General features: G+C 72.4%; 51 protein-coding genes and 9 pseudogenes (1 of these 60 cut by a window edge). 33 read left to right on the forward strand and 27 right to left on the reverse strand.

What is annotated here, in order from left to right; genetic code table 11:
- Positions 1 to 139: 139 nt before the first annotated feature.
- A pseudogene (locus IE178_RS02865) lies at positions 140 to 295 on the forward strand (IS481 family transposase); the annotation flags it as partial.
- Positions 296 to 300: 5 nt separating this feature from the next.
- On the opposite strand, the gene IE178_RS02870 reads toward IE178_RS02865, so the two are convergent.
- From IE178_RS02870 to IE178_RS02880, 3 genes and pseudogenes are all read right to left on the reverse strand, one after another.
- Positions 301 to 1,647 carry a restriction endonuclease gene (locus IE178_RS02870; RefSeq protein WP_193511186.1) on the reverse strand — a complete coding sequence of 449 codons (1,347 nt, stop codon included), beginning with the start codon at positions 1,645 to 1,647 and terminating at the stop codon, positions 301 to 303.
- Between the two features lie 695 nt (positions 1,648 to 2,342).
- On the reverse strand, positions 2,343 to 3,221 hold the full coding sequence (locus IE178_RS02875) for a potassium channel family protein (protein WP_193511187.1): 879 nt from the start codon (positions 3,219 to 3,221) through the stop codon (positions 2,343 to 2,345).
- A gap of 111 nt (positions 3,222 to 3,332) precedes the next feature.
- A pseudogene (locus tag IE178_RS02880) lies at positions 3,333 to 4,543 on the reverse strand (glycosyl hydrolase family 65 domain-containing protein); the annotation flags it as partial.
- A gap of 5 nt (positions 4,544 to 4,548) precedes the next feature.
- On the opposite strand from IE178_RS02880, the pseudogene IE178_RS37065 reads away from it, so the two are divergent.
- Positions 4,549 to 4,920, forward strand: a pseudogene (locus IE178_RS37065) (glycoside hydrolase family 65 protein); the annotation flags it as partial.
- On the opposite strand, the pseudogene IE178_RS02890 reads toward IE178_RS37065, so the two are convergent.
- Both IE178_RS02890 and IE178_RS02895 read right to left on the reverse strand, forming a co-directional pair.
- Positions 4,897 to 5,662 (reverse strand): annotated as a pseudogene (locus IE178_RS02890) (hypothetical protein). The pseudogenes IE178_RS37065 and IE178_RS02890 overlap by 24 nt on opposite strands.
- 121 nt (positions 5,663 to 5,783) lie before the next feature.
- Positions 5,784 to 6,659 (reverse strand): universal stress protein, encoded by an 876-nt coding sequence (locus IE178_RS02895; protein ID WP_193511451.1) that lies wholly within the window; start codon positions 6,657 to 6,659, stop codon positions 5,784 to 5,786.
- A gap of 301 nt (positions 6,660 to 6,960) precedes the next feature.
- Between IE178_RS02895 and IE178_RS02900 the strand changes: the two genes are divergently transcribed.
- On the forward strand, positions 6,961 to 7,638 hold the full coding sequence (locus IE178_RS02900; protein WP_193511188.1) for a CBS domain-containing protein: 678 nt from the start codon (positions 6,961 to 6,963) through the stop codon (positions 7,636 to 7,638).
- Positions 7,639 to 7,675: 37 nt separating this feature from the next.
- Here IE178_RS02900 and IE178_RS02905 read toward each other — a convergent pair whose 3' ends face one another.
- Both IE178_RS02905 and IE178_RS02910 read right to left on the reverse strand, forming a co-directional pair.
- Positions 7,676 to 8,668: an Acg family FMN-binding oxidoreductase gene (locus tag IE178_RS02905; RefSeq protein WP_438874342.1), complete on the reverse strand. Its 993-nt coding sequence runs from the start codon at positions 8,666 to 8,668 to the stop codon at positions 7,676 to 7,678.
- Between the two features lie 37 nt (positions 8,669 to 8,705).
- Positions 8,706 to 9,629, reverse strand: a complete 924-nt coding sequence (locus IE178_RS02910; protein ID WP_193511189.1) for a DUF1918 domain-containing protein — start codon at positions 9,627 to 9,629, stop codon at positions 8,706 to 8,708.
- A gap of 144 nt (positions 9,630 to 9,773) precedes the next feature.
- Between IE178_RS02910 and IE178_RS02915 the strand changes: the two are divergent.
- Positions 9,774 to 10,016 (forward strand): annotated as a pseudogene (locus tag IE178_RS02915) (CBS domain-containing protein); the annotation flags it as partial.
- Entirely contained in the window at positions 10,004 to 10,330 is a 327-nt protein-coding gene (locus tag IE178_RS02920) for a dsRBD fold-containing protein (RefSeq protein WP_193511453.1), read from the forward strand. The pseudogene IE178_RS02915 and the gene IE178_RS02920, both read left to right, overlap by 13 nt.
- Here the strand turns inward: IE178_RS02920 and IE178_RS02925 are convergent.
- Positions 10,267 to 10,674, reverse strand: a pseudogene (locus IE178_RS02925) (nicotinate phosphoribosyltransferase); the annotation flags it as partial. The gene IE178_RS02920 and the pseudogene IE178_RS02925 sit on opposite strands and share 64 nt — an antisense overlap.
- A gap of 6 nt (positions 10,675 to 10,680) precedes the next feature.
- Complete coding sequence (locus IE178_RS02930) at positions 10,681 to 11,502, reverse strand: universal stress protein (protein ID WP_193511190.1); 822 nt, start codon at positions 11,500 to 11,502, stop codon at positions 10,681 to 10,683.
- Between the two features lie 380 nt (positions 11,503 to 11,882).
- Between IE178_RS02930 and IE178_RS02935 the strand changes: the two genes are divergently transcribed.
- The 9 genes and pseudogenes from IE178_RS02935 (at position 11,883) to IE178_RS02975 (ending at position 20,292) form a co-directional block, all read left to right on the forward strand.
- Positions 11,883 to 13,469 (forward strand): bifunctional aminoglycoside phosphotransferase/ATP-binding protein, encoded by a 1,587-nt coding sequence (locus tag IE178_RS02935; RefSeq protein ID WP_438874343.1) that lies wholly within the window; start codon positions 11,883 to 11,885, stop codon positions 13,467 to 13,469.
- A gap of 181 nt (positions 13,470 to 13,650) precedes the next feature.
- Positions 13,651 to 14,217, forward strand: coding sequence for a hypothetical protein (locus IE178_RS02940; RefSeq protein ID WP_193511191.1), 567 nt, complete (start codon positions 13,651 to 13,653; stop codon positions 14,215 to 14,217).
- Positions 14,190 to 15,797 carry an FAD-dependent monooxygenase gene (locus IE178_RS02945; RefSeq protein ID WP_193511192.1) on the forward strand — a complete coding sequence of 536 codons (1,608 nt, stop codon included), beginning with the start codon at positions 14,190 to 14,192 and terminating at the stop codon, positions 15,795 to 15,797. Before IE178_RS02940 ends, IE178_RS02945 begins: the two co-directional genes overlap by 28 nt.
- A gap of 121 nt (positions 15,798 to 15,918) precedes the next feature.
- Positions 15,919 to 16,140, forward strand: a pseudogene (locus IE178_RS02950) (universal stress protein); the annotation flags it as partial.
- Positions 16,040 to 16,663: a flavodoxin domain-containing protein gene (locus IE178_RS02955; protein WP_318279809.1), complete on the forward strand. Its 624-nt coding sequence runs from the start codon at positions 16,040 to 16,042 to the stop codon at positions 16,661 to 16,663. The pseudogene IE178_RS02950 and the gene IE178_RS02955, both read left to right, overlap by 101 nt.
- A gap of 116 nt (positions 16,664 to 16,779) precedes the next feature.
- On the forward strand, positions 16,780 to 17,229 hold the full coding sequence (locus IE178_RS02960; RefSeq protein ID WP_193511193.1) for a universal stress protein: 450 nt from the start codon (positions 16,780 to 16,782) through the stop codon (positions 17,227 to 17,229).
- Positions 17,230 to 18,226: 997 nt separating this feature from the next.
- Positions 18,227 to 19,219: a dihydroxyacetone kinase subunit DhaK gene (gene dhaK, locus IE178_RS02965; protein WP_184761924.1), complete on the forward strand. Its 993-nt coding sequence runs from the start codon at positions 18,227 to 18,229 to the stop codon at positions 19,217 to 19,219.
- 49 nt (positions 19,220 to 19,268) lie between these two features.
- Positions 19,269 to 19,889, forward strand: a complete 621-nt coding sequence (gene dhaL, locus IE178_RS02970; RefSeq protein WP_184761925.1) for a dihydroxyacetone kinase subunit DhaL — start codon at positions 19,269 to 19,271, stop codon at positions 19,887 to 19,889.
- A complete protein-coding gene (locus IE178_RS02975) occupies positions 19,882 to 20,292 on the forward strand; it encodes a PTS-dependent dihydroxyacetone kinase phosphotransferase subunit DhaM (protein ID WP_184761926.1) in 411 nt (136 codons plus the stop codon). The genes dhaL and IE178_RS02975 overlap by 8 nt, the downstream gene beginning before the upstream one ends.
- Positions 20,293 to 20,410: 118 nt before the next feature.
- Here the strand turns inward: IE178_RS02975 and IE178_RS02980 are convergent, their stop codons facing one another.
- Entirely contained in the window at positions 20,411 to 21,112 is a 702-nt protein-coding gene (locus IE178_RS02980; protein ID WP_229875421.1) for a glycoside hydrolase family 75 protein, read from the reverse strand.
- Between the two features lie 400 nt (positions 21,113 to 21,512).
- Here IE178_RS02980 and IE178_RS02985 point away from each other — a divergent pair, with 400 nt between their 5' ends.
- Both IE178_RS02985 and IE178_RS02990 read left to right on the forward strand, forming a co-directional pair.
- A complete protein-coding gene (locus tag IE178_RS02985; protein ID WP_184761928.1) occupies positions 21,513 to 22,511 on the forward strand; it encodes a fibronectin type III domain-containing protein in 999 nt (332 codons plus the stop codon).
- Between the two features lie 166 nt (positions 22,512 to 22,677).
- The gene (locus IE178_RS02990) at positions 22,678 to 23,208 is read left to right on the forward strand and encodes a hypothetical protein (RefSeq protein ID WP_184761929.1); all 531 of its coding nucleotides are present in this window, start codon (positions 22,678 to 22,680) and stop codon (positions 23,206 to 23,208) included.
- Positions 23,209 to 23,282: 74 nt separating this feature from the next.
- Here the strand turns inward: IE178_RS02990 and IE178_RS02995 are convergent, their stop codons facing one another.
- The 3 genes from IE178_RS02995 to IE178_RS03005 all read right to left on the reverse strand — a co-directional run bounded on the left by IE178_RS02995 (position 23,283) and on the right by IE178_RS03005 (position 26,387).
- Positions 23,283 to 23,858 (reverse strand): PadR family transcriptional regulator, encoded by a 576-nt coding sequence (locus tag IE178_RS02995; protein WP_184761930.1) that lies wholly within the window; start codon positions 23,856 to 23,858, stop codon positions 23,283 to 23,285.
- Positions 23,859 to 23,889: 31 nt separating this feature from the next.
- On the reverse strand, positions 23,890 to 25,905 hold the full coding sequence (locus IE178_RS03000; RefSeq protein WP_193511194.1) for an NADPH-dependent 2,4-dienoyl-CoA reductase: 2,016 nt from the start codon (positions 25,903 to 25,905) through the stop codon (positions 23,890 to 23,892).
- A gap of 113 nt (positions 25,906 to 26,018) precedes the next feature.
- Positions 26,019 to 26,387, reverse strand: coding sequence for a hypothetical protein (locus IE178_RS03005; RefSeq protein WP_184761932.1), 369 nt, complete (start codon positions 26,385 to 26,387; stop codon positions 26,019 to 26,021).
- Between the two features lie 251 nt (positions 26,388 to 26,638).
- On the opposite strand from IE178_RS03005, the gene IE178_RS03010 reads away from it, so the two are divergent.
- A complete protein-coding gene (locus IE178_RS03010; RefSeq protein ID WP_184761933.1) occupies positions 26,639 to 28,720 on the forward strand; it encodes a SpoIIE family protein phosphatase in 2,082 nt (693 codons plus the stop codon).
- A gap of 10 nt (positions 28,721 to 28,730) precedes the next feature.
- Here IE178_RS03010 and IE178_RS03015 read toward each other — a convergent pair whose 3' ends face one another.
- Positions 28,731 to 29,534 carry a putative protein N(5)-glutamine methyltransferase gene (locus tag IE178_RS03015; protein WP_184761934.1) on the reverse strand — a complete coding sequence of 268 codons (804 nt, stop codon included), beginning with the start codon at positions 29,532 to 29,534 and terminating at the stop codon, positions 28,731 to 28,733.
- Between the two features lie 200 nt (positions 29,535 to 29,734).
- On the opposite strand from IE178_RS03015, the pseudogene IE178_RS36860 reads away from it, so the two are divergent.
- The 3 genes and pseudogenes from IE178_RS36860 to IE178_RS03025 form a co-directional block, all read left to right on the forward strand.
- Positions 29,735 to 29,915, forward strand: a pseudogene (locus tag IE178_RS36860) (MarR family transcriptional regulator); the annotation flags it as partial.
- A 97-nt stretch (positions 29,916 to 30,012) separates the two neighbouring features.
- Positions 30,013 to 30,618, forward strand: a complete 606-nt coding sequence (locus IE178_RS03020; RefSeq protein WP_193511195.1) for a sulfite oxidase-like oxidoreductase — start codon at positions 30,013 to 30,015, stop codon at positions 30,616 to 30,618.
- A gap of 4 nt (positions 30,619 to 30,622) precedes the next feature.
- Entirely contained in the window at positions 30,623 to 31,408 is a 786-nt protein-coding gene (locus IE178_RS03025) for a ferredoxin reductase (RefSeq protein WP_193511456.1), read from the forward strand.
- 270 nt (positions 31,409 to 31,678) lie between these two features.
- On the opposite strand, the gene IE178_RS03030 is transcribed toward IE178_RS03025, so the two are convergent.
- Positions 31,679 to 31,912 (reverse strand): hypothetical protein, encoded by a 234-nt coding sequence (locus IE178_RS03030; RefSeq protein ID WP_184761936.1) that lies wholly within the window; start codon positions 31,910 to 31,912, stop codon positions 31,679 to 31,681.
- Positions 31,913 to 32,270: 358 nt separating this feature from the next.
- Between IE178_RS03030 and IE178_RS03035 the strand changes: the two genes are divergently transcribed.
- Both IE178_RS03035 and IE178_RS03040 read left to right on the forward strand, forming a co-directional pair.
- Positions 32,271 to 33,239 (forward strand): acetylxylan esterase, encoded by a 969-nt coding sequence (locus IE178_RS03035; protein WP_184761937.1) that lies wholly within the window; start codon positions 32,271 to 32,273, stop codon positions 33,237 to 33,239.
- 268 nt (positions 33,240 to 33,507) lie between these two features.
- On the forward strand, positions 33,508 to 34,251 hold the full coding sequence (locus IE178_RS03040) for a GntR family transcriptional regulator (RefSeq protein WP_193511196.1): 744 nt from the start codon (positions 33,508 to 33,510) through the stop codon (positions 34,249 to 34,251).
- Here IE178_RS03040 and IE178_RS03045 read toward each other — a convergent pair.
- Together IE178_RS03045 and IE178_RS03050 are read right to left on the reverse strand one after the other, a co-directional pair.
- Positions 34,229 to 34,603, reverse strand: coding sequence for a hypothetical protein (locus tag IE178_RS03045; RefSeq protein WP_369075337.1), 375 nt, complete (start codon positions 34,601 to 34,603; stop codon positions 34,229 to 34,231). The two genes, IE178_RS03040 and IE178_RS03045, sit on opposite strands and share 23 nt — an antisense overlap.
- A gap of 4 nt (positions 34,604 to 34,607) precedes the next feature.
- The gene (locus IE178_RS03050; protein WP_193511197.1) at positions 34,608 to 35,336 is read right to left on the reverse strand and encodes a class I SAM-dependent methyltransferase; all 729 of its coding nucleotides are present in this window, start codon (positions 35,334 to 35,336) and stop codon (positions 34,608 to 34,610) included.
- A 507-nt stretch (positions 35,337 to 35,843) separates the two neighbouring features.
- On the opposite strand from IE178_RS03050, the gene rho reads away from it, so the two are divergent.
- Both rho and IE178_RS03060 read left to right on the forward strand, forming a co-directional pair.
- Positions 35,844 to 36,983: a transcription termination factor Rho gene (gene rho, locus IE178_RS03055; RefSeq protein ID WP_184761940.1), complete on the forward strand. Its 1,140-nt coding sequence runs from the start codon at positions 35,844 to 35,846 to the stop codon at positions 36,981 to 36,983.
- A gap of 92 nt (positions 36,984 to 37,075) precedes the next feature.
- Positions 37,076 to 38,239: a D-alanyl-D-alanine carboxypeptidase family protein gene (locus IE178_RS03060; RefSeq protein WP_193511198.1), complete on the forward strand. Its 1,164-nt coding sequence runs from the start codon at positions 37,076 to 37,078 to the stop codon at positions 38,237 to 38,239.
- A gap of 19 nt (positions 38,240 to 38,258) precedes the next feature.
- On the opposite strand, the gene IE178_RS03065 is transcribed toward IE178_RS03060, so the two are convergent.
- From IE178_RS03065 to IE178_RS03075, 3 genes are all read right to left on the reverse strand, one after another.
- On the reverse strand, positions 38,259 to 38,411 hold the full coding sequence (locus IE178_RS03065) for a hypothetical protein (RefSeq protein ID WP_193511477.1): 153 nt from the start codon (positions 38,409 to 38,411) through the stop codon (positions 38,259 to 38,261).
- A 216-nt stretch (positions 38,412 to 38,627) separates the two neighbouring features.
- Positions 38,628 to 39,644, reverse strand: coding sequence for an asparaginase (locus IE178_RS03070; protein WP_184762351.1), 1,017 nt, complete (start codon positions 39,642 to 39,644; stop codon positions 38,628 to 38,630).
- A gap of 64 nt (positions 39,645 to 39,708) precedes the next feature.
- Positions 39,709 to 40,401 (reverse strand): FadR/GntR family transcriptional regulator, encoded by a 693-nt coding sequence (locus IE178_RS03075; RefSeq protein ID WP_193511457.1) that lies wholly within the window; start codon positions 40,399 to 40,401, stop codon positions 39,709 to 39,711.
- 171 nt (positions 40,402 to 40,572) lie between these two features.
- Between IE178_RS03075 and IE178_RS03080 the strand changes: the two genes are divergently transcribed.
- Positions 40,573 to 41,655 (forward strand): fatty acid desaturase family protein, encoded by a 1,083-nt coding sequence (locus IE178_RS03080; protein ID WP_193511199.1) that lies wholly within the window; start codon positions 40,573 to 40,575, stop codon positions 41,653 to 41,655.
- A gap of 39 nt (positions 41,656 to 41,694) precedes the next feature.
- Here IE178_RS03080 and IE178_RS03085 read toward each other — a convergent pair whose 3' ends face one another.
- Positions 41,695 to 41,952: a winged helix-turn-helix domain-containing protein gene (locus IE178_RS03085; protein ID WP_193511200.1), complete on the reverse strand. Its 258-nt coding sequence runs from the start codon at positions 41,950 to 41,952 to the stop codon at positions 41,695 to 41,697.
- A gap of 150 nt (positions 41,953 to 42,102) precedes the next feature.
- Between IE178_RS03085 and IE178_RS35680 the strand changes: the two are divergent.
- A pseudogene (locus tag IE178_RS35680) lies at positions 42,103 to 42,207 on the forward strand (sigma factor-like helix-turn-helix DNA-binding protein); the annotation flags it as partial.
- A gap of 10 nt (positions 42,208 to 42,217) precedes the next feature.
- Here IE178_RS35680 and IE178_RS03095 read toward each other — a convergent pair.
- The 4 genes from IE178_RS03095 to IE178_RS03110 all read right to left on the reverse strand — a co-directional run bounded on the left by IE178_RS03095 (position 42,218) and on the right by IE178_RS03110 (position 46,700).
- A complete protein-coding gene (locus tag IE178_RS03095) occupies positions 42,218 to 42,610 on the reverse strand; it encodes a VOC family protein (RefSeq protein WP_184761944.1) in 393 nt (130 codons plus the stop codon).
- Positions 42,607 to 42,909, reverse strand: coding sequence for an ArsR/SmtB family transcription factor (locus IE178_RS03100; RefSeq protein WP_184761945.1), 303 nt, complete (start codon positions 42,907 to 42,909; stop codon positions 42,607 to 42,609). Before IE178_RS03100 ends, IE178_RS03095 begins: the two co-directional genes overlap by 4 nt.
- A 97-nt stretch (positions 42,910 to 43,006) precedes the next feature.
- Positions 43,007 to 44,566 (reverse strand): glycoside hydrolase family 53 protein, encoded by a 1,560-nt coding sequence (locus tag IE178_RS03105; RefSeq protein ID WP_193511201.1) that lies wholly within the window; start codon positions 44,564 to 44,566, stop codon positions 43,007 to 43,009.
- Positions 44,567 to 44,678: 112 nt separating this feature from the next.
- Positions 44,679 to 46,700 carry a beta-galactosidase gene (locus tag IE178_RS03110; protein ID WP_193511202.1) on the reverse strand — a complete coding sequence of 674 codons (2,022 nt, stop codon included), beginning with the start codon at positions 46,698 to 46,700 and terminating at the stop codon, positions 44,679 to 44,681.
- Between the two features lie 207 nt (positions 46,701 to 46,907).
- Between IE178_RS03110 and IE178_RS03115 the strand changes: the two genes are divergently transcribed.
- From IE178_RS03115 to IE178_RS03135, 5 genes are all read left to right on the forward strand, one after another.
- The gene (locus tag IE178_RS03115; RefSeq protein ID WP_193511203.1) at positions 46,908 to 48,230 is read left to right on the forward strand and encodes an ABC transporter substrate-binding protein; all 1,323 of its coding nucleotides are present in this window, start codon (positions 46,908 to 46,910) and stop codon (positions 48,228 to 48,230) included.
- The gene (locus IE178_RS03120) at positions 48,227 to 49,153 is read left to right on the forward strand and encodes a carbohydrate ABC transporter permease (protein WP_193511204.1); all 927 of its coding nucleotides are present in this window, start codon (positions 48,227 to 48,229) and stop codon (positions 49,151 to 49,153) included. Before IE178_RS03115 ends, IE178_RS03120 begins: the two co-directional genes overlap by 4 nt.
- On the forward strand, positions 49,150 to 50,055 hold the full coding sequence (locus tag IE178_RS03125) for a carbohydrate ABC transporter permease (protein ID WP_193511205.1): 906 nt from the start codon (positions 49,150 to 49,152) through the stop codon (positions 50,053 to 50,055). Before IE178_RS03120 ends, IE178_RS03125 begins: the two co-directional genes overlap by 4 nt.
- Complete coding sequence (locus tag IE178_RS03130) at positions 50,052 to 51,083, forward strand: LacI family DNA-binding transcriptional regulator (RefSeq protein WP_184761951.1); 1,032 nt, start codon at positions 50,052 to 50,054, stop codon at positions 51,081 to 51,083. Before IE178_RS03125 ends, IE178_RS03130 begins: the two co-directional genes overlap by 4 nt.
- A gap of 247 nt (positions 51,084 to 51,330) precedes the next feature.
- Entirely contained in the window at positions 51,331 to 51,720 is a 390-nt protein-coding gene (locus IE178_RS03135) for a MarR family winged helix-turn-helix transcriptional regulator (RefSeq protein ID WP_184761952.1), read from the forward strand.
- A 53-nt stretch (positions 51,721 to 51,773) separates the two neighbouring features.
- On the opposite strand, the gene IE178_RS03140 is transcribed toward IE178_RS03135, so the two are convergent.
- A complete protein-coding gene (locus IE178_RS03140; protein WP_184761953.1) occupies positions 51,774 to 52,178 on the reverse strand; it encodes an SseB family protein in 405 nt (134 codons plus the stop codon).
- A 216-nt stretch (positions 52,179 to 52,394) separates the two neighbouring features.
- Between IE178_RS03140 and IE178_RS03145 the strand changes: the two genes are divergently transcribed.
- A complete protein-coding gene (locus IE178_RS03145) occupies positions 52,395 to 53,840 on the forward strand; it encodes a glyceraldehyde-3-phosphate dehydrogenase (protein WP_193511206.1) in 1,446 nt (481 codons plus the stop codon).
- 148 nt (positions 53,841 to 53,988) lie between these two features.
- Positions 53,989 to 54,957, forward strand: a complete 969-nt coding sequence (locus tag IE178_RS03150; protein ID WP_184761955.1) for a hypothetical protein — start codon at positions 53,989 to 53,991, stop codon at positions 54,955 to 54,957.
- Positions 54,958 to 55,305: 348 nt separating this feature from the next.
- Here IE178_RS03150 and IE178_RS03155 read toward each other — a convergent pair whose 3' ends face one another.
- Positions 55,306 to 55,678 carry the end of an FAD-dependent oxidoreductase gene (locus IE178_RS03155; protein WP_193511207.1) on the reverse strand. 1,280 nt of this gene lie beyond the right edge of the window, so 373 of the gene's 1,653 nt are visible here — the last part of the coding sequence; its start codon lies off the right edge, out of view; the stop codon is at positions 55,306 to 55,308.

A 55,678-nucleotide genomic window follows, 5' to 3' on the forward strand; every position in this document is an offset into this window, starting at 1 on the left:
CACCCCGAGGACGTCGAACTCGCCGCATGACCCCAGCAAGCCAGACCATCCCAAACCCGACGCGGACCTCTTGACGAAAGACATAGAGGCACCCCCCCCCGACGCGTGCGCCGCTTCGAGAGTGCCCCCCTCGACCTGCCGCCCGCACCGCCAGCCCCACCGCACCCTGGCCGCCATCGAGGCGCAGGTTCTGCGGCTGCGACGCGAGCACCGCATCGGTCCGCTGCGGCTGGCGGCCCGCACCGGCATCAGCGGCCAACCACCCGCCAGCCGCGTCCCCAACCTCACAGGGCAATACACCTAGGGCGCCGCGGTGCCGTCGGTGGTGTCCGCCGGGGTGGCCGCGGGTGCGTCCGCGGCCCGGGACGCCCTTCCGTCGGCTGCGTCCAGCAGGTGGAGGGCAGGCGGATTGACGGGTTGCGGTGTTCCCTGCAGGTCGTACTGGAACAGCGCGATGCCCTGCTGCGACGCCCACGCGAGGGCCGGCGGGGTGTAGCCGGCCATCGAGAAGAACAGCGCGGAACGCTGCTGGGCGGCCGCTACGCCGTGAAGCTGCTGGACGGTGGGACGGGTGGTGGGGCTTCCTTCCTTCTTCACCTGGGCAACCGCGCGCTCGGCGAGGACGTCGATGCCCGCGTCCGAACCGACGGGGGTGGCCACGGCATCGGTGAAGCCCAGATAGCGCATCCAGTCGACGGCGGCGAGTTCCGCGTCCCGGGCGTCGCGGATCAGCCGTTGGACGGGGCGCTGGGACGCGGCAGCGGACGGGGCGGCTGCGGCGGCCTCTTCGCGGGCCGCCAGGGCGATCCGCAGGCGAGGGTGGTGGGAGAACGTGAAAACGAGCTCCCCGACCGTCAGCCACCCCCAGCTCGCTTCGAGCCCCTCGATCACGTCCTCGGGCTGGGGGTCGAACCGGTAGGAGACACCCTTGTGCGATACGGCCGCTCCACGGTCGGTGAGGATCAGCAGGGCGGGACGTTCCCTGCCCTCGGTCGCCGACTGCGCGATGCACAGGATGCGTTCGTCCACGGCGACATGACGACGGGCCAGTCGCTCCGCCTCGGCCCGCAGGCGTGGGTCGCGCACGGCGACCGACTTCTCCAGGCAGTGGGCGATCGCCTCGTCCTGCGGTGTTCCCCGCGCCGGGAGGTCGTCGAGCAGTGCCCGCACCGCGCGTCGCAGCGCCTGTTCCGCTTCCCGGGCGCGGCGCTCCTCGACAGCGGTGGCAGCGGCCTGCCGCTCCCGCTCGGCGCGTTCGGCACGACCGGCCGCCGCCCGGGCGCGCGGCGCCGCGTCACGTGCGTCACGCGCGGCGTTGCGCCGACCGGCCGGTGTCTTGCCGAGCAGCCACAGAACAGCGCTGGTGAGCACGAAGACGGCCACTCCGCTCGCCCACACGGCGGTGGACACGAAGAGACCCACGAACAGGACGAGCACCCCGATGACCATCATCACGGTGAGCACCCCCGAGATCACCTCGACGCGGACATCGCCCGGCGACCGCGGTGCCCGCTTGCCCGTGGCCTCGCCGTCACCGCCCGCCGGTGCCCCGGTCACCTCCGCGGGCTGCCGGTCCACGGCCGTCCGGCCGAGCCCGCGGCACCCTCCGGCACCCTGCCCGTGGAAGCCGATGATTCCCTCGCTCACCGGTGCCTTGCGCCCACACACCGGACATCTGCCCCGCCCCACCGAACCCCCATGTGCCCTTGTACGCAGAAGGACGAACAGTAATGGACGGACTCCAGGACGGTTCGGGCAGGGCCTCGCCCGCTGCCCGGCCTCGTCGAGCGGGCGGGCCGGATCCGGCACGGTGTGACGGCCGCGGGCCGTGACCGCCACCTCTTCCGGGACCGGGGCACGCCCACGGGCGTTTTCGCGCGTGACCTTCGCTGCCGCAAGGCAGATACTGCCGACATCGGCCCCCGAGCGAGTTCCCCCCGACCGTCCCACCCGACAAGCCGTCGCCGGTGTCAGCATTGAGTCAGCACCGGCACCGCCGCAGCCCCGCTCCGGGTGGCTGTGGACCACCGAGATCGAGACCTTCCCCTACTCACTGCGACCAGTTAAGACCCAGGCGACGACCCGCCTGCCGAGCTCCCCAGGAGAGACCCATGAAGATGCTCATCAACGTCCCGTAGTTTGGCGCGGCCGCAGGTCAGGCCCCCATCGGGACCGGCCCGCTCACTGTGCGCCATTCACCGAACTCCCGTCGCGCGGGGGACGGTGTCCCCGGATACCGGCACTCGCTGTCAGGGTGCCACCGCCGGTGCCGGCCGGCGATGACCGACCACTCGTCGGTGTGGGTGATCCGGGCGCTGCGACACCGGTCGTCGGCCTGTCGGTCAGGGCTGCGCGAGGCTGCGCCCGTGGTCGGCGGCATACGCGGCGAACACTTCCGTCGCCGTGCCACCGGTGTGGAGAAAACGCTGGTCGAGGATGGCTGCGAGGTCCTTCAGCGCTCCGGTGAGCACATCACCCGCCAGGCGCACTTCCGGCCGCTGGGCTGCCTGTCCTCGCCGGGCGAGGGTGACGGCGTAGCCGACCGTGGCCGCCAGCGACGAGTGGTCCTCCCCGTCGTGGAAGTAGTACGCCTCGGCGTACTGGGCGAAATCGACGCGCACACGTGCGATTTCCGTCGCCAGACTGTCCAGCAGCAGCGCTCCGGCCGTGCAGTCGATCTGCCGCGGTGTCGGGTCCGAGTCGCGCAGCAGTGCCAGCCGGACGGCCAGGACCCTCCTGCGGGTCAACGCCGGATAGATCTCCAGCACCCAGGAGACGGTGGCTGTCAGAAGGGTGAAGCCGACGAGGGCTTCCAACGGTGAGACCATGCGGAGCCAGCCTTCGCCGGGCGCGATGTCTCCCAGCCCCAGGGTGGCCACCGTGACCAGCGACAGGTACACGGAGTCCAGCAGTGCGGGCTCCTGCGCCGCCTGGGAACCGGGCGAGAAGACGAAAGCCCCGGGCATGTGCGGCCAGTAGACGACGGCCCAGCCGAGCACGACGGTGAAGGCCCACATGCCCACCACCGTGACCATGGCGAGCGGTCCGACGAGCCCGACCACCCTCCTGCGCGCGCGAAAGCGCCGGGCCAGGCGCCACAGCGCCGTCATGACGAGGCGACTCAGCCCGCCGTGGCGGGTGGGATGCCAAAGGGTGTGGAAGAGGTCCCGCAGGGTGAGCATGACGAGCCCGGCACCGACCAGCGAGACCAGCCACTTCATCCACGTCTCCCACGGCACCGTCGCCCGAGGCGGAACCCCGCTTTCGGAGCCTATGCCCTGTCCGGTGGATCGTGCCGCGGACGCCGGGGTCGGCTCGCCCGTCCGCGCGGATCACTCCCCCGGGAGCACGAGCGTGCAGGTCTCCCCCGGCGTGATGGTAACGGCCCGGTCGGCCGGCACCACGCGGATGGGTGACTCCTCCGAGTCCCGCAGCCCGGTCGCCAGCTGTCCGCTCCGGCGCCGTATGCCGATGCCCCAGTGGCCGCGGTAGCGCAGGGAGAACCCGTACTCCGACAGGGCGGGAAGGGGCACCGGGTCCAGGAAGAGGGCGTCCTCACGCGTCTCCAGCCCCGTCAGGCCGCGTTGCACCAGGTCCAGGGTTCCGGCCATGGCGCCGAGGTGGATGCCCTCGCCGGTCGTGCCGCCCTGGATGTCGGCGATGTCCGCCTCCAGGGCCTCGTGGACGTAACTCCACGCCTCGGCCCGTCTGGCCCGGGCGAGGACGAGGCCGTGGACGAGTCCGCTGAGGGTGGAGCCGTGGCTGGTGCGCCGCAGGTAGTAGTCGACGGTCCTGCGCCAGACCTCCTCGTCCACGTCGTACCCGAGACGGTCGAAAAGGCTGCGCAGCTCGGCGGCCGAGAAGAGGTATCCGAGCATCAGGACGTCGGCCTGTTTCGACGCCTGGTAGCGGTTCACGGAGTCGCCCTCGGCCTCGAGGATGCGGTCCAGCCGCCGGATGCCGGGCTAGCGGGTGCGGTAGTCGTCCCAGTCCAGCTCGGCGAGGTCGCCGTAGCCGTCGAACTGGCTGATGACGCCCTGGTGGAACGGCACCCGCAGCCGCCGGGAGACCTCCTCCCACTTCGGGAGTTCGCCGCTCTCCAGCCCGATGCGTTCGAACAGCTCCTGCCGGCGCCATGCCGGGAGGCGCCGCACCAGGTCCAGGGCCCGGCCGAGGCCCCAGGCGGCGGTGACGTTGATGTACGCGTTGTCGTCCAGGCCCGGCCGGTCGGCGTCGGGGTAGCGGTCGTGGTACTCGTCGGGGCCGACCACACCACGGATGCGGTACCGGCCGGTGCCGGGGGCGGGTTCCGCGCCGTCCGCCCAGAATCGGGCGATCTGCAGCAGCATCTCCGCGCCCTTGGTGTGCAGGTACTCGGTGTCGCCCGTCGCTTCACAGTACTGCCACACGTTGTAGGCGATCGCCGAGCCGACGTGGTGCTGGAGCCGGGAGTCGTCCGGCAGCCACCTGCCCGAGCGGGGATTGAGGTGCAGCCGCTGGGTCTCCTCACGGCCGTCGCTGCGGACTGCCACGGGTACGGCCCGCCTCGTGGACAAGACAGTAGCCCTGCACACCTCCCGGGACCGGGCGATCAGCGACCCGCTCGACGCGGCGCTCGGCCGGGTGGCCACGGCCGCGGACTTCCCGGCACTCGTGGACTCCCACGCCGCCGCCTGGGCGCGCCTGTGGCGGGGCGCGGACATCCAGGTGCCCGGGGAGGCGGGCCGTGTCCTGCGCCTGCACCTGTTCCACGTGCTGCAGACGCTGTCGCCGCACACCGCGGACCTGGACGTGGGGGTGCCGGCCCGCGGGCTGCACGGCGAGGCGTACCGGGGCCACGTCTTCTGGGACGAGCTGTTCGTGCTGCCGTACCTGATCCTGCACGTCCCGGAGGTCTCACGGGCCCTGCTCGACTACCGCCACCGGCGTCTGCCGCAGGCGTGCCGCGCGGCCCGCGCGGCGGGCCGGGCCGGGGCGATGGCCCGGAGCGACCGGTACCACCAGCCGGTGCACGGCACGGCGGTGGGACGGACGGAGCTCCGCGCCGTGGGCGGCCGCCCGGCGGCGACCGTACGGGCCGCCATGCCGATGCCGATGTCGGAGGTGCTGGTGCGGCAGCTCAGCCACGTCACGCCGGCCGCGGACGCGCCGGTCGCACATGGACCAGGTGGTGCGGTCGAGGGACCGGTAACGGTGCACATTGCCGTTGGTCACGTCGCCGTCGAGGGCGGACTCCACCTCGATCTCCCCGGACCACTCCTCGGCCGTGACGACGGTCCGCAGCGCGGCCAGGTGGGGATCCGCCATGCACCAGCCGGACCTGCTCCACACCCAGCGTGCCCGCCTCGTCGTCCCGGAACCGGAACGTACGCGTCAGGGTGGCCCGGCGCAGGTCCAGGCTGTGCCGGTGGTCGAGCGGCCGGCACGCGTCGGGAGAGAACCACGGTCCCGCCGACCCGTCGGCGAAGCGCGGACGGAACCGCAGAAACAGCCAGTTCGGGAGGTTCACCAGGTCCTCGTTCACCACCAGCCGCCCCGCCACGGCCGACTCCAGGCGGTTGTAGACCCCGGCCGCGTAGGTGGCCGGGTAGTGCACCAGGCCCGACCTGCTCTCGGGCACGGCGCCGCGCGTGGCGAAGCAACCGTTGCCGAGCGTGCACAACGACTCGCGCAGCCGCTCGCCGGCCGGGTCGTACCCCTCGTACTCCCAGGTCCACTCCGACTTCCGCCGCCCTCTCCTTCTTCCCTCACCGGGTGTGCGGGAGCACAGGACGCGCGCCGGGTCAGGTCCGTTGGGGGACGACGGCCACCGGGCACTCGGCGTGATGCAGTAGGGCGTGGGCCACCCTGCCGAGCTGCAGACCGACGTGGCCGTGGCGCCTCCGTGCTCCCACGACCACCAGGTCGGCGTCGGAGGATGCGTCCAGGAGGGCCTTGTGGGCGGGACCTTCGACCGTACGACGACGTACTTCGACCTGCGGGTGATTCCGTCCGGCGTCGCGCAGCACGTCGGTGAGGAGGGCGGAAGCTCGCTCCTCCTCGGCGCCGGCGGCATCGTCCGCGATCAAGGGATCGTCCACGTGCTCGTGGGCGGGGCGGCGCCAGGCCCGTACAGTGTGCAGGTCGCAGCCGCGCACCTGCGCCTCGCGAAAGGCGAACCGCACGGCGGCCGAGCCTTCCGCGGAGTCGCCGAGGCCGACCACCACCCGGCCGAAGGAGCCCTGTCGGTTCCGCTCCCCGCCGCGCACCACGACCACCGGGCACACGGCACGACCGGCCACCGTGAGGCTCACCGATCCCAGTAGCATCCCCGCGATCTTCCCGCGGCCGCGGGAGCCCGTGACCAGGGCGGAGGACTCATGAGCCGCGTGCAGGAGCGCGGACACGGCGTCGTCGGGCAGTACGTCGCTCGACACCTTCACCTCCGGGTCGCGCAGCCGGGCGCGTTCCGCGCAGGACGCGGCGATGCGCTCGGCCATGACCTCTTCGGCCGGACGGCCGGTCCTGAGGGACGGGAGGCCCCCCTCGTACCGCTCCCACAAAGAGGCGTGGACGAGCCGCAGGGACAGCCCGAGGCGCGCAGCCTCGTCCACCGCCCAGTCCACGGCCTCCAGGCTGGAATCCGATCCGTCGACACCCACGACCAGCGGGAGCTCCACGGTCACCACCGCCTTCCTGCCCTGCCGCTGCCTTGAAGTCCCTGTCAATACCGTCGCACCGCACGGGTTCCGTCGCGACACATGGACCGGCATGCGGACGGGGATCTCGGCCCGGGTTGCACTGCGCCGATTTGCGACGATTGTGGAGTCGTACGGCCGGAGGAAGGGCGAGGTCCCCTCCCTCGTATCGCCGGCGCGGCCGCCGCGCGGCGGTCGTCGAGACCATCGGTGCCGGGGAACTGCCGGGCCGGGCCTGGCTACTCCCTCCACGTCACCACGAGGCGAGACGAGGAGGATCGCGGTGCCTGAGACCCCGCACATCGTCAGCGATGTGATGACCCAGACGGTCGTGGCCGTCGGACGCGACGCGCCCTTCAAGGAAATCGTGCAGACCATGGAGCAGTGGAAGGTCAGCGCGATGCCGGTCCTGGAGGGAGAAGGGCGTGTCGTCGGCGTCGTCTCCGAGGCCGATCTGCTGCCCAAGGAGGAGTTCCGCGACAGCGACCCGAGCCTCTTCGAGCAGCGCCGGCGCCTGTCCGACGTCGCCAAGGCCGGGGCGGTGACGGCGGAGGAGCTCATGAGCACCCCCGCGATCACGGTACACCCCGACGCCACCTTGGCACAGGCCGCCAGGATCATGGCCGTCCGGCACGTCAAGCGGCTGCCCGTGGTCGACGACATCGGCATGCTCCACGGCATAGTGAGCCGCGCCGACCTGCTGAAGGTTTTTCTGCGGCCGGACGAGGAGATCGAGGAGGAGGTCCGCCGCACCGTGGTGTCCTACCTCTTCCCCGCCTTCAGCCACGCCATCCACGTGAACGTCCACGAGGGGGTCGTCACCCTCCGCGGGCACAGCCAAGACACCTCGCTCATCTCGGTCGCCGTGCGTCTCGTGCGCGCCGTGGAGGGCGTCGTGGACGTCGAGCCGCAGCTCACCGGCGAGTCAGCGGACCGGGACGGGCCCGGAACAATCCGGTGACCGTGTGCGGAACCGAACGCCGGCCCGCCGGGTTCCATCAGGGGCGGATGTCGAGTACGTCCGACACCGGGCGGCGCGGTGTGCCGGGTCCTTTCGGGCCGTACCCCAGGCGCAGGAGCATCTGGGTGAAGCCCGTCCCCGACACCGGGTCGCGCAGCGGCCAGCGCAGGTCGGTCCATTCGAGGGGCTGAGCGGCGAAAGAACTGGACAGGCCCTCGAGGGTGGCCAGCAGCAGGACGCGTTCTATGGCCTGGCCCGCGCGGAGCCAGTCCTCCGGGTGGTCGTGGCTCGTGCCGAGGAGGGCCAGCTGAGGGGTGCGCTCGAAGTCGGCGGCGTCACGGCCCGCCACCCTCCGGGAGGCCGCGAAGTCGCGCATGGGGGCTTTGCCTCCGCGCTTGCGCGGCCCGAAGGCGTAGTGCGGGACTCCGTCGTCGGTGCTGCCCGCCGACGGGGCGTCGGTACGCGTCCACCGCGCCAGGTCCTGGTCGCTGCCGGGGTCGGTGATGTTGCGTGCCTCGGCGTCCTGGACCAGTTCCAGCACCTCCTGCAGGTGCCACGGGGTGGGGAAGGCCAGCGTTGCTCCTTCGGCGCGGGCGGCCGCGCCGAGGGCCTCCCGCACGGGGCCGGGGATCTCCCTCTCCTCGAACGGGTAACGGCTGCTGTGCCGCCGGTGTATCGCCGGATACAGCGCGCCGAGGTCGTTCTCGTCGGTCGTAGGACCGGTCAGCCGCACGGTCGCGACCAGCGCCGGGTCGGTGGGGTCGGGCAGCAGGAGGGTTTCCGGGCACCAGCCCTCGTGGGCCACGGCGACCCTCAGGTTCAGCAGGGCGGCGCCGCAGCCGATGTGCAGGCCGCGGGTGTCGGGGTCGGAGTGCGGCATGGCGCGCTCGAGGTCGGCACGGATCTCGAACGTACGGCTACGCCGGAAGTAGCTGAAGAGCCAGGGCTGTGCGTTGTGCATGGACGGGGCCGCGACGGCGGCTCGGACCAGGGCCGTCACCTGCTCGTCGGCCGGTACTCGTCGGCTCACCGAAGCTTCCCCTCTCGGGTCGGCGCCCTTCGGGCGCCTACTGATCGGCCGGAGTGATGCGCCGGCCCGTGAGACGCGTGGGCCGGATCGACACCCACATCTCGCGTGCGCCGCCCGGCCATGGCTCGGTGTGTGCGCGCCGGACGAGCCCGCGCACGGCATCGGGCTCCGTGACGACGCTCGCGGGGCCGACCGCGAGCACGCTCCAGCCCCGGCTCATCGCCTCGTCCACGTGGTCGACCTCGAAGGCGACCTCCGTTCCGACAGCCGCCGCGGGCACGGAGTCGGGCGCGGTCCGGAAGACGATCGCGTCCTCCACGACCTCGTAGTTGACCGGGACGACCGCGGGACGGCCGTCGGACGTCGACACGGCGACGCGCCCCACACCGTGCGTGGACAGCAGGCGGCGGCATTCCTCCGGGCCGAGGTCCCGCAACTGTGGATGCAGCAGTGCGTGGCCCTGACCGGGCGGCAGGTCGACGCCCGCCCCGCGCAGGGCCGTGGCGGTGGTGCCCAGCGCGGCTGCCAGGCTGAGGAGGGTCGCCATCGTCGGGTCGGCCGGCTGCTCCTCCAGGTACGCCAGGTAGTCCGGCGAGATGCGGGCCCGACGGGCCGTCTCCTCCCGGCTGAGCCCGTGCCTGTGGCGTTCGACGGCCACGCGCCGGCCGATGTCGCCGGGGTTGGGCGTCCCGGGCGGCGGGGCGGCCTCGGACAAGGCCTGCGCCTCACCCGTGTCGGGCTGGGAAGACCTGCGGGGGGTTCCGGGCTGCCCGTGCTCCATGTGCCGGATGTGCGCGTCGGGTCCCGGGAACACGAGCGTCACGTCGTCCGTGTCCGACCAGCGCACGTCGTAGGGGGGTGTGCCGTCCTCGTGGTGGAGTCCGACGATCTCGCCGTCGCGCCTGGTGGCGCCGGTCGCCGGGCTTTCGACGACAAGCTGGTCGCCGAGGCGAGCTCGCATGATCGCCGCCCTCTCCTCAGAATGGCCCTGTATCCAACGTGCCACGCGCGGCACACCGCCGCACGGCACGGCCGGCCCGCATCCGCGGGAACGGGCCGGGCCGGCCGGATGCCGGACGGCCACCACCCGGACGTGAGAGTCGACATGCAGCACCGAACGGTCGCGGAACTCATGACCCGGGACGTCGTCAAGGCACGGCGTGACCTGCCGTTCAAGGAGATCGTCAGGCTCCTGGCGGAGAACGACGTCACCGCCGTGCCCGTGGTGGACGACCTGGGCCGCCCGATGGGCGTGGTGTCAGAGGCGGACCTGCTGCGCAAGAGCTCCGACCGGGCCGACCCGTCGGGCAGGGTCCCCGTTCCGCACCTGGAGGCGTGGGAGCGGGCCAACCGGGCGCCGGTCGCTCCCCGGGCGACGACGGAACCACGAAGGCGCACGTGGTGCTGGACACCGGCACCGCGGAGCTCACCGGTCAGGGGACCGCGCACTGTCATCCGGCGGACGCGAACGTGCCGGAGATCGGCGACGAACTGGCGGCCGGGCGGGCCCTGCAGAACATCGCCCAGCGGCTGCTGAACACCGCCGAGCGCGACATCGAGGGCATGGGAGTGCCGCGGCCCGGCCCCCGCTTCATCACCGGCCGGCCGTCGTACTCCCGCAGGACGCGCGCCGCGACGCGTACGCCCTCCTCGGTGTCGTAGGTGTCCACCAGCAGGGTCACCGGTCCCGGGTGGCACCGTGCGAACGCGTGGAAGGCGTCCTCCTCCGTGGTGAACGCCTCGACGAAGGAGTGGGCCGTCGTGCCGACGGCGGTCAGACCCAGGGCGGTGGCGGCGGCCACGTTGCTGGTTCCGGCGAAGCCGACCATCGCGCCGAGGCGGGCGGCCTGGAACCCTGCCTGCGGGCCGTGGGTGCGGCGCAGGGAGAAGTCCACGACCGGACGGCCTGCCGCCGCGGGGACGCACCGTGCGGCCTTCGAGGCGACGGCGGTCTGGTGGCTGAGCTGGTTGAGTACGTACGTTTCGGCCAGCTGTGCCTGCGGCACGCCCGGTCATATCCGGGGAACGACCGCGATCGGGCACGGCACGTGGTGCAGTACCGCATGGTTGACCAATCCGAGTTGCAGACCCAGGTGCCCTTGTCGTCTGCGGGCGCCGACGACCAGCAGGTCCGCCTCCGCTGCCGCCTCCAGCAGGGCCTGGCGCGCCGGCCCTTGGATCACCCGCCGGTTCACCGGGGCGTCACGGTACCGCTCCGACGCGCCGCGCAGGGCGTCGTCGAGCACCCGCGCCGGCGGGCGCCGGTGTGCTTCCGGGGCGTAGGAGGACGGGGCCCGTGGTGAGGAGGAAACACCGAGCGGTGCGCTCCAGGCGTGCACCGCCACCAGTCGGCAGTGCCGCACATGGGCCTCACGGAACGCGAACTGTACGGCCGTGCCGCTGCCCTCCCCCTCCTCGACACCGACGACGACACTCCCGAAGCGGGCGTAGCGGTGCTCCGCAGTGCCGCGCACCACGACGACCGGGCAGTCCGCTCGCGCCGCCACGGCGAGGCTGACCGATCCCAGGAGCATTCCGGCGAGGTCTCCGAACCCTGCGGATCCCAGTACCAGTGCGAAGGCGTTGCGCCCTTTGCCGAGCAGGGCGGCGGTCGCGTCCTCGTGCAGCACCTCGTTCGACAACCGCACCGTGGGAGCACCCTTCCTGACCCGTTCCGAGGCGGCGTCGATCACGTCGGACGCCTCGTGGTCCCGCGCCGCCGCGTGCAGGAGGTGGAGCGGCACGCCGTGCCGGACGGCTTCGCCGGCGGCCCAGTCCACCGCCTCCAGGCTCGCCTCGGACCCGTCGACGCCGACCACCAGGGGAATCGTCACCGTCGCTGTCTCCTCCCGGCCGGATGCCGCGCCTGCCTCCCACCTCCGGTCCGCATGCGCCGCGGAGGGGATTGGGGTACTCCTCGAACGAGAGAACCCGCCCCGTCCGGCGTGCCGACGGCCTCCCGGCCATCCGCGTCGTCGGGCTCGGGCACCGTCATCCATCCCTCTTCCAGCTTCTTACGAGACGGAGGGCACCGCCATGCGGCCAGTCGTCACCGTGGGCCTCGACGGCTCACCCGAGAGTTCTGCCGCCACCGAGGGTGCGGGCCCGCCGGCCGCCTGCCGCCGGGAACCCCGGTGCGTCCCGGCGCCGCGTCCGGGCCCCGTGGCCCGGGCAGCCGTCCGTCACGCACGCCGCCCCGTCGCCGTCGTCCCTCATGACTGAGCCGGGCCCCACCGGGAGGACGGCGCCCCCGGTGCCTGTGGTCGGCGCGTCCCCGCTCCAGGCCAGTAGCCGGCACGACGGCGAGCCGCTGCCGCGCGCGCAGGCGTGCGAGACGCACACCGCGATCGTGTTCTTCGCCGGTGACCGCGCCTACAAGCTGAAGAAGCCGGTGGATCTGGGATTCCTTGACTACACGACGGTGACGGCCCGCCGGGCGGCGTGCGAGCGCGAAGTCGCTCTCAATCGCCGCTTCGCCCCCGATGTCTATCTGGGTCTGGGTGAGTTCCGCACCCCCGGCGTGCAGGAGCCGGAACCGCTCGTGGTGATGCGCCGGATGCCCGCGGACCGCCGGCTTTCCCGCCTGGTGCGGGAAGGGGTCGCCGTCGACGACGTCCTACGAGCCGTCGCCAGGCAGCTCGCGGCGTGGCACGCGGAGGCGCCCCGGAGCCGTGAGGTGGACGAGCAGGGCACGCGGGACGCCCTGTCCTCGCGCTGGGAGGCCGGCTTCCGGCAGGTCCGCGCATTGGCCGACGACGGCGCCGTGCCGGACGGGGTGGCGGAGGCGGAGCGGCTGGTGCGCCGCTATCTCGTCGGCCGCGAGCGTCTGTTCGACTCCCGCATCGAACAGGGGCGGGTGGTCGACGGCCACGGCGATCTGCTCGCCGAGGACGTCTTCTGCCTCGACGACGGTCCCCGCATCCTGGACTGCCTGGAGTTCGACGACCACCTGCGTCACGTCGACGGACTCGACGACGCCGCCTTCCTCGCCATGGACCTGGAACAGCTCGGCGCCCCTCAGGCCGCGGCGTACTTCCTCGCCCGGTACGGCGAGTACTCGGGCGATCCGGCACCCTCCTCCCTGTGGCACCACTACGTCGCCTACCGTGCGTTCGTGCGCGCCAAGGTCTCCCTGATCCAGGCACGTCAGGGCGCGCCGGGTGCGGATGCGGCGTTCCGGCGGCTGGTCTCGACAGCGCTGCGCCACCTGCGTACCTCCGCCGTCGGCCTGACACTCGTCGGTGGGCTGCCGGGCAGCGGGAAGTCCACCCTCTCCGGAGCGCTGGCCGACCGGCTGGGGGTCACCTTGCTCAGCAGCGACCGCCTCCGCAAGGAGCTGGCGGGGATCCCCGCGGAGCAGTCCGCGGCGGCCGGCTACGGCGAGGGGCTCTACACGCCGGAGTGGACGGCCAGGACCTACTCCGCCCTACTCGACCGCGCGTCCACCCTGCTGTCCTCAGGGGAATCCGTCGTCCTGGACGCCACCTGGTCCGATGCGGCACAGCGTGAGGCGGCCCTGCGCGTGGCCGAACGCACCAGCGCCGACCTGGTGGCCCTGCACTGCCACGTGCCGGGGGACGTGGCGACGGCCCGACTGAGCACGCGTGCTCCCGGAGCGTCCGACGCCGACGCCGACATCGCCGCCGCGATGGCGGCCGGAGAACAACCGTGGCCGGAGGCCGTCGCAGTCGACACCAGCGGCTCCCTGGAGTCCGCGGTCGCCCGGGTGCTGGCTGTCGTGCGCCCGTGGGGCACGGGCCAGGCACCGGTCTTCCGCCGCCCTTACATGGAGCCGGACTAGGCAAACAGGTGTGCCCACCGACGCTCCTCGAACCCGATCGTCGGCGGCCGATCCGCGCCACCAGGTCTCGCGGGGCGCGGCGCATTGCCTCATGGTTGGTTTTGTACGGGGAACTCCGGCCCGGCCGCCGTGGCGAAGCCCGGCGTCGCATGCCCGTCATGGCTCTTCGAAGGAGGCCACCGTGGGTGAACAGGGACCACTCGCCCCTGGCGAGGCGTGGCGGGCCGTGGCCGCGTGCTTCCTCACCACCTTCGGGCTGCTCTCGCGGCACCGGATCCGCCTGCCGAAGGAGCGGCGGGGAATGCGGCTCCTCTTCGACGACGGCACCTCGGCTCGCGTGTACCGGGAAACTCGCCTCGGCAGCGGCCTGGCGAAGGACCCGTGCACGCTGGTGGTCATCTTCCGGCTCCGCCTGGTGCACGGATCCGCGCACGCGCTCTTCCGCGCGGAGAGCCTGCTGAACACGCCGCTCTTCGTCGGTTTCCCCGGTTTCACCTCGAAGCTGTGGCTGGCCCATGACGAGCACGACCGCTACCGCGGCGTGTACGAATGGGACGGCCCGCGGCGCGCCGAACACTACGCGCGCTCCCTGTGGCGCGTCCTGGCGCTGGTCAGCGAGCCCGGTTCGATCCGCTACACCGTTCTGCCCGGGTTGCGCCGCGACGACGTGATCGCGGACCCCGGACTGGCCGGGGACCGCGCACCGCAGGACACCGCGGCATGGTGGCGCATACGGGCCAGAACGTGACGGCGGTGGTGGACGTCCTGGTTGTCGGGGCCGGCACGACCGGCCTCGCCCTGGCCCTGCAGGCCCATGCCCACGGAGCACGGGTCCGGGTCGTCGAGCGGCGCCTTGAGCCGTTCCGGCCCTCCCGTGCACTCATCGTGCACCCACGGACCCTGGAGGTCCTACGACCGCTCGGCGTCACGGACGCCCTGCTGGAACAGGCGGACACCGCCCCGAAGGTCCACCTGCACCTCGGCTCCCGCGTCGTCGAAACCGGACTCGCGGACCTCGCGCTGCCCGACACGGCGTTCCCCCACCTGTCCCTCATGCGGCAGACGGACGTCGAGACGGTGCTGACGCGGGCGCTCACCGACCGCGGGGTGACGGTCGAACGGGGCACCGAACTGCTCACCGCCCTCGACGACGGGGACGGCGCGCGCGGCGTGCTGCGCTCGCGGCACGGCGTCGAGGAGATCTGCTGCCCCTTCGTCGTCGGCTGCGACGGCCCGGCCAGCGCCGTACGAGCCTGCGCCGGCATCGGCTGGCACGGCAGGCCCTACGCCGAGGAGGTGGTCCTCGCCGACCTGGACCTCGGCGGTACGTCCGGTACCGACGCCCAGGTGTTCGCGGGGCGCCGGGGCCTGCTGTTCCTCTTCCCGCTCGGGGAGCAGGCCGCCTGGCGGCTGCTGGCCACGCGGGCGTCCGCCGGCGGGGCCGGGCAGGACTTCGGCCAGCCCGGCCCCGCCGTCCCGGAAGCCGAACTCCAACGCCTCCTGGACGACGCCGGGATGACAGCGCGGATCGAGCGTCTCGCCTGGTCGGCGCGGGTTCCGTTGCAGTGCGGCCTCGCGCGGCGATTCCGCCGGGAGCGGCTCTTCCTCGCGGGGGACGCGGCCCACACCTACTCACCGGCCACCGGCCAGGGCATGAACGCCGGTATCCAGGACGCGGTGAACCTCGGCTGGAAGCTCGGCTTCGCGGCGAGTGGAACCGGGGGTGGGTCCGCGGACGGGTTCGATGTCGAAGTACTGCTCGATTCCTACGACAGGGAGCGCAGAGCGGCTGCCCATCGACGGCTGCTTCTGACCCACACCGCGTTCTGGGCGGAGGCGTCGACGGGCCGGCTCCCCTCATGGCTGCGCGCGGTGGCCGCTCCGCGCGCGGCCCCCGCCGTCCCCGTGCTCCTCGGCCGGCGACGGCTGGTCGCCGAGGCCGTCCGTACCCTCTCCCAGCTGCGCGTGAACTACCGGCGCAGTCCCCTGTCGGTGGAGGGGACACCGCCCCTGCGGGGGGCTCCCCGTCCGGGAGACCGCCTGCCCGACGCGGCCGTCGGCGTCGGAGGAGCCGCCCAGCGGCTGCACGGACTGCTGGCCCGCCCGGGTGTGCACCTGCTGCTGCAACGCGACGCCGCCCCACCGCCGGACATGCCGGCCGACCCCCGGGTGACCGTCCTGCGGCTGTCGAACAGCCCCGGCCGCGGTCTGGTGGCCGTCCGCCCGGACGGGCACGTCGGCTTCCGCTGCGGGGCCGCCGACCCCGCCGGGCTGACCGGCTGGCTCTCCCTGATCGGTGCGGCGCCGTTCCCGCCCGTCCGGCCATGAAGACCGGGCGACGGAGCCCCTCCTCCCAGCCACAGCGGTCCGACTGTCCTGCGGAGCAGACGGCCTGAGGACACCGGTTGCCCGGGCGTCCGCCCGGGGCGACGGTGGAGGGAGCCGGCCACGTCAGGAGCGCCACCCGGGTGTGGTGGTGGATCACAGGGTGGTGCACGGCGGGACGCGGGAAGCGTTGATCGAGGCCAGCCGCTCCGCCCAGCTGGTGGTGGTCGGTGCGCGGGGGCGCGGTGGTTTCGCCGGGGTGCTCCTGGGGTCGGTCAGCCAGGCCCTGCTGCATCACGCACACTGCCCGGTCGTGGTGGTGCGGGGGGCGGGAGAGCGTCTCTGAGGCGCCCGCCGCACGCTCCGGCACCTGGCCCGCGACCCCCCACGGTTCCACCCGGGCGATCGCCGAAAGAACGGCCACCGCCCTGCGGCACGCGGGGTTGGCGGCGGAGGCCAGGCCCGTGACCGAGGTCGAGGACGCCGACGCCTACCGGGCGTTCGTCCTCGGCAGCGCCGTGCACGGGCAGAGCTGGCTGCGACCGGCCAAGGACTTCGCGCGGAACCACCTGGACGTGCTCGTCACCCGCCCGGTGTGGATCTTCAGCGTCGGAATGCCGGCGGCGCTGCGCGGACCGTGGCGGCGCATGGCTCCCAAGGAGCTGCCGGTGATAGAGAAGGACCTGCCGTCCGGCCTGGTGTACCGGAGCCACCGCCTGTTCTCCGGCGTCGTCGAACGGGACCAGCTGCCTCGCACCGGACGTCTGCTGTTCCGCCTGGTGGGTGGGCGGTTCGGCGACTTCCGCGATTGGGAGGCCGTCGACGCCTGGGCCGCGGGCATCGCCGGGGAGCTGCGGGCAGGTGGATGACTGCGCCGAGGCCGACCGGCCATCTCCGCACCCGCCTGACCGCCTCCGCTGGCGCGGCGGCGCGGGTCCCGGCAGCGTGGAGGTGCGCGGAGTGACGACTGCTGAGTGAGGTGGCCATGCAATCCTCCGACGTCCCACGGGTGGTCGTGGGCGTGGACGGATCTCCTTCGTCGTACGCCGCACTGCGGTGGGCGGACCGTTACGCGCGGGGCGTCGGCGGTGCCGTGGAGGCGGTCTGTGTCTGGGACACGCCGTCCTCCAGGGGCTGGAGCGGACCCGCGATCGATCCCGAGTTCGACCTGGGTCAGGCCAGGGAGCGTTTCATCCAAGAGCTGCACGCGGTCTTCCCCGACGGTCCTCCCGCCGGGCTGACGGAGCACCTCGTCGAGGGCGACCCGTCGGAAGTGCTGATCCGTGCTTCGGACGGGGCCGCGCTCCTCGTCGTGGGCCGCCGGGGGCGGGGCGGCTTCGCCCGGGCGGTGCTGGGGTCGGTCAGCCAGCGCTGCGCCCAGCACGCGGCCTGCCCCGTCGTCGTGGTCCGTCAGGAGGACGATCCCGCCCGCTGACCCGCCTCATCTGTGGGCCGCGTGGCTCTCCCGCCCACCCGCGCCGTGCGAGACGAGCAGGAGTTCATCGCCGGGACGCAGACGCGTATCAGGGCCGGGCGCGGTGGGGTCGCCGACGCGGACGGCGGTGGTGGCGGGACCGTGTCGCCAAGCGGGCGGCCCCATGCCTCGGAGCCAGCCGTAACGGGGTCCCGACGATGCCGGCACCAGCGCGGCTCGGCCGCGGCAGAGCAACGGCCGCCGACGACCAGCTCGCCCACGTCCTGAGGCGGCTGCCCGGATGTCTCACCGTGTACCCCCGATGGATGGCGTCGACTGTTCCCTCAGTACCGGACCCGTCATCCGACGTCACGGATGTCGTGGAACCGCTCGCCGCCTCGGACTAGGAAGAGATCATCCGCCACCGCACAGCCATGACCGGAGGCGGCCCACCAAGACCGTGCGGTGGTTCGTCCTGTACGGGCGTCGCTTTCCGGCCCATCGCGTACCGCCCGACAAAGGCCTTCGGTCTCGACGCTGATGCCGCTGCGCACCGCGCCCCGCTGGCGCGGTGACTGCCCGCCGCGCGATCGCTTCGGCGTCCGCACCCACCCTCCCTACGTTGCACGGCGATGTCGCAGGGACGGCGATTGTGCGAGCAGGTACCTTCGGTGAAGGCGAGCGACGGCCCCTTGAGGCATGACCCGGCGTAGAGACGATCCTCAGCTCTAGCCGTATCCGCCAGACCGATATTCCCTCGCCTCTCCGGATGCTGCCTCGCGTGACCTTCGCGGTCGCAAGGTCGATACTGCCCCTGTAGGGCTCCTGCCGGTACGCAGTCGACCCACCGCAGGAATTTGACGCTGCGTCACCAAAGTCAGCATTAAGTCAGCATCAGTACCGCCAGAACCCGCTTCCGACCGCCACGGACCGCCAAGATCAAGAACTGCCCATACTTGCTCTGACCAGTAAGAACGCAGGCCGACAACCCGCCTGCTAAGCCCCCTAGGAGGTACCCATGAAGATGCTCATCAACGTCCCGGAGACCGTGGTCGCGGACGCGTTGCGCGGGATGGCGGCGGCCCATCCCGAGCTGACGGTGGACGTGGAGAACCGGGTGATCGTGCGCAAGGACGCCCCGGTGGCCGGGAAGGTGGCCCTGGTGTCCGGCGGGGGGTCCGGGCACGAGCCGTTGCACGGCGGTTTCGTGGGGCCGGGAATGCTGTCGGCGGCCTGTCCCGGCGAGGTGTTCACCTCCCCGGTGCCCGACCAGATGGTGCGGGCCGCGGCGGCGGTGGACAGCGGGGCCGGGGTGCTGTTCATCGTGAAGAACTACACCGGTGACGTGCTCAACTTCGACATGGCCGCCGAGCTGGCCGAGGACGAGGGCATCCAGGTCGCGAAGGTGCTGGTCAACGATGACGTGGCGGTGACCGACAGCCTGTACACGGCCGGCCGGCGCGGCACCGGCGCGACGCTGTTCGTCGAGAAGATCGCGGGTGCGGCGGCGGAGGAGGGGCTGCCGCTGGAGCGGGTGGAGGCCATCGCCCGGCAGGTGAACGAGAACGCCCGCAGCTTCGGTGTCGCGCTGAGCGCCTGCACCACGCCGGCCAAGGGCACCCCCACCTTCGATCTGCCGGCCGGTGAGCTGGAGCTGGGCGTCGGCATCCACGGCGAGCCGGGCCGGGAGCGACGGCCGATGATGACGTCCGCCGAGATCGCCGAGGTCGCCGTCGACGCGATCCTTGAGGACCTCACCCCGAACAACCCCGTCCTGGTCCTGGTCAACGGCATGGGGGCCACCCCGCTGCTGGAGCTGTACGGCTTCAACGCCGAGGTGCAGCGCGTGCTCGGCGAACGCGGGGTCCCCGTGGCCCGCGTCCTCGTCGGCAACTACGTCACGTCCCTCGACATGGCGGGCGCCTCGGTCACCCTGTGCCAGATCGACGAGGAGCTGCTGCGGCTGTGGGACGCGCCGGTGCGTACCCCGGGGCTGCGCTGGGGCATGTGAGGGACGCTGGGGTCATGGTTCAGGAGTACCTACCACGCAAGGAGTTCCCGTGCTCGACGCCGACTTCTTCCGCCGTTGGATGACGGTCACCGCCGCGTCCGTGGACCGCGAGGCGGACCGGCTCACCGCCCTCGACTCGCCGATCGGGGACGCCGATCACGGCAGCAACCTCCAGCGCGGGTTCCGGGCGGTGCGGGACGCGCTGGAGAAGGAGCCGCCCGCCACCCCCGCAGCCGTGCTGACGCAGGCCGGGCGGCTGCTCATCTCGACGGTGGGCGGCGCCTCCGGTCCGCTGTACGGGACACTGCTGCGCCGCACCGGCAAGGCCCTCGGGGACGCCGCCGAGGTCGATGAGCGGCGGCTGGCCGAGGCGCTGCGCGCGGGGGTGGACGCGGTGATGCAGCTCGGTGGTGCCGCGCCGGGCGACAAGACGATGATCGACGCGCTGGTGCCGGCGGTGGACGCGCTCGGCGACTCCTTCGCCGCGGCACGCGCCGCCGCGGAGGAGGGCGCCGTGGCGACGACGCCGTTGCAGGCCCGCAAGGGCAGGGCGAGCTATCTGGGCGCACGCAGTATCGGGCACCAGGATCCGGGAGCCACGTCGGCGGCGCTGCTGATCGCCGGGCTCGTCGACGCCTCGGCGGACGACGTGGAGGCCGACGGTGAGTGACGAGAAGCTGGTGGGAATCGTGCTGGTCTCGCACAGTCCGACGGTGGCCGCGTCGGTGGCGGAGCTGGCGAAGGGCCTGGCGGGGGCCGGTACGGCGGTTCCCGTGGCTCCGGCGGGCGGCACCGAGAGCGGCGACTTCGGCACGAGTGCCGAGTTGATCGCCGCTGCGGCCGCGTCCGTCGACCGCGGGGCCGGGGTCGCCGTGCTGACCGACCTGGGCAGCGCGGTGCTCACCGTGAAGGCGCTGCTCGCCGAGGGCGACGAGCTCCCGGAGCACACCCGGCTGGTGGACGCCCCGTTCGTGGAGGGCGCGGTGGCCGCGGTGGTCACGGCGTCCACGGGGGCGGACCTGGCCGCGGTGGAGGCGGCGGCAGCGGAGGCGTACGCGTACCGGAAGGTGTGACGCGGCCGAGGTCGTGACGCGGCCGAGGTCGTGAAGGGGCGGAGGTGGCGTGGTCCACGCCGCCCCTGCCGCGTGCGACTGTGGTGCCGGTCGGCCGTATGACGCCCTGTCGGCCGGTTCAGTCGTCGGCGGTCACGAACTCCCGGGCCAGCTGTTCTCCCGTCGTCACCGCGGCCCGGTGGTCCTCGATGGGGGTCACCCGGCTGTTCGTGAACACGATGTAGGTGACGCCCGAGGAGGTGCCGCCGCCGCGCGGGTCCGGGTCGATGCCGAGCGCCTCGGCCGCGGCGTAGGACGCCTCGCCGATGATGTCGGCGGGGCCGACGTCGCCGACGACCGCGTACCGCACCAGGTCGCGGTGGACCAGCGCCACGACCGACCCGCCCCGCACACCGTGGGACCGGTAGTTCCATACGGCGCTGGGCGCGGGCACCACCACGTAGGGCAGTTCCTCGGAGCTCAGCGGGCGGCCGTCGGACTGCGCGAAGGCCGTGGCGGCAGAGAAGTACGGGTCGGTGCGGGCGTTGCAGCGGAGACCGGGGCGGCCGTCGCAGTCGATGTCCATGTCGGCCTTCCAGAACACGGCGTCGCGGGTGCCGCACACCGGGACGGTGGCCCGGGAGCCGTGGTCCTTGCGGTAGCGGCCGTCGGAGACGGGCGTGCAGGTGCGCACCTCGGCCAGCAGGTCGGTGGCGGAGACGGAGTCCGCGCGCCGCGCTGCCGGTTCGGTGCGGGGCTGGGGCGCGGCGGCGGGAAGTGCCGAGGGGGCCAGTAGGGCGACACCGGCCACGGCCAGGGTGAGCGACGGGACACGGGACACGATCGAGGAGGCCTCTCGTCGGGGACACTGACGCGCACTTTGCCCCATTTCGCCCCGATATCGGGTCGCGACGGCCTCGGTAGGGCCGGACGGAGCACGATCATGTCGGCCCCATCGTGGCCGCCGCGACGGGATCCGCAACAGGGGCCGGGGCCCGAGCCCTTCGACTCGGGCCGTCCGGCCACCCGCGCCGGCGCGGGATCTGCGACGACAGCGGTCCGCGCCACGAGCCTGAACTCACCGACTGCGGAAGGTGGTTGGGCCCGTTCGAGTCTTCAGCATACGTAATGGTCCGGGGCGCCTCCCACTCCGCCCTCTTGATGTGATCGCGTCACACCCTCATATTGGTACGGACCATTGTCCGGAGTCGTTCCCGCGTACCACCCCGGGAGGCAGAGTCGTGCGTGGCGTTCCCCCAGCCGTGTTCCCGCGTCGCCTTCTCGCGCTCTGCGGGGTCCTCCTGCTGATCGCCTCCTGCCGCTGGGGCGGCTCGGACGACACGGGCGGTGCGCGGCCGCCCGCAGCGCCGGCCGGTGTCACGGCCGAGGCCGGCAGCGCCAGCAGTGTGCACGTCATGTGGAACGCGGTCGCCACCGCCGACGCCGGGGTGAGCCACTACGAGGTGTATCGGGGCACCACGAAGGTCAAGGAAGTTCCCGGTTCCGAGCACATGGTGGATGTCACCAGGCTCCGACCCGCGACCACGTACGTCTTCACGGTGCGGGCCCGGGACGCGGACGGACGGCTCGGGCCGCGCAGCCGGGAGGTCCGGGCCACGACCCCCGGGGCGGCCACGGCCGACGACACCGCTCCCACCCGTCCGGCCAAGCTGCGCGGCCGGGCGGCGGGGAGCAGGGCGGCCCAGTTGTCGTGGTCCGCCTCGAGCGACGACCGGGGCGTGGTGTCGTACGACGTGTATCAGGCCGGCACGAAGATCCACAGTGTCGGCGGGAACCAGCGGGCCACCGTGGTCACGGGGCTGCGGCCGGGCACCCGGTACGCCTTCACCGTCCGGGCCCGCGACGCGGCCGACAACCTCTCCCCGCCCGGCGCCACCGCCCGCCTCACCACCGCGGGCGGCGCGGACGGCCGGGCCACCGCCCCGACCGGTTTCCGCGCCACGAGCCAGTGGTCCGACGGCGCCTACCACATCGCCCTCAGCTGGGTGCCGCCGCGCGTGGACGGGGTGATCGCCGAGTACGAGGTGCGCCTGGACGGCCGAGTCGCCACGTCCCTCGTCTACGGCGGTGACGCACCGCGCGACCGGGCGGCGTACCGCTTCTACGTGGGGCGGGAGGCGGGGGTCACCCACCGGGTGCGGATCCGGGCGAAGCTGCCGGACGGGACCTGGGGCGGCTTCTCCCCGGAGCACGCGGTGACGACGGGCACCCGGCGCTGACCCCGGCGTCCGGGACCCACCGGAGGAGGACGTCACCTGCCCGGCGGCGGCCGGAGTGCGCGGCGGGTCCGCTGCCCTTTGGCTGGCCTCGTGGCAGCACGGGCGCTCCCCGACCTCGGCGGCGCAAGGGATGTACCGCCGGCCGTGCCGCCGGAAGGCAGTCGACATGCGCAACTCGAAGCCACTGCTCCGCTCCGGTCCGACCGTGGCCGCCGCCACGCTCTGCCTCGCCCTGGCCGGTCCGGCCGCCGCGGGCCCCGGCATCTCCGTCAACACCACCGGGTCGACGGTCTCGGTCGCCACCAGTGCGTGCACCCAGATCAACGGCAACTGGGGCACCGCCTCGCTGCTCAACAGCAGCCAGACGAGCTTCTCGCAGGGCCGTCAGGCGGCGCTGTCGGGGACGAGCGCGGGACAGTCCGCCGCTTGGTCGAACGTCGGCGCGGGCACGTACACGGTGATCGTGATGTGCTCGAACGGCAGCACCGCGGGCAGACAGTCCGTCATCGTCACCCCGGCGCCCAGCCCGTCGGTCTCTCCCACGGCCTCGCCGTCCCGCGGAGTGATGGGCGGCATCGGCGGCAGCGCACAGGACTACGGCACGGTGACGATGGTGGCGGGCGGCGCGCTGGTCGGCACCGGCCTCCTCGCCACGGCCTATTACCTGCGCCGCCGCAACAAGCCGCACCATCTGTAGACCCGGCGCCGGCCGCCTTCACGTCCGACGCGCTCCGGTCGGGCGGCCGGCGTCGCCTCACCGCGGTCTGGGGGTCACGCCTCCCGCACGCCGGGCCGCCGCGGCTCCCCGGCGTCCGGCAGCCGCGCGAACTCCGACAGCGCGTGGTCGAGCCACTGGGTCCAGAAGGTCTCCAGGTCGATACCCGCCCGCAGCACCAGATGCCGCAGCCGGTCCTCCGGCCCGTCCTTGCCGGGCGGGAAGTCGCGCTGCTCGATCTCCAGGTACTTCGCCAACTGCCGTTCGTGCAGCTCGCGATGGCGCCGCAGATCGGCCTCCAGGCCCGCGGTGCCGACCACGGCCGCCGCCCTCAGCCGCAGCAGCATCACATCGCGGTGCGGCTTGGGGTCCTGGGACGCGGCGGTCCAGCGGGCCAGTTCGTCCCGCCCCGCCGGCAGCACCTCGTACGCCTTCTTCTGGCCCCGGGCCGGCTGCTCGGAGGGCAGGGCCCGGATCAGGCCCTGCGCCTCCAGCTTCCCCAGCTCGCGATAGATCTGCTGGTGCGTGGCGGACCAGAAGTAGCCGATCGACTTGTCGAACCGGCGGGTCAGCTCCAGCCCGGACGACGGCTTCTCGAGCAGGGCGGTGAGGATCGCGTGCGGGAGTGACATGCGCTCATCCTAGGGACGGGCCGGGCGTCCCCTACAGCGCCGCCGCCAGCTCCGTGCCCTGCTTGATGGCGCGCTTGGCGTCCAGTTCGGCGGCCACGTCGGCACCGCCGATCAGGTGGACGGCCCGTCCGGCGGCGACGAGCGTCTCGTACAGGTCGCGGCGCGGCTCCTGCCCGGTGCACAGGACGATCGAATCGACCTCCAGCACGGTGCTCTCACCGTCGACGGTGACGTGCAGTCCGGCGTCGTCGATCCGGTCGTAGCTCACCCCCGGGACCATGGTGACGCCGCGGTGCCTGAGTTCGGTGCGGTGGATCCAGCCGGTGGTCTTGCCCAGGCCGGCGCCGACCTTGGACGTCTTGCGCTGGAGCAGGTGGACGGTGCGCGGTGGGTTGGGGCGCTCGGGTGCGGCGAGCCCGCCGGGGGCGCGGTAGTCGAGGTCGACGCCCCACTGACGGAAGTACGTCTCGGGGTTCTCGTACGCCTTGTCGCCGCCGTCGGTGAGGAACTCGGCGACGTCGAAGCCGATGCCGCCCGCGCCGAGGATCGCGACCCGGTCGCCGACGGGGGCCCCGTCGCGGAGCACGTCGAGGTAGCCGAGCACGCTCGGATGGTCGATGCCGGGGATGTCGGGGACGCGCGGGGTGACGCCGGTGGCGACGACGACCTCGTCGTGGCCGGTCAGGTCGTCGGCGGTGACGCGTGTCTCCAGGCGCACGTCCACGGCCAGTTCGGTGAGCCGGGTGCGGAAGTAACGCAGGGTCTCGTCGAACTCCTGCTTTCCGGGGACCTTGCGGGCCACGTTGAGCTGGCCGCCGATCTCGCTCGCGGCGTCGAAGAGGGTGACGTCGTGGCCGCGTTCGGCGGCGCTCACCGCGCACGCGAGGCCGGCCGGCCCGGCGCCGACGACGGCGACGCGCTTGCGGCGCCGGGTCGGGGACAGCACCAGCTCGGTCTCGTGGCAGGCGCGCGGATTGACCAGGCAGGAGGTGATCTGCCCGCTGAAGGTGTGGTCGAGGCAGGCCTGGTTGCAGCCGATGCAGGTGTTGATCGCCTCGGGCCTGCCGTCGGCGGCCTTGGCCACGAAGTCCGGGTCGGCGAGCATCGGGCGGGCCATCGACACCATGTCCGCACAGCCCTCGGCGAGGAGTTGCTCGGCGAGTTCGGGGGTGTTGATGCGGTTGGTGGTGACCAGCGGGACCGCCACCTCGCCCATGAGCCTTTTGGTCACCCAGGTGTACGCGCCGCGCGGCACCGAGGTGGCGATGGTGGGGATGCGGGCCTCGTGCCAGCCGATGCCGGTGTTGATGAGGGTGGCGCCGGCCGCCTCCACGGCCTTGGCCAGCGTGATCACCTCGTCCAGCGTGGAGCCGCCGGGCACCAGGTCCAGCATGGAGAGCCGGTAGATGACGATGAAGTCCTCGCCGACCGCCTCGCGCACCCGGCGGACGATCTCCACGGGGAAGCGCATGCGGTTCTCGTAGGAGCCGCCCCAGCGGTCGGTGCGATGGTTGGTCTGCCGGGCGATGAACTCGTTGATCAGGTAGCCCTCGGAGCCCATGATCTCCACACCGTCGTACCCGGCCTGCCGGGCGAGGCGGGCGGCGCGGGCGTAGTCGTCGATGGTGCGCTCGACCTCGGCGTCGGTGAGCTCGCGGGGCGGGTAGGGGCTGATGGGGGCCTGGAGGGGGCTGGGGGCGACCAGGTCGCGGTGATAGGCGTACCGGCCGAAGTGCAGGATCTGCATCGCGATGCGGCCGCCCTCGCGGTGCACGGCGGCGGTGACGGCCCGGTGCTGGTCGGCCTCCGCCTCGGTGGTGAGCCTGGCGCCGCCCTCGTAGGGCCGCCCCTCGTCGTTGGGGGCGATGCCGCCGGTGACGATGAGGCCCACTCCCCCGCGGGCGCGGGCGGCGTAGAACTCGGCCATGCGCGAGAAGCCGCCCTCGGCCTCCTCCAGACCGACGTGCATGGAGCCCATGAGGACCCGGTTGGGCAGGGTGGTGAAGCCCAGGTCGAGGGGGGTCAGCAAGTGGGGGTAACGGCTCATCGGGCCCTCCGTGCACGCGGTGTCGTGCCTGTAGTTGTAAGGCACGCGCACCGCTTTATGCAACTAGTTGCATAAGCGTGACGGAGGGCACAGGGACACGGAGACCGGCAGCGTCACCGGCTTTCGAGACGGACGTGCAGTTCCTCCTCCTGATCCCCGGGCACCGTGCTCAGGTCGTGCACAGTGAACAGGGAGTCCAGGGTGGTGCGGAACCGGTCGATCGCCCAGTAGCCGCCGTGCACATCGGCGTCGACCGACGAGGACAGCCGGGCCGGCCGTGCGCCCTCGTGCGCGTCGGAGACGTCGAACGTGCCGAGCCAGACCGTCGGGCGGGTCTCGGAGAACTCCTCCGGTACGTCGTCGGAGCACCGGTCGGACGCGAAGCAGGCGCACAGCGTGTCGAAGACGATCCGGGCGTCGTCCTTGCTGCATCCACTGATCTCGACCGAGACGGATTCCGGGTGCGGTCGCTCACTGCCCATCGTGATCGCTCCTCTCGTATCCACGCCGCCTACCCCCATCCCCCGTCCCCACTCAGCAAAGCACCGGCCGCCGGTGAGCACTACCCGCGCGCCGCCGCCGTGGCGAGGACTTCGCGGGCGCCCGGCGCGATGGTGGGAGAAGCTGGGAACAGGACAGCGCGAGCAGCGGAGAACGGCCCCCCGCGCGGTACAACAAGGGGTGTCGGCATCGCGACGGCGTGCCGGAAGGATCGGCGAAGGCGGGGCGTGGGATGAGCGCAGCGGGGTCACCCCCCACCGACGGTGACGGGCCGGTACGCGGGCCGGTGCGTCCCAGCGGGCTGCTCGACGTGCTGCGCGTGGCCTCGGTGGTCCTGGACACCGAGGGCCGGATCATGCTGTGGAGCCCCCAGGCGGAGGAGCTGTTCGGGTACAACGCGCGGGAGGCGCTGGGCCAGTACGCCGCCCGGATCATGGTGCACGAAGAGCACCTGGACCTCGTGGTGAAGCTGTTCGCCGAAGTCATGCGGACCGGCCGCACCTGGGCGGGGGCCTTCCCGATCCGGCGCAAGGACGGCGGCACCCGGCTGGTGGAGTTCCGCAACATGCGGCTGCTGGACGACCGCGGGAAGGTGTACGCCCTCGGCCTCGCGGTGGACCAGTCGACCGTGCGCCGCCTGGAGCAGGACGTCGCCCTGTCCACCCGGATCGTCGCCCAGTCCCCCATCGGGCTGGCCGTGCTCGACGCCGATCTGCGGTACGTCTCCGTCAATCCGGCGCTGGAACAGATCAACGGCATCCCGGCCGACGATCACCTGGGCCGCACGATCCGGGAGGTGCTGCCGCTGGTGGACTCCGACGCGATCGAGGTCACCGCGCACCAGGTCCTGGACACCGGCCGGCCCTCCGTCGACCGGTTCATGACCGGACGTACCCCGGCCGATCCGGACGAGGACCACGCCTGGTCGGTCTCGCTGTACCGGCTGGAGAACGCGCTCGGCTCGGTGCTGGGTGTGGCCGTGTCGGTGGTGGACATCACCGAGCAGCACCGGGCGAGTATCGAGGCCGAGACCGCCCGGCGCCGGCTGGCCGTGATCGCCGACGCCACCACCCGGATCGGCACCACCCTGGAGCTGGACCGCACGGCCGGCGAGCTCGCCGACGTGGCCGTGCCGGAGCTGGCCGACGCCGCGGCCGTGGACCTGCTGGACGCGATGGTGCAGGGCCGGCGCAGCACCCTCGACCCCGCGGAGCCGGCGGTGATGCGGGCGCTGGCGGTCCGCCGGGGGGACGAGGCCGACGTGCTGTCGGCGGCCGATCCGCCGGGCCGCGTGACCCGGTACGCGCCGGACCGGCTGATCACCGAGTGCGTGCGCACCGGGCTGCCCGTGATGGTGCCGCGGGTGAAGGACGAGGATCTGGCGCGGATCGCCCGCTCACCGGAGGCGGCCGAGCTGCTGGCCCGGGCGGGTGTCCACTCGTATCTGGCGGTGCCGCTGATCGCGCGCGGGGAGGTGCTGGGCGCGCTCGACCTCACCCGCACCCGCAACCCCCGGCCGTTCGACGAGGACGATCTGCTGCTCGCGCGGGAGCTGGCGTCCCGCGCGGCCGTCCAGATCGACAACGCCCGCTGGTACCAGAACGCCCGCGACACCGCCCTCACCCTGCAGCGCAGTCTGCTGCCGAGCCATCCGTCCGTGACGGGCGGACTCGAGGTCGCCTCCCGCTACCAGCCGGCGGGCGCCACCAGTGAGGTGGGCGGCGACTGGTTCGACGTGATCCCGCTGGAGGGCGACAGGACGGCCCTCGTCGTGGGCGACGTGATGGGCAGCGGCATCCCCGCGGCGGCCACCATGGGCCGGCTGCGCACGGCGACCCACACCCTGGCCTCCCTGAACCTCGATCCGGCCGTGCTCCTGGAGCACCTGGACCGGATCACCGTCGGCCTGGACCAGGCCATCGCCACCTGTGTCTATGCCGTCCACGACCCCCGCGCGCGGCAGTGCGTCATCGCCAACGCCGGGCATCTGCCGCCGGCCCGGGTCCGTGCGGGTCATGCCGCCGAACTGCTCGATCTGCCCACCGGGGTGCCGCTGGGCGTGGGCGGTGTCGCGTTCTCCACGACCGTCGTCGAGCTGGATCCGGGCGACCGGCTGGTGTTCTACACCGACGGTCTCGTCGAGACGCGCCGGCACACCCTGGACGAGCGCCTGGACCGACTGCTCGCCCTGCTGGACGAGCCCGGTCACTCCCTGGAGGAGGTCTGCGACCTGCTCCTGCGCACGCTGCACGAACCCGACAACGCCGACGACGTGGCCCTGCTCATCGCCCGTGCGACGACACCGGACGCCTGAAGCGTCCTGCCTACGGCCCGACACCGATCACGACATGGGCGTACCGCTCCTCGCAGACCGCCAGGCGGGTCCGCAGCCCGGCGGCGGTGAAGGCGTCCGCGGCGGCGGGCGCCTGCCGACGGCTGGTCTCCACCAGGAGGCAGCCGCCGGGCGCGAGCCATCCGGGCGCCCCGGCGGCGACCCGGCGCAGCACGTCGAGGCCGTCCGCGCCGCCGTCGAGCGCGACACGCGGTTCGTGGTCGCGGGCCTCCGGGGGCAATAGGCCGATCTCGTCGCTGGGCACGTACGGCACGTTGGCCGCGAGGATGTCGACGCGGCCCCGCAGCTCTTCGGGGAGCGCCTCGAACAGGTCACCCGTGTGGACCTGTCCCCCCAGGCGGGCCACGTTGCGGCGGGCGCAGCGCACGGCGGCCGGGTCGATGTCGGCGGCGTGCAGGGCGACCTCGCGGAGTCCGGCCGCCAGGGCCGCGCCGACGGCGCCCGAGCCGCAGCACAGGTCCACGACGACGGCCGCGCCGGGCGCCTGCGCCAGGGCTTGTTCGACGAGGAACTCGGTGCGGCGGCGGGGTACGAAGACACCGGGTTCCACGGTGATGCGCCGACCGCGGAACTCCGCCCAGCCGACGACGAGTTCGAGGGGCAGCCCGGCTGCCCGGCGCTCGACCATCGAGGCGGCGTCCTGCGGGGTGCGGGCGGCGTCGAGGATCAACTCGGCCTCGTCCTCGGCGAAGACACAGCCCGCGGCGCGCAGCGCGGCCACGACGGCGTTCGGGGACGAAGAGGTGGGAAGAGGGGAGGGAGACGGAGACGGCATGTGCGGCAAGAGCCTTGAGCCTTTCGGGAGCCGAAGGGCGCTCTCGCGGTCACCTACTGCCGGTGGTCCGCGTCGCTTCGAGGTGAGAGCACCCGACCTGACACAGCGGTAATGGGTCTCACCTCCCTGGGCATCCCCGGCCGGGTCGGTCCGCGGCCGGACGGCCACACTACCCGACGATCTCCGCGGTTGTACGGCACATGCAGAGTTGGGGGACCGCACGGGGGGACGCGGCCGAGGCCGTGGAGGCCGGCCGGCGCGAGATGACGGCCTTCGCCCGCCGTGCCCGCGCGTCGGCCGGGCGTACGCACCCCGAGCTGTCGGGGGTGGTCGTGCGCGCTGCCGGGGCATCTTTCCGGCTCCCTGGCGGACCGGCGCACGGCGGCGTGACCGGCCTGGCACCACTCAGGGGGCGGGCACCGCGTACCGTTGAACACGGAAACACTTGAGCACCACTCGCAACGGAATCGCCGATCACGTGAACATCACCCGAGGCTTCACCGGCCGCCCCCGCGTGAACCATCCCGGTCTGCCGCCCGGTCAGTACGACGCGGGCGACGAATGGCCCGTCCTGTCCGCGGAGGTCACCCCCGACCTCGCGCCCGCCGACTGGACCTTCCGGATCGACGGGCTGGTGGCGGAGCCCCGCACCTGGGACTGGGAGCAGGCGCACGCGCTGCCGGCCTCGGCGTACGAGGGTGCCATCCACTGTGTGACGAGCTGGTCGAAGTTCGGGGTGCGGTTCGGCGGGGTCTCGCTGGACGCGTTCTTGGATGTGGTCCGGCCCCATGGGTCGGCGACACATGTGGTCGCGTACGCGCACACCGGGTACACCACCAGCCTGCCGCTCGCCGACGTGACCGGCGGCCGGGCCTGGATCGCCTGGGAGTACGACGGCCGGCCGCTGCCTGCCGAGCACGGCGGTCCGGCGCGGCTGCTGGTGCCCCATCTGTACTTCTGGAAGAGCGCCAAGTGGATCGCCGGCCTGCGGCTCCTCGACCACGACGAGCCGGGCTTCTGGGAGGGCAACGGCTACCACGCACGTGGCAACCCCTGGGAGGAGCAGCGGTACTCCGGTGACTGAGCAGATGACGCAGACGACGCAGACGACGCCGCCCGCGCCGGAGCGCTTCACTCCGCCGACGCGGTTCGCCGTGCCCGGACGCATCGGTGTGAGCGAGCAGGCCGCGTCCGTGTGGCGCACGGCCACACTCACCCGGATCCACCGCGAGACCCCGCGCGCGGCGACGTTCCGGTTCGCGGTGCCCGGGTGGCCGGGGCATGTGCCCGGTCAGCACCTGATGCTGCGGCTGACCGCGGAGGACGGTTATGTGGCCCAGCGCCACTACTCCATCGCGTCCCCGCCCGATGACTCGGGGCACATCGAACTGACCCTGGACCATGTCGAGGGCGGCGAGGTGTCCGGCTGGTTCCACACGGTGGCCCGTCCGGGTGACCGTGTGGAGGTGCGCGGCCCGCTCAGCGGCTTCTTCGCCTGGCCCGGCGACCGGCCCGCGCTGCTGGTGGGCGCCGGCTCCGGTGTGGTGCCGCTGATGTCGATGGTGCGGCACCACCGGGCCCGGGGCCTGGCCCTGCCGCTGCGGCTGCTGGTGTCGGCGCGCGGTCCCGAGGAGCTGATCTACGCGCGCGAGTTGGGCGCGGAGACCACCGCGGTGTTCACGCGGAGCGCGCCGGAAGGTGTGGCGGTCGGACGTATGGCGGCCGCACATGTGGCGCCGCTCATGGCCGAGCGGCCTCCCGGTGGATGGGAGGCCTATGTGTGTGGATCCAACTCCTTCGCCGAGCACGCCTCGAGGCTTCTCGTGGCGGCCGGGCAGCCCGTGGACCGGATCCGCATCGAGCGCTTCGGCTGACCGACGCCGCGGTGTCGGGGAGACCTGCGCCCGTGCTGCCGTCATGGCTGACCGAACCGCTACGACCAGAAGTCGTCGTGCGCCGCCGGGTCGGTCGTCACCACCCAGCCCTCGTCGCGGGCGGTCTCGGATGGTCATGGCCGCACACGTCGAGCCCGCGTTCGCCTCGCGGGAAAGGGCCCGGCCCTCCGTCGCGCCGGCCCTCCGGCGACCCGTTTCCGGTCCCCGGTCCCGCCCGACTTCGCCCGGTGGAGAGCGGTGCGGCAGGTCTCACGACTCGACATGGCCAGGGCTCGCCGGACCCTCCGCAGCCCGGGCCGCGCCCTCCCCCAGTGCCCGCCTGCCGGTACGGCCGGCCACGGCCTGGCGGTCGACGTCGGCCCCGCCCTGGCCCGGGGAGACCCTCTCGACGGGCAGCAGCCGCGTGGACGGTTCCACGGCCGGGGGCGTCGTACTGGCGGAGGCTTCCGGACCGGTGCCGAGTCGGCGGCGCATTGTGCTCATGCCGGGCACCCTCCCATGGGAAGGCCACTCCCCGGGGCTCGACCGCGCGCATTTCCACCGACTCTCCTCCGGACGGCGACCCGCGGAGTCCTCACCGTAAGCGGTGGCTCCTCGGAGGTGGCGGCTTCTTTCCGCCGCCCGGCTCGCGGCCGGCGCGCCCTCTGCGCGGAGGGAACCGGAGGGTTCCCTCGTGGAAACCGGGAGTCGTTGTGCCCCGGCCCACCGATCAGGATCACCCTGGAGCAACCGCTTTCTAGGCATCCCACCTGCAAGTTTCCAGAGCACCTCTGGCGATTTCCCCGGCGCTCCACGTACGGTGTCATCGCTTCGCACGGTCTCTTCACGAAGGCGGTCCCCGATGGCCCAGTTCGACCTTCCCCTCGACGAACTACGCGAGTACCGCAGCGCGTCCGCCGCACCCGAGGACTTCGACGTGTTCTGGTCCAAGACGCTCCAGGAGGCGCGCGAGCACGAGCTGGACGCCCGCTTCGAGCCGGTCGACACCGGGCTGTCCACGGTGCGGGTCTTCGACGTGACGTTCGCCGGTTTCGGCGGCCACCCGGTCAAGGGCTGGCTGACGCTTCCCGCCGGCGCCGACACCCCGCTGCCGCTGGTGGTGGAGTTCATCGGCTACGGGGGCGGCCGCGGGCTGCCCCACGAACATCTGCTGTGGGCGTCCACGGGCCGCGCCCACTTCGTGATGGACACCCGGGGCCAGGGCAGCGCCTGGGGCGCCGGCGGCGGCACCGAGGACCCCGTGGGCGGCGGGCCGGCGTACCCCGGATTCATGACGCGCGGCATCGACGGGCCCGAGAACTACTACTACCGCCGGGTGTTCACGGACGCCGTGCGCGCGGTGGAGGCGGCGCGTTCGCACCCGCTGACCGACGCGAGCCGCACGGTGGCCGTCGGCGCCAGCCAGGGCGGCGGCATCACCCTCGCGGTGGGCGGTCTGGTCCCGGATCTTGCGGGCATCGCGCCCGACGTGCCCTTCCTGTGCGACTTCCCGCGCGCGGCGACGCTCACGGACCGGCACCCGTACCGGGAGATCGGCCTCTACCTCAAGACGCACCGCGGCCGCACCGAGGAGGCGCTGCGCACCCTGTCCTACTTCGACGGTGTGCACTTCGCCGCCCGCGGCCGGTCCCCCGCCCTGTTCTCGGCGGCCCTGGAGGACCAGACCTGCCCGCCCTCGACGGTCTTCGGGGCGTTCAACGCCTGGGCGCACGACGACAAGGCGATCGAGGTGTACGACTTCAACGACCACGAGGGCGGCGGCCCCTTCCAGGAGGCGGCCAAGCTGCGCTGGATGCGCTCGTACATCTGAGGCCGCCCGGGGCCGTCCGGGGAGGCCGCGCGGGCCACGGCGCGACGGGGAGCCGGCCACCCGCCGCCTTTCGGTCATGGCGGCGGCGGCGACCCGCGCGGCGCTCCGGGCCCGGAAGCGGGACGTCATGGGCGTACGAGAGGGTGGCGCCCGGTGCCGTTCCGGCCGAAGTGCCGGGACCCTCTTCCCTCGTGGTTTAGACCAATGCTAGATGTGGTGGCGCTACGAGCCCGCACGGCTACCGAACGTCACCAACAGGAGGCGCGGCATGGCCCGCACCACCCCGCACGACCACCCGATCACCGAAGGGGAGCCCCTCTACCGGCGGATCGCTACGAAGCTGCTCGGCGAACTGCGCGACGGGACCATCCCGCCCGGCGAACGCCTCCCCGGCGAGCGGCACCTGGCCGAGCACTTCGAGGTCAGCCGGGAGACCGTACGGCAGGCGCTGCAGATGCTGCGCCGCGACGGGCTGGTCTCCACCGACCGGCGGGGCAGCCACGCCACGCTGCCCGGCCCGCCGGTGGAGACGCCCGCCTCGTCCGGCTTCCCGGTCGGCGCCCGGTGGTCCACCCGGTCCGCGGTGACCAGGGCCACCGTCGCCTGGGAGGTTCCGCCACCCGGGCACGCCGAGGCCCTGCTGGTGGCTCCCGCCCGGCCGACACTGGTCCACCGCTACTGGTCCGCTTCGGCCGACGGGCGGGAACTGCGGACGGCCGTGACCTCGTTCTCCGCCGTGGCGCTCGCGGAGGTCCAGGAGCTGGGCCGCTACCGCGACCGCGCCGACGGCACCGGCGCCGCCGAGCTGCGGCGGGCCTACGACTGGATGCGCAGGGCGGGCCTGACGCTGCACCACCGCGACACGATCACGCGGATCGCGGGGACGCCGTCGGTTCGGGTCACCCGGCGGGTGCACGACCAGCACGCCCGCCCACTGGAGATCACCGAGCTGGTCATGGACGCCCAACAGGACGCCCTGGTCTACGAGTTCACCGTACCGGCCGCGGTCTGACCGGGCGTGCCGGGTCCCGCCGTTCCCGGATCACGCGGGCCTGGCGGCCCGTCGCCAGCAGTCTCCGGCCGGCCGACCACACCGCACCGTCGTCGACCGCCCAGCCGCCGCCCGCGTGCCCGGTGCGGATACGGACGAGCGCCCAGCCCCGCGGAGCCGCGTGAAGTGGAGGGTCAGTTCGGCGGTGGGCACCGGGCGCGGGGTGCGCCAGCGGGCGTACAGGGCCGGCGGCAGGACGTCGGCGAGGGTGGTGACCGCGGCGGCGTCGAGGGCCCGGCCGGTCACGTGACCCACCCCAGCCTGGTGAGTTCGACAATCCAACGCATGAGTACCCTTGGGTTGGCAAATCCAACTCGCTAGCCCTCCGGTCGCCGCGCCACGACCAGCCGGACCCTGGGGCTACCGTCCCGGCGCTGCCCGAATTCGGGCAGCGCCCAGAACTCCACCAGGAACCCGGCCCGGGTCAGCTCGCGCCACATGTCGCCGAAGCGGAAGGCGCGGTAGTACATGACGAACGGCGGACGCCGGACGGCATTGCGCACGCGCATCACGGCGTCGAACCCCAGCAGCATCCCGTAGGTGAGTGAGCCCGGCCGGGGCGGCGCCACCACCGGGAAGACGAAGCGTCCCCCCGGCCGCAGCACCGAGTGGACCTGCGCGAACAGGCCCGGCAGCTCTCGCGGCAGAAAGTGGCCGAAGGCCCCGAAACTGACCACCAGGTCGAAGACCGGCCCGAACGGCAGCGACCGGGCGTCCGCCCGCACCCAGGTGACCGGCGGCCCCGGCGGCCGCGTGCGCGCCCGCGCGATGTCCAGCATGCCGGTACTGAAGTCCACCCCGGTGACGGTCTCCTCGCACACCTGTCTCAGCACATCGACGCCCGCCCCCGTGCCGCAGCACAGATCGAGCCCCGAGCCGAAGGGCCCCGTCCGCCACAGCGCCGAGGCGGTGGCGTCGAGCACCGAATCGGGCGTGCGGAAGGGAGTGTGGTCGAACTTCGGCGCGAGGAGGTCGTAGCCGCGTTCCACGGACGACAGGGCCTGGACGGCGAGTTCACGCAGGCGGGGGCCTTCGGGGCTGAACATCGGTTCAGCCTATGGCCTGTCTGACCATTCCCGCCTGCCTCGCGACGCCATGCACGCACTCTCGCCGCACCGGGCGCAGAGCCGAGTACATCCCGTACGGGGCTCTGCGCCCGGCACGCCGAGAGCACGCACCTGACGCCGCCAGGCCGCCCTGCGGGCGACGACGCGAATGGTCAGACAGGTCCCAGGCGAGCGGACGGTACGGCGCCCGCCCGCTGCTCCCCGCCCGCACCACCGCACCGGGTGGTAGAGTGCAAACGGCACTCGTGGCACGCCCCTGTTCGGGCGCCGGTGCCAGTTCTTCTTCGAGATCTCATCGGTTCGCCGACCCGCCCGTCGTTTCCGACCGGCGCACCGGCATTCCCACACCACCTCTTCGGCAGGATGTCTCCGCCGTGACCGGGGTGCTGTTCCCGCCGCCCGGAGGCGCGCTTTGGCCCTCCCCGCGCGTCTTCTCTCCTTCCCACCGCGTGTCCCCGCCCGTCGTCCACGAAAGGACCGGCCCCCATGACCGTCACCACGCTCGATCACCCTCCCGTACCGCTGCAGCCCCAGCTCGTCACCGGCGTCCTCGACATCGACGCCGCCGGGAAGGGGCACCTGCGCGCCGAGAACTGCCTGCCCTCCCCCTCCGACCCAGCCGTCTCCCCCACGCTGCTGCGCCGCCACGGCCTGCGCAAGGGCGACCACCTGCAGGCCGTCCGCGGTGACCGGGGCGGCCTGGCCGAGATCACCCGGGTCGGCGGCCGCACGCCCGACGCACTGCGCGGCCGGCGTCACTTCCGCGACCTGACTCCCCTTCACCCGCACGAGCGCCTGCGCCTGGAACATCCGGCGTCCGGACTGGCCGGGCGGGTCGTCGATCTGCTCACGCCGGTCGGCAAGGGGCAGCGCGGGCTGCTCGTGGCCCCGCCCAAGACCGGCAAGACCGTCCTCCTCCAGCAGCTCGCGGCAGCCGTCGCCGGCAACCATCCCGAGTGCCGGCTGATGGTGGTACTGCTCGACGAACGGCCCGAGGAGGTCACCGACATGCGCCGCTCGGTGCGCGGCGAGGTGTACGCCTCGACCTTCGACCGGCCGGCCAAGCAGCACATCGCGCTCGCCGAGCTGGTCGTCGAGCGGGCCAAGCGGCTGGTCGAGGCCGGCGAGGACGTCGTCGTGCTGCTCGACTCGCTGACCCGGCTGTGCCGGGCGTACAACAACGCGGCCGCGTCCGGTGGCCGCACCCTCAGCGGCGGTGTCGACGCGTCGGCGCTGCTCGGGCCCAAGCGGTTCTTCGGCGCCGCCCGTCGGGCCGAGGAAGGCGGCTCGCTCACGATCCTCGCCACGGCCCTGGTGGAGACCGGCTCCCGCGCCGACGAGTTCTACTTCGAGGAACTCAAGAGCACCGGCAACATGGAGCTCCGGCTGAGCCGCGAGACGGCCGCACACCGGCTGTTCCCCGCCGTCGACATCACCGGCTCGGGCACCCGCCGTGAGGAACTGCTGCTCGCTCCGGCCGAGTTGACCGCCGTACAGGGACTGCGGCGGGTTCTGCGGTCCGGGGACGGGCAGGCGAACCTGGAGACGCTGCTGGGGCGGATGCGCGAGACCCCCGACAACGCGACGTTCCTGCGGCGCGTCCGGCCGACCCTGCCCGGCGGCTGACACCCCGTCGGTGTGTGGCATCCGGGTGCTCGCGAACGGTCCCCCGGCCGGGGCAGCGCGGTGTTCCCGGGGTCCATTCCTACGTTTGCGGTATGACTATCGGATTTGCTTCGCGGGCTGCCGTGTCCACCGGCGCACTCTGCACGGCCGGCCTGCTGGCGCTCGCTCCCACCGCGGCGACCACCGGTACCGGCATCGACCCCGGGCCGCGGGCGACGGCCGCGCCCGCGTCGCTGCTGTACCGGCAAGGCACGCACGTCCGCCCGCGCCCGGGGGCTCCCGAGGTCCCGGACGTGTCCGCGCTCTCGTGGCTGGTCGCCGACGCCGGCACCGGCGACGTGCTGGCGGCACACGACGCGCACCGCAGACTGCCGCCCGCCAGCACGCTCAAGACGCTGTTCGCCCTCACCGTCGTGCCCGTCCTGCCCGCCGGCATCCGGCACCGCGTCAGCGAGAAGGAGCTCGCGGGCATCGGAACCGGCAGCAGCCTCGTCGGGGTCGCCGAGAACCGTGCGTACCGGGTCTCGGACCTGTGGAACGGCGTTTTCCTCAACTCCGGCAACGACGCCGTGCGCGTGCTGGCCGCGCTCAGCGGCGGCTGGCGGGCCACGGCCGAGCGCATGCAGGAGGAAGCCCGCGCCCTGGGCGCCCGCGACACCCGGGTGAAGTCGCCCGACGGCTACGACGCGCCCGGCCAGGTGTCATCGGCGTACGACCTGGCGGTGTTCGGCCGGGCCGGTCTGCGCAACCCCGAGTTCGCGCGGTACTGCGCCCGGGCCGCGGCCCGGTTCCCGGACCGCGACGGCGGCTTCTACGTCATCCGGAACACCAACCGGCTGCTCACCGGCGCGGACGGCGTCGAACCCTACCGTGGCCTGATCGGGATCAAGAACGGCTACACCAGCCACGCCGGACACACCCTCGTGGCCGCCGCGCGCCGGGGCGGGCGCACCCTCGTGGTGTCGGTCATGAACCCCCGTTCGGGCGGCGGTCACACGGTGTACGAGGAGGCGCGCTCGCTGCTGGACTGGGGGTTCGACGCGACCGGCCGGGTGCATCCGGTGGGATCGCTGGACGCGCTGCGGCCCGGACTGCTGCGAGGCCCGCAGGCGCAGTCCGCCACGGCCCCGGTGGCACACGGGGACAGCGCCTCAGGAGCGCCGGTGTCCTGGACGATCGCCGGCGCCGCCCTGCTGGGCGGCGCCGGGGTGTCGTTGTTCCTGCGCGTCAAGTGGGGCCCGGTACCGTCCTGGTGATGGACCGGGTGGCCGCGGGTCAGGCGAGGGTGCGGCTGCCCGCGAGGACTTCCGGACGCAGCAGCCCGGCCAGCGTGTCGGCCGGCAACAGGCCTTTCTCCGGCACAAGTTCGGCGACTCCCAGCCTGCCCGCGCGGATCTCCCGGCAGGCCTCAACGATGGCGGTGCACACGACGGGACCGGGGCCGTCCGTACGACCGCGATGGCACCGCGAGCGGTCAGACACCGGCCCCGACGACGACCGCGGCGGCACCGCGAGCGGTCAGACACCGGCCCCGACGACCGCGGCGGCACCGCGAGCGGTCAGACACCGGCCCCGACGACGACCGCGACGGCACCGCGAGCGGTCAGACACCGGCCCCGACGACCGCGGCGGCACCGCGAGCGGTCAGGCTGCGGCCGGGGCGGTCACCGGATCCAGCGCGCGCACCGGCCGTACGGCACCGACCGGCCTCCCGCCCCCGAGCAGCGGCTCTCCCGCGAACCGCGTGAGCAGGGCGGAGTCCACGCCCGCGCGGGCGAGCGCCGCCGCGGCGACCGGGACGCGTGCCCGGTCGCCGCCGTCGGCGATCTTCACGGCGACGGCTCGGCCGTCGGGCAGGGCGGCGACCTGCACACCCTCGAAGCCGTCCTTGGCCAGCAGTCCCGGGACCGCGCGCATCAGCGCGGCCACGTCCCGGCGGGATCCGGAGGCCGTCTCGGGGTGCTCGCGCATCGCGTCGGCCACCCGGGCCTCGGGGGTGCCGGGCGCGGCGGTGGTGATCCGGGCGGCGGCGCGGGCGAGGCCGTGCAGGGAGACCGAGAACAGTGGTGCGCCGCAGCCGTCGACGGTGACCGTCGCGACCCGCTGCCCGGTGAGGTCCTCGACGATCTCGGCGATCGCCTGCTGGAGGGGGTGGGCGGGGTCGAGGTAGTCGTCGAGGGACCAGCCGTTGAGCCTGGCCGTGTACAGCATGGCGGCGTGCTTGCCGGAACAGTTCTGGGCGAGCACGGAGGGCGTGCGGCCCTCGCGCACCCAGGTGTCCCGGACGACGGGGTCGAACGGCAGGTCGGGGACGTTGCGCAGGTGTTCCTCCGTCAGCCCGGCGAGTTCCAGGATGCGGCGGGTGCCGGCCAGGTGGCGTTCCTCGCCGGAGTGGCTGGCCGCGGTGAGCGACAGCAGCTCACCGTCGAGCGGGAGCCCCGCCCGGACCATCGCCACCGCCTGGACGGGCTTGAGCGCTGAGCGCGGATAGCAGGCGGCCTCGATGTCGCCGAGCTGGAGCCGGACCGCGCCGTCGGGGCCGAGGACGACGACGGAACCGTAGTGGATGCCTTCCACGACGCCGCCGCGTATCAGGTGGGCGACGGGGGCGTGGAGGGGCTCGCGGATCAGGGGTGCGTCCGCGGGGAGACTGCTGTTCATCACTGCCTGGGGGTGGTCGTGGGCCGGCGCGGGGGTCATGCGTCGGCTCCGGTGGTGGAGGTGCTCACGGCGATGTGCCGGGACGTCCGGACACCGGGGTGGCCGGCGTCCCCGTGCGCGCGGGGCGCACGATGTCGGTGAGGGTCTTCTCGACGCGGTCGAGGTGGTGGGCCATGGCCTCGACGGCGTCGTGCTCGCATCCGTCGGTCAGGGCCTCCACGATCGCCCGGTGCTCGCGGTTGGACTGTTCGCGGCGGCCGCCGAGTTCGTTGAGGAAGGCGGACTGGCGGGCCAGCGCGTCCCGGATCTCCTCGATGACCCGGCGGAACACCGGGTTCTGGGCGGCCTCGGCCACGGCGAGGTGGAAGAGGGTGTCCATCGCCACCCACGCGGTGGTGTCGGTCTCCCGCTCCATCCGCTCCAGCAGATGGGCCAGATGGTCCAGGTTCTCCGGGGTGCGGCGCTGCGCGGCGTACCCGGCGACGGGGATCTCGATGTGCCGGCGCACCTCCAGCAGATCGCTGGCCGCGTAGTCGCCGAAGGTGGGGTCGTCGACGGCGTTGGCGACGACGAAGGTGCCCTTGCCGGTCCTGGACACCGTCAGGCCCATCGTCTGCAGGGCCCGCAGTGCCTCGCGCAGGACGGGCCGGGAGACCTCGAGGGCGCGGCACAGCTCGGCCTCGGAGGGGAGCTTGTCGCCGATGGCGTACTCGCCGCGCTCTATGGCGCCGCGAAGGTGGGCGAGCACCGCTTCCATCGCGCTGACGCGTCGCGGCCCCGACCCACCTGTCTGGCTGTCTGACAGGTTCACGGAGCGATCCTGCGGGGAGAGCCCGGCACCTGTCAAGGCGGGGTGGTGCCAGCCATACCCCGCATCGGGGGGCCAACAGCATTCTGCGCCGGCGTCATCGTTTTCCATACTGAGCACATGGCCAACTCAACAGTGCTCACGGACATCCCTCCCCCGCGTGAAGGCGAAAAGGGAAACGGGAAGCGGCAGGAAAAGGGGCGCGAAAAGGGAAGCGACTTCTCCGAACTGTCACGGCGCATATCGGAAGCGGGGCTGCTCGGGCGCCGCCCGCTGTACTACACGGTGCGCTTCGGGGCCGTCGCCCTGGCACTCGCGGGAGGTGTCACCGCCTTTGTCGTCCTGGGCGACAGCTGGAGCCAGCTGTTCGTCGCCGCCGCCCTTGCCCTGGTGTTCGGACAGCTCGCCCTGGCCGCGCACGACCTGGCGCACCGCCAGGTGTTCTCCCGGCGGCGCCCCAGCGAGATCGGCGGGTTGCTGGTGGCGAACGCGCTGCTGGGCATGAGCTACGGCTGGTGGATGAACAAGCACACGCGCCACCACGCGAACCCCAATCACGAGAAGAAGGACCCGGACGTCGCCCCCGACCTTCTCGTGTGGTCACGGCGTCAGGCGAAACAGGCCAAGGGCCCGGCGCGATTCATCGGGAAACACCAGGCTGCCCTCTTCTTCCCCTTGCTGACTCTGGAGGGCCTCAATCTGAGTTTCAGCAGTTTCAGGGCTCTGCGCCGTCCGTCGATGAAGCGGCCGGTGCTGGAGGGAACGCTGCTCGTCGCCCACTTCGTGGTGTATTTCGGCGGCTTGTTCCTGGTCCTCTCTCCCGGCAGGGCGCTCGCGTTCATCGCCGTCCACCAGGGCCTGTTCGGGATCTACCTCGGCTCCGTGTTCGCCCCCAACCACAAGGGCATGCCGATGATCGAGGAGGGCACCGAGCTGGACTTCCTGCGCCGGCAGGTCCTCACCTCCCGCAACGTGGACGGCGGTGTGCTGATCGACGCGTTCATGGGCGGGCTGAACTACCAGATCGAGCACCACCTGTTCCCCAGCATGCCGACGCCGGCCCTCGGCAGGGCCCAGCTCATCACCGAGCGGTACTGCGCGGAGCTGGGCATCCCGTACTACCGGACGGGGCTGCTCGCCTCGCACCGTGAGGCCCTGCGCCACCTCCGGCAGGTCGGGGAGCCACTGCGCCAGGCGGGCTGAGAAACCGCGGGAGAAGGGAGGCCGCCGGTCGGGGCGCCGCTACCACCCCTTCTCGAACACCTCCGCGACCTCGGCGATCCGCGCCTCGTCGCACCGGTAGACCGGCGGGCCGGCCAAGTGGTCGGCGCGCAGCATGCCGAGCGCCGTGAGCAGCCGGAGGTGGGTGAGGGCGACCTGATGGGGCACACCGAGCCTCGTGGCGACGTCGTCCGCGGTGAGGCCGCACTCGGCGGTGCCCGGTTCCCTCAGCCACGTCAGGATGCGCAGCCGTGTCCCGTCGACGGGGGTCCTCAGCATCTCGTACACCTCCGCGCCGGGCTTCCTCGCTCCGGAGCCCTTCCACTGTCCCCCCGGCGGGGCACGTGTGTCCCGTACTGCCGACACCTTGTCCGGGACCCGACGCCCCGCGAGGCCGGCGGCTGCGCCCGGCGGCACGGCCGGGCCGACGAAGGGCTCACCCTCGCCGGGATCGGCACCGTCCTGGGCGTGACCGAGAGCCGGGTCAGCCGGATCCGCACCAGGTCCGTGCTCCGACTGCGCGCGAAACCGGCGATCCCGGCGTCTACTGCGGCCGGCTCGCGATCTGGATCAGGTTGCCGCAGGTGTCGTCGAGGACGGCGGTGGTGACGGGGCCCATCTCCAGGGGTTCCTGGGTGAAGCGGACACCGAGGCCGCGCAGGCGCTCGTACTCCGCCCGGACGTCGTCGACGGCGAACTGGGCGAGCGGGATGCCGTCCTTGACCAGGGCGTCGCGGTAGGTCTTGACGGCCGGGTGGCCGGCGGGCTCCAGGAGGAGTTCGGTGCCGGCGGGCTCCTCGGGCGAGACGACGGTCAGCCACCGGTCCTTCTCGCCCACCGGGACGTCGTGCTTCTTCACGAAGCCGAGGATCTCGGTGTAGAAGTGCTCGGCCTCGGCCTGGTCGTCGACGAAGACGCTGGTCAGATGGATCTTCATGGGGTGTTGCCCTCCGGTCCCGGTGTGTCGGACACGGGCCATCGCTCGGTGATCTGCCGCAGCGGGGCCGTGGTCAGGTCGTGGAACTTGTAGCGGCCTTCCCGCCTGGTCTCGACGAGCCCGGCGGCCTCCAGCACGGCGAGGTGCTGGGAGACCGCCTGGCGCGAGATGCCGAGCCCGTGCTTCATGCTCAGGCGCGCGCAGATCTCGAACAGCGTCTGCCCGGACCTCTCCGCCAGCTCGTCCATGATGGTGCGGCGAGTGGGATCGGCCAGTGCTTTGAAGAGGTCGTCGGCCACGACCCCAGCATAGGCAAGCAGGCACTTGCCTATCAAGTCGGTGCGCGGCCGGGCACCGGGTGACCCGGGCCCGGTGCCCGGCCGCACCTCACCGGTCCTACCGGTGGCGGAACCAGGCCATCGCCGGCAGCGCGCGGTCGTCGTAGCCGAACAGCGCCTGGTTCTCCCAGCCGTTGCCGGAGGACGGGTCGGCGGGGTCCCAGCCGTTGCCGCCGCGGGCGGTCCAGGTCGCCTCCCAGTAGAAGACGCCGAGCCCGCGGCTGTTCGGGACGGCCTCCACGATGCTCGCCACGTCGTTCATCCACCGGGTCTGGCCGGTGGTGGTCGCCGGATAGCCGGGGACCAGTTCGGCGGTGGTGTCGATGATGTTCTCCAGCCCGTCCTCGCTGTCCAGGCGGAACGGGTAGGCCGTCTCGGCGACGAAGACGGGCTTGCCGTAGCGGGTGGCCGCGTCGTCCAGGGTGGTCTGGAAGGCGTGCAGCGTGCCGTGCCAGTAGCCGTAGTACGACAGGCCGATGGCGTCGAACTTCACGCCGTGGGACACCGCGTTGTCGAACCACCAGCGGGTGCCCTCGAGGTCACCGCCCTCGGCGAGGTGCAGCGCCGCGACCGTGGACCGGTCGACCGCCTTGACCGCCTCGTAGCCGGAGTTGAGCAGACCGGCGAGCTGCGTCCAGTTGTCGGTGGACCCCTCGCTCCACAGCATGCCGCCGTTGATCTCGTTGCCGACCTGCACCATGTCGGCGGTGGTGCCCTGGGCCTTGAGGGCGCTGAGCACGTCGTACGTGTGGTCGTGGACGTCCTTCTTCAACTGCCCGTAGGAGTGTCCGGCCCAGGCGGCGGGCTTGTTCTGCTTGCCCGGGTCGGCCCAGGCGTCCGAGTAGTGGAAGTCGACCAGCAGCTTCATGCCCTGCGCCTTGATCCGCTTGGCCAGGGCCAGGACGTGCGCCTTGTCGTGGTAACCGTCGGCCGGGTTCACCCACACCTTCAGGCGGGCGTAGTTCATCCCGGCGGACCTCAGAAGGGCGACGGCGTCGCCGGTGCCGCCGGACGCGGTCCGGTAGACCCCGCCCACGGCCTCGCTCTTCGGCAGGGAGGAGATGTCGGCACCCTTGACGGCCAGGCCCGAGGTGCCCGGAGTGAAGGTCAGGTCGTCCACATTGATCCAGTTGCCGGCGTTCGCGTCACTGGTGACGCCGACCGTGCACTGGTTGTTGGTCACCTCGACCGGCACGACGATCCGGATCCACCCGGTGTCGGACACCGGCAGGTCGGTGCGCCGCTCGGCGCCACCGCAGTTCTTCAGGGCGAGGTACGCCGCGTTCTGGCCGCCGCCGGAGCGGACCCAGGCGGTGAGCTTGTAGGCGCCGTTGGCCAGCCCCGACAGGTGCTGGTACGTCTCCACCTCGTAGGCCGAGGACGACCAGTGGGACAGGCGGTGGCTGCCGCTGCGGCCACCGGACTCCGTGTAGGAGGCGCCGGTGTCGCCGTACTCGGACCAGCCGTCCGGGGTGGCCGCACCCGAGCCGTCGGCCTCGAAGCCACCATTGGTGAGGGTGCTCGCGGCGGTGGCGTGCTGGGCGGGCAGGGCGGTGAGAGCGAGTCCCGCCGCGAGCGGCGGCAGCAGGGCTCGGAGTGTGCGTCCGGGATGGAACATGACCGTTCGTCGTCCCTTCGACGTGGGGTGAGGGGTGCTGCCCTGCGCCCGGGGGCGAGGGCCCCCTCCGCCCGCGGCTCGCGTGCTCACACGGGCGGAGGGGAGTCGCGGCTCAGCCGTCGAGTCGCACGACCCGGACGGCTCCGGCCGGGACCGCGAGGCGGCCCGCGGCCCGTTCACCGGTCAGCAGCTCGGTGCCGGGGGTGTCCAGCGGCACCTTGGCGTCGGTGGCGGTGTGGTTGATCGCGAACAGGAAGGTGCCCGGCTCGCCCGCGCGGCGCACCACTTCGACATCGCGGGGCAGGTCGGCGCGGGGGGTGATCCGGGCGTCCTCGACCGCCCGGCCGAGCAGCGTGGCGAGGCCCTCGGCGCCCGGCCGGGTGGAGACGTACCAGGCGGTGCCCTCGCCGAGCCGGTGCCGGGTGACGGCCGGGCGGCCGGCGGCCGGGCCGTCGGCGTACGTCCACACGGTCTCGGCGCCGCGCGGCACCACGAACTCCGTCCACACGTCGGCGTCGAGTCCGGCGCCGTCGGGGCCGGTCAGGCGCACTCGCTCACCCCGCAGCAGGGGGGAGAACTCCTCGACCGTCACGCCGAGGACGTCGCGCAGGGCGCCCGGGTAGGGGCCGTCGTGGACGGCGTCGTGCTCGTCGACGATGCCGGAGAAGTACGACACGACGAGGGTGCCGCCGTTCTCGACGTACTCCTCGAGGTTGCGCCCGGCCGCCTCCGTCATCAGGTACAGGGCCGGTACGACGACAAGGGGGTACCTCGACAAGTCGGCTTCGGGGTGGGCGAAGTCGACGGTGAGGTGGTGGTCGTAGAGGGCTTCGTAATAGGTGTCGGCCCGTTCGCGTGCGTCGTGGTCCTCGCTGGGGCGCCAGTCGAGGTTCTGCGCCCACCAGGACTGCCAGTCCCACAGCACGGCCACGTCGGCCTCGGTGCGGGTGCCGCGGATCGGCGCCAACGCCTCGACGGCCGAACCGAGTCGGGTCACCTCGCGCCAGACGCGGGTGTCGGTGCCGCCGTGCGGCAGCATCGCGGAGTGGAACTTCTCGGCACCGCGCCGGGACTGGCGCCACTGGAAGAACATGGCTCCCTCGGAGCCGCGCGCCACGTGCGCCAGGGAGTTGCGGGCCATCTGGCCGGGCGCCTTGGCGGGGTTGCGGGGCTGCCAGTTGACGCCCGAGGTGGAGTGTTCGAGCAGCAGCCAGGGGGCGCCCCCGGCGACGGAGCGGGTGAGGTCGGCGGCCATGGCCAGGTTGACGTGGGTGCGGCGGCCGTCGGTGATCAGGTAGTGGTCGTTGGTGACGAGGTCGGCCTCGCGGCCCCAGGCCCAGTAGTCGACGGAGTCGCACTGGCTGAGGGCGGTCATGAAGTTGGTGGTGACCGGGACGCCGGGTGAGAGGCGGTGCAGGATGTCCCGCTCGGCCGTGAAGTTCTCCCGCATCGTGGTGTCGGCGAACCGCCGGTAGTCCAGCGCCTGGGCCGGATTGCCGACCGTCGCGGCCTGGCGCGGCGGGTTGATCTCCTCGAGGGAGGAGTAGCGCTGGCCCCAGAAGGCGGTGCCCCAGGCCTCGTTGACGGCGTCGACCGTGCCGTACGTGGTCGCCAGCCAGCGGCGGAAGTGGCCGGCGCAGGAGTCGCAGTAACAGGCCGACACGGGGACGCCGTACTCGTTGTGGACGTGCCACATCGCCAGCGCGGGGTGGTCGCCGTAGCGTTCGGCCAGCCGCGTGGTGATGTTGGCGGCGGCCGCCCGGTAGTCGGCGTTGCTGTGGCAGATGGCGCCGCGGGAGCCGAACTCCAGGCGCACGCCGTCCGCGGTGACGGGCAGCGCGTCGGGGTGGGCGCGGTAGAACCAGGCGGGCGGCACCACGGTGGGCGTGCCGAGGTCGACGCGGATGCCGCCTGCGTGCAGCAGGTCCAGGTTCCGGTCGAGCCAGCCGAAGTCGTACACGCCGGGCGAGGGCTCCAGCAGGGCCCAGGAGAAGATCCCGACGCTCACCATGGTGACGCCGGCCTCCCGCATCAGCCGGACGTCCTCGTCCCAGACGCTTTCCGGCCACTGCTCGGGGTTGTAGTCCCCACCGAAGGCGAGCCCGGTGAGGCCCCTGGGGGTGGTCTCCGGCATGGATTTTCTCCCGATGTACTCGATCATGTGTGAACGTACACACACCCTGACGGTGCGGCGAAGCCAACATAACCGCACAGCAACAAGCATTGACAAGTGTCCGGGATGTTTCTCTACTGTGAACGCTCACAGAAGCGGCGCGAGCCGCGCACCGATGGGACAGCCGGTCTTCGCGCCAGGCGGAGGCCCAGGTCAGGGGAGAGATCCATGCCGTACACGAAGCGCCGTCGCCTCGTGAGTTCCGCCGTCGCGGTCACGCTGGGCGCCACCGCACTCGCCGCCTGCGGCTCGGAGTCCGGCGACGACGGCGATGCCCGGTCGGGCCCGGTCTCACTGACGTACTGGACCTGGGCTCCCGGCATGGACAAGGTCGTGGACCTGTGGAACAAGGGGCCGGGGAAGAAGGAGCAGATCACCGTCACGGTGAAGAAGCAGGCGTCCGGCGACACCCTGGTCACCAAGATCCTCACCGCGCACAAGGCCGGCAAGGCGCCCGACCTGGTGCAGGCGGAGTACCAGGCGCTGCCCACGCTGGTCAGCAATGACGCGCTCGCCGACATAGGCGACGGCGTGGGCGACGCGAAGAGCAAGTTCGCCGAGGGCGTCTGGCAGCAGACCACGCTCGGCACGGACGCCGTCTACGCCGTCCCGCAGGACATCGGGCCGATGATGTTCTACTACCGCGAGGACCTGTTCGAGAAGTACGGCCTCACCGTCCCGACGACCTGGGACGAGTTCGCCGAGACGGCGCGCAAGCTCAAGAAGGTGGCTCCGGACACGGATCTCACCACCTTCTCCGCCAACGACTCCGGTCTGTTCGCGGGCCTCGCCCAGCAGGCCGGCGCCCAGTGGTGGACCACCTCCGGCGACCGGTGGAAGGTCGGCATCAACGACGGCGCGACCAAGAAGGTCGCCGAGTTCTGGGGCGGCCTGGTCGAGGAGGGCGCCATCGACAACCAGCCGATGTACACCCCGGCCTGGAACAAGGCGCTCAACACCGGCAAGCAGATCGCGTGGGTGAGCGCCGTGTGGGCGCCGGGCACGCTGACCACGGCCGCGCCCGACACCAAGGGCAAGTGGGCGATGGCCCCGCTCCCCCAGTGGAACGCCGGCGAGAGCCGCACCGGCAGCTGGGGCGGCTCCTCCACCGCCGTGACCACGGACTCCGGGAACAAGGACGCCGCCGCGACATTCGCCGCCTGGCTGAACACCGACGGCGACGCGCTGAACGCACTGGCGAAGGAGGGCGGTATCTACCCGGCCTCCACCTCGGCCCAGCTCAGCGGCGCCTTCACCAGCCCGCCGGAGTACTTCCCCAACCAGCCCGACTTCTACCAGAAGGCCGCCGAGATCGCGGAGACCACCGCGCCGTCCGCCTGGGGACCGAACGTCAACGTCGCCTACACGACGTTCAAGGACGCCTTCGGTGCCGCCGCGAAGAACACGTCGGACTTCACCGCCGCCCTGGACACCATGCAGGAGGACACGGTCGCCGACCTGAAGAAGCAGGGCTTCGGGGTCGCCGAGTGAAGTCCGCAGCTCGCCCGGGGTCGTACCGGGGCCGGAAGGCCCCGTACCTCTTCCTCGTCCCCGCGACGGTCCTGTTCGTCCTGTTCTTCACGCTGCCCATCGGGTACGCCGTCTGGCTCAGCTTCCGCAAGGTGGAGGTCTCCGGGCTCGGACTGGGGTCCGGCGCCCGGAAGGAGATCTGGGCCGGCCTGGAGAACTACAGCGGCGCCCTGTCCGACAGCGAGCTCCTGAACGGCGCGCTGCGCGTGCTCGGCTACGGCTGCATCGTGGTGCCGGTCATGCTGGGTCTCGCGCTGCTGTTCGCGCTGATGCTCGACTCCGAGCAGGTGCGGCTCGCCCCCTTCACCCGGCTCGCGATCTTCCTGCCGTACGCCGTCCCCGGCGTGGTGGCGGCCCTGCTGTGGGGCTTCCTGTACCTGCCGGACGTCAGCCCCTTCTCCTTCGTACTGGACAAGCTGGGCCTGCCCCAGCCCGACCTGCTGGACGGCGGCCCGCTGTACCTCGCGCTGTCGAACATCGCGGTCTGGGGCGGCACCGGCTTCAACATGATCGTCATCTACACCGCGCTGCGGGCCATCCCGGCCGAGGTGTACGAGGCGGCGAAGCTGGACGGCGCCACCCCGCTGCAGATCGCGCTGCGGATCAAGATCCCGATGGTGGCGCCCTCGCTGGTGCTGACCTTCTTCTTCTCGATCATCGCGACGCTCCAGGTGTTCAACGAACCGACCACCCTCAAGCCGCTCACCAACTCCGTGGCCAGCACCTGGAGTCCGCTGATGAAGGTGTACCAGGACGCCTTCGGCAAGGGCGACATCCACGCGGCCGCCGCCCAGGCGACCCTCATCGCGCTCGCCACCCTGGTGCTGTCCTTCGGCTTCCTGCGGGCCGCGAACCGACGCAACAAGCAGGAGGCGGCCCGATGAGCTCTGTGGCCCTGCACCAGGCCGAACCCACGGCCGGCACCACCCCCGGCACCACCCGGGGCCCGGCGCGACGCCGCCGGATCGCGCCGGTCCCGACCCTGACGCTGCTGCTCGGCGCGCTCTACTGTCTGCTGCCGGTCGCCTGGGTGGTCATCGCGTCCACCAAGTCCGGCTCCGAACTGTTCTCCACCTTCACGTTCTGGCCGGGCAGCGGCTTCGCCGACAACCTCTCCGACCTCGGCGCCTACCGGGACGGCGTCTACTGGCAGTGGATGGGCAACTCCGCCCTGTACGCCGGACTGGGCGCGCTGCTGTCGACGTGCGTGTCCGCGGTCAGCGGCTACGCGCTGGCGGTCTACCGCTTCCGGGGCCGCGAGACGCTGTTCAACGTGCTGCTCGCGGGCGTGCTGATGCCGCCGGTGATCCTCGCCGTCCCGCAGTACCTGCTGCTGGCGAAGGCGGACCTCACGGACTCCTACCTGTCCGTGCTGCTGCCGCAGATCCTCTCCCCGTACGGCGTCTACCTCGCACGGATCTACGCCGCGGCCGCGGTGCCGGCGGACGTGGTGGAGGCCGGGCGGATGGACGGCGCCGGCGAGTGGCGGATCTTCACGCGGGTCGCGCTGCCGATGATGGTGCCCGGACTGGTGACGGTCTTCCTGTTCCAGTTCGTGGCGATCTGGAACAACTTCCTGCTGCCCTACATCATGCTCAGCGACGACGAGAAGTTCCCGATCACCCTCGGTCTGTACACGCTGCTCGAACAGGGCGCCAACACTCCGGCGCTGTACACGCTGGTGATCACGGGCGCGTTCCTCGCGGTGTTCCCGCTGGTCGCGCTGTTCCTGGTCATCCAGCGGTTCTGGAGTCTGGATCTGCTCTCCGGGGCCGTAAAGTCATGACCATGAGCAACACGGGGGGCAGGCGCAAGCCGCCGACGATCCACGACGTGGCGCGCGAGGCCGGGGTCTCGCGCGGCACCGTCTCACGAGTGCTCAACGGCGGTCACTACGTCAGCCCGGCCGCGGCCCAGGCGGTCGACGCCGCCATCCGCAGGACGGGCTACGTCGTCAACCGGCATGCCCGCTCGCTGATCACCGGCCGGTCGGACTCGGTGGGTTTCCTGCTCACGGAGCCCCAGGAGCGGTTCTTCGAGGACCCCAACTTCAATGTCCTGCTGCGCGGGTGCACGCAGGCGCTGGCCGCGCACGACATCCCGCTGCTGATGATGCTGGCCGGCACGGACGACGAACGGCGGCGCATCACGCGGTACATCACCGCCGGACATGTCGACGGGGTACTGCTGGTCTCCAGCCACTCCGGTGACCCCGTGGCCGAGGAGCTGCGGGCCGCGGGTGTGCCGCTGGTCGCGTGCGGCAAGCCGATCGGGCTGCGCTCGAAGGTGAGTTACGTGGCCGCCGACGACCGGGACGGCGCCCGCGACATGGTCCGGCATCTGCTGGCGCTGGGCCGGCGGCGGATCGGCGTGGTGACCGGTCCACTCGACACCCCGGGCGGGGTGGAGCGCCTCGCCGGGTACCGCGAGGTGCTCTCCGAGGCGGGCGTCGAGGCGGACGAGCGCCTCATCGTCTCCGGCGACTACACCCGGGCCGGCGGTGAGGCGGGCGCGGAACGGCTGCTGGCGCAGGCGCCCGGCATGGACGCCGTGTTCGTCGCCTCGGACCTGATGGCCCAGGGCGTGCTGACGGCACTGCACCGGGCCGGGCGCCGGGTACCGGAGGACGTCGCGGTCGGTGGCTTCGACGACTCCCCCGCCGCCGTCGCCGCCAGCCCGGAACTCACCACCATCCGCCAGCCCTGGGACCGCATCAGCAGCGAGATGGTGCGGGTGCTGCTCGCCCAGATCGGCGGCGAGGACCCGGCGGCGGTGATCCTGCCGACGGAACTGGTGAAGCGGGCGTCGACCTGAGGCGCTCCCCCGCCCCGGCCGGATCAGGCGGTCGGTTCGGAGAAGCCGTACGCCGCTCGCCCGGCCCGGCGGGAAGGGACCGGTGAACGAAGCGCCCGCAGGACGTCGGGGGCGGAACGCCGGTCGCCCGCGTGGGGGCCTCGCACGGCGACCTCGGCGGTCCGGTGCGGAACGCGCCCGCGTGACCAGCCGGAACGGCCCGTCCTCGCGCATTCATTGAATATCGAACCAGTGTTACCGTTCCCGTATGGCAGCGAAGACGGCCGACGCGCGGCTCGAGGAACGGTGGCGGGACATCCTCGCGGTGCACGCGCGCACCCTGGGCGAGATCGACCGCTCGCTGCATCCGTACGGTCTGGGCGCCTCGGACTTCGAGGTGCTCGACCTGCTGGCGACCGCTGCGTCCCGGGAGGGCGAGCAGTACCGGGTGCAGAACCTGGTGGGCCGGATCCACCTCAGTCAGAGCGCGCTGTCCCGCCTCATCGCCCGGCTGGAGAAGGACGGGCTGGTCGAGCGCAGCGTGTGCCTGGAGGACCGGCGCGGCGTGTACGTGGCGCTCACGTCCAAGGGCCGCGATCGGCACGCCGAGGTCCTGCCGGTGCAGCGCGCCGCCCTGGCCCGCGCCCTGGGCGAGTAGCGCACGCGACCTCCCGCCCGTGCGGGCCTGCCGGGGCTCTCGGGATCCCTTCGCTACGGGCGGGCCAGCAGGGTGCGCACCCCCTCCGAGCTGAGCGTCAGACGGTGCTCGGAGCTGCCGTCGATGGTGAGGGACAGGTCCTCGGCCGGCCACTGAGCGGCGAGTGCGCCGAGCGGGACCAGACGGTACCGGGAGACGAACGGCAGCAGTCCCGCCATCTCCAGCTCGGAGGTGAAGACGGGCACCACGTGCGTGCCACCCGGCTGCTCCAGCACCGGAAGGGCCACCGCACCCGGGTCGGCGGCCTCCTCGTCGCCCGCGTCGTCCGGAACCGGTATCAGTACGTCGCTGTTCGCGAGGGCGTCCAGCGCCACCGTGTCCTCGGTGTTCTCCGACAGGGCGTCCAGGGCCCGCTGGGCGGGCGTGGGGGCGTTGTTCTCGTGCGCGGGTGTTTCCATGACAGATTCCCTGCTAGCGGCGGTGTGCGGCCCACCCGGGAGATCCGCCCCGGGCACGGTGCTGCACGCGTACCCGATCGCATGGGGGGCAATCCTGCGGACTACGGGTGCTCGTGCGGGTCGCACTCAAGGGGGTCACGGGGGCGGGGCACCCCCTCCGGCCCTCGCCGCCCCATGGCTATCATATGAGCACCCTCTAGCTCGAAAGATGAACCTGTGACTGTCAACGAAGACTCGTTCACCAATTGGAAGCACCGCGAGGAGATCGCGGAGTCGATGATCCCGATCATCGGGAAGCTGCACCGCGAGCGGGACGTCACCGTCCTGCTGCACAGCCGCTCCTTGGTGAACAAGTCGGTGGTCAGCATTCTCAAGACCCACCGCTTCGCCCGGCAGATCGCCGGTGAGGAACTCTCGGTCACCGAGACGCTGCCCTTCCTGCGGGCGCTCACCACGCTCGACCTCGGCCCGTCCCAGATCGACATCGGCATGCTCGCCGCGACCCACCGCGCCGACGACCGGGGCCTGTCGGTCGAGGAGTTCACCGCCGAGGCCGTCGCCGGCGCCACCGGCGCCAACAAGATCGACCGCCGCGAACCGCGCGACGTCGTCCTCTACGGCTTCGGCCGCATCGGCCGCCTCCTCGCCCGGCTGCTCATCGAGAAGTCGGGCTCCGGCAACGGTTTGAGGCTGCGCGCGATCGTGGTCCGCCAGGGCGGCGAGCAGGACATCGTCAAGCGGGCCTCGCTGCTGCGCCGCGACTCCGTGCACGGTCAGTTCCAGGGCACGATCACCGTCGACGAGGCGAACAGCACGATCGTCGCCAACGGCAACACCATCAAGGTCATCTACGCGGGCGACCCGACGGAGATCGACTACACGGCGTACGGCATCAAGAACGCCATCCTGATCGACAACACCGGCAAGTGGCGTGACCGCGAGGGCCTCTCGCAGCATCTGCGTCCCGGTGTCGACAAGGTGGTGCTGACCGCGCCCGGCAAGGGGGACGTGCCCAACATCGTGCACGGCGTCAACCACGACACCCTCAAGCCGGACGAGCGGATCCTGTCCTGCGCCTCCTGCACCACCAACGCGATCGTCCCGCCGCTCAAGGCGATGGCGGACGAGTACGGCGTACTGCGCGGGCACGTGGAGACGGTCCACTCGTTCACCAACGACCAGAACCTGCTGGACAACTACCACAAGTCGGAGCGCCGCGGCCGGTCGGCGCCGCTCAACATGGTGATCACCGAGACGGGTGCCGCCTCGGCCGTCGCCAAGGCGCTGCCCGACCTCGACGCGACGATCACCGGCAGCTCGATCCGTGTCCCCGTGCCGGACGTCTCGATCGCGATCCTCAACCTCCAGCTCGCCCGCGCCACCGACCGCCAGGAGGTCCTCGACCACCTCCGCAACGTGTCGCTGACCTCGCCGCTGAAGCGCCAGATCGACTTCATCAGCGCCCCCGACGCGGTCTCCAGCGACTTCATCGGCTCGCGCCACGCCTCGATCGTCGACGCCGGAGCGCTGAAGGTCGAGGGCGACAACGCGATCCTCTACCTCTGGTACGACAACGAGTTCGGCTACTCCTGCCAGGTCGTCCGGGTCGTCCAGTACGTCTCCGGGGTGGAGTACCCGACGTACCCGGCCCCGGCGGTCTGACCGGGACCGCGCAGGCAGCACCGCGAGCGGGGCCGGTGAGTCGTCCGGCCCCGCCCAGGTGTGCCCTGCCGCCCGACGGCAAGGGCCAGATCGGTAACGATCGTCCCGTGCGGGTTGCCGGGGCCCGCGCAGTTCCTAGTCTTCCGGCATGCCCCTCTTCAGCAGTCGCACCAGCAGACGTCCCCGTATCGCGCCGGCCCTCGACGACGCCGAGCTGGCCCGGGTGCTGGGGCGGTTGAGCAAGCGGGGCGGGAGCGCCAGGACCGCGGACGTGACGCTCGTCGCCTCCCTGCTGGAGGAGACCGGCGACGACTGGGACCGCCGCAGCCATCGCACGTCGGTGCTGGCGGAGGCGACGGCCGATGCGGAGATCGCGGCGGCCTGGCTGGGCCGGGACCCGCAGAGCGCGGACGCCCTGGTGTTCCACGCCTGGGTCGAGCTGGCGCGCGGTCTGCGGGACGGGCACCTGGCGGATGCCGGGCAGCTGGTCTCCCAGTGCTACCGGGCCGCCGAGCTGAGACCGGACGATCCGCTGCCGTGGGTGGTGCTGCTCGGTGTGGCGCGGATCGAGCGGTACGGGCAGAACGACGTCAACGCCGTCTGGCGGGAGGCCACCGGACGCGACCGCTGGCACCGTGAGGCGTATCTGCAGATGCTCGCCTATCTGTCGCCGGAGGAAGGGGGGTCCAGCGCGGCCGTTCTCGACTTCGTCGACGTGGTGCGCACCCGCATCCCGGCCAACGCGCCGTGCGCCGCCGTCGAGCTGACCGCGGCCGTCCGGCAGTACCAGGGGCTGCTGGCGCAGGGCGGCGTGCGGGCCATGACGGCCGGTCAGCTGTGGGACGGCGGACAGATCGCGGCGGCGCTGGAGCAGGCCGCGGCGCTGTGGGCTAAGCCGGGCTTCTTCCAGCACGCGGCGGCGCAGGCCGACCTGAACGTGCTGGCGTACGCGCTGTGTGCGGCGGGGCGTGCCGCCGACGCGCATCCTGTGTTCCAGGCGTTGGAGGGCGTGGTCACGCCCTGGCCGTGGAACGTCGACGGACCCGCGGTCCAGCGGTTCGAGCAGCACCTGGCCAAGGCGGAACGGGGGCGGCAGGGCGGCATCGGAGGAGCGTGACGCCGCGTGTGCTTCCGCCCCGTTCGCCGGACCCGCGCCGGTGCCGTGCCGGACCCTGGTCGGCCCCGGGGCGGACCCAGGGTCGGGTCCGGGTCGGGGCCGTCTCAGGTCGGGGCCAGGACGCGACCCGGATCGAGGCCGTCTCAGGTCGAGGCCAGGACGCGACCCGGATCGAGGCCGTCTCAGGTCGAGGCCAGGACGCGACCCGGATCGAGGCCGTCTCAGGTCGAGGCCAGGACGCGACCCGGATCGGGGCCGTGTCGGGGCCGTGTCGGGGCCAGATCGGGGCCGGATCGGGGCCGGATCGGGGCCGGATCGGGGCCGTGTCAGGTTCGGATCGGAGCCGGGTCAGGTTCGGGCCAGGACGGTGTCGATCGCCTCTCGCAGGGTCTTCGCCGGGTCCGCCGATGGGCCTTCGGAGCGCCAGGCGACGAAGCCGTCGGGACGGACCAGCACGGCGCCGGCCGCGGTGATCCCGTGGGCCCGGGCCCAGTCCGCGCCGGCCTCGGGCGTCAGATCCGCGTCGGGGCCGTCGCCGATCCGGTACGCGTCGAGGGGTACGTCCCGTTGTGCCGCCACGTCGGCCGCCGCCGCGTGCCAGGCACCGTGCTCCGAGCTCAGCAGCACCAGCGACCGCTCATACAGGTCGAGCGTGGAGATCCGGGTGCCGGCGCGGTCCAGCCACAGGTGCGGGGCCCGGCTGCCCGGTTCGCCGGTCAGC

It is taken from the genome of Streptomyces griseoloalbus, from assembly GCA_014650015.1.
Lineage (GTDB): Bacteria > Actinomycetota > Actinomycetes > Streptomycetales > Streptomycetaceae > Streptomyces > Streptomyces griseoloalbus.

Bases quoted from the DNA above. Each gene is read 5' to 3' on its own strand.
- IE178_RS03140 (WP_184761953.1), bottom strand. From the start codon at position 52,178: ATGGAAACACCCGCGCACGAGAACAACGCCCCCACGCCCGCCCAGCGG.
- IE178_RS03150 (WP_184761955.1), top strand. From the start codon at position 53,989: ATGCCCCTCTTCAGCAGTCGCACCAGCAGACGTCCCCGTATCGCGCCG.
- IE178_RS03070 (WP_184762351.1), bottom strand. From the start codon at position 39,644: ATGAACAGCAGTCTCCCCGCGGACGCACCCCTGATCCGCGAGCCCCTC.
- rho (WP_184761940.1), top strand. From the start codon at position 35,844: ATGACCGTCACCACGCTCGATCACCCTCCCGTACCGCTGCAGCCCCAG.
- IE178_RS03105 (WP_193511201.1), bottom strand. From the start codon at position 44,566: ATGTTCCATCCCGGACGCACACTCCGAGCCCTGCTGCCGCCGCTCGCG.
- IE178_RS03075 (WP_193511457.1), bottom strand. From the start codon at position 40,401: ATGGAAGCGGTGCTCGCCCACCTTCGCGGCGCCATAGAGCGCGGCGAG.
- IE178_RS03115 (WP_193511203.1), top strand. From the start codon at position 46,908: ATGCCGTACACGAAGCGCCGTCGCCTCGTGAGTTCCGCCGTCGCGGTC.
- IE178_RS03080 (WP_193511199.1), top strand. From the start codon at position 40,573: ATGGCCAACTCAACAGTGCTCACGGACATCCCTCCCCCGCGTGAAGGC.
- IE178_RS03085 (WP_193511200.1), bottom strand. From the start codon at position 41,952: ATGCTGAGGACCCCCGTCGACGGGACACGGCTGCGCATCCTGACGTGG.
- IE178_RS02875 (WP_193511187.1), bottom strand. From the start codon at position 3,221: ATGAAGTGGCTGGTCTCGCTGGTCGGTGCCGGGCTCGTCATGCTCACC.
- IE178_RS03015 (WP_184761934.1), bottom strand. From the start codon at position 29,534: ATGCCGTCTCCGTCTCCCTCCCCTCTTCCCACCTCTTCGTCCCCGAAC.
- IE178_RS02990 (WP_184761929.1), top strand. From the start codon at position 22,678: ATGCGCAACTCGAAGCCACTGCTCCGCTCCGGTCCGACCGTGGCCGCC.
- IE178_RS03025 (WP_193511456.1), top strand. From the start codon at position 30,623: ATGACGCAGACGACGCAGACGACGCCGCCCGCGCCGGAGCGCTTCACT.
- IE178_RS02935 (WP_438874343.1), top strand. From the start codon at position 11,883: ATGACTGAGCCGGGCCCCACCGGGAGGACGGCGCCCCCGGTGCCTGTG.
- IE178_RS03050 (WP_193511197.1), bottom strand. From the start codon at position 35,336: ATGTTCAGCCCCGAAGGCCCCCGCCTGCGTGAACTCGCCGTCCAGGCC.
- IE178_RS02960 (WP_193511193.1), top strand. From the start codon at position 16,780: ATGCAATCCTCCGACGTCCCACGGGTGGTCGTGGGCGTGGACGGATCT.
- IE178_RS03130 (WP_184761951.1), top strand. From the start codon at position 50,052: ATGACCATGAGCAACACGGGGGGCAGGCGCAAGCCGCCGACGATCCAC.
- IE178_RS03030 (WP_184761936.1), bottom strand. From the start codon at position 31,912: ATGAGCACAATGCGCCGCCGACTCGGCACCGGTCCGGAAGCCTCCGCC.
- IE178_RS03095 (WP_184761944.1), bottom strand. From the start codon at position 42,610: ATGAAGATCCATCTGACCAGCGTCTTCGTCGACGACCAGGCCGAGGCC.
- IE178_RS03125 (WP_193511205.1), top strand. From the start codon at position 49,150: ATGAGCTCTGTGGCCCTGCACCAGGCCGAACCCACGGCCGGCACCACC.
- IE178_RS03010 (WP_184761933.1), top strand. From the start codon at position 26,639: ATGAGCGCAGCGGGGTCACCCCCCACCGACGGTGACGGGCCGGTACGC.
- IE178_RS03000 (WP_193511194.1), bottom strand. From the start codon at position 25,905: ATGAGCCGTTACCCCCACTTGCTGACCCCCCTCGACCTGGGCTTCACC.
- IE178_RS03035 (WP_184761937.1), top strand. From the start codon at position 32,271: ATGGCCCAGTTCGACCTTCCCCTCGACGAACTACGCGAGTACCGCAGC.
- IE178_RS02995 (WP_184761930.1), bottom strand. From the start codon at position 23,858: ATGTCACTCCCGCACGCGATCCTCACCGCCCTGCTCGAGAAGCCGTCG.
- IE178_RS03060 (WP_193511198.1), top strand. From the start codon at position 37,076: ATGACTATCGGATTTGCTTCGCGGGCTGCCGTGTCCACCGGCGCACTC.
- IE178_RS03040 (WP_193511196.1), top strand. From the start codon at position 33,508: ATGGCCCGCACCACCCCGCACGACCACCCGATCACCGAAGGGGAGCCC.
- IE178_RS03110 (WP_193511202.1), bottom strand. From the start codon at position 46,700: ATGCCGGAGACCACCCCCAGGGGCCTCACCGGGCTCGCCTTCGGTGGG.
- IE178_RS02910 (WP_193511189.1), bottom strand. From the start codon at position 9,629: ATGCGAGCTCGCCTCGGCGACCAGCTTGTCGTCGAAAGCCCGGCGACC.
- dhaK (WP_184761924.1), top strand. From the start codon at position 18,227: ATGAAGATGCTCATCAACGTCCCGGAGACCGTGGTCGCGGACGCGTTG.
- IE178_RS03005 (WP_184761932.1), bottom strand. From the start codon at position 26,387: ATGGGCAGTGAGCGACCGCACCCGGAATCCGTCTCGGTCGAGATCAGT.
- IE178_RS02945 (WP_193511192.1), top strand. From the start codon at position 14,190: ATGGTGGCGCATACGGGCCAGAACGTGACGGCGGTGGTGGACGTCCTG.
- IE178_RS03135 (WP_184761952.1), top strand. From the start codon at position 51,331: ATGGCAGCGAAGACGGCCGACGCGCGGCTCGAGGAACGGTGGCGGGAC.